Source organism: Sphingobacterium corticibacterium (genome assembly GCF_004208525.1).
Taxonomy (GTDB): domain Bacteria; phylum Bacteroidota; class Bacteroidia; order Sphingobacteriales; family Sphingobacteriaceae; genus Sphingobacterium; species Sphingobacterium corticibacterium.
Genome location: NZ_SGIT01000005.1, coordinates 57,672 through 115,342 on the forward strand (window position 1 = coordinate 57,672; position 57,671 = coordinate 115,342).

50 protein-coding genes (2 of these 50 cut by a window edge) are annotated in these 57,671 nt (G+C 41.3%); 40 read left to right on the plus strand and 10 right to left on the minus strand.

What is annotated here, in order from left to right:
• The 10 genes from EWE74_RS18725 to EWE74_RS18770 form a co-directional block, all read left to right on the plus strand.
• Positions 1 to 1,063 carry the 3' portion of an efflux RND transporter periplasmic adaptor subunit gene (locus EWE74_RS18725; protein WP_130143193.1) on the plus strand. Its footprint begins 188 nt before the window's first position, so the window shows 1,063 of its 1,251 coding nt (coding positions 189-1,251); the start codon falls outside the window, past its left edge; it ends in the stop codon at positions 1,061 to 1,063.
• Between the two features lie 58 nt (positions 1,064 to 1,121).
• Complete coding sequence (locus EWE74_RS18730) at positions 1,122 to 1,799, plus strand: ABC transporter ATP-binding protein (RefSeq protein ID WP_130143194.1); 678 nt, start codon at positions 1,122 to 1,124, stop codon at positions 1,797 to 1,799.
• A gap of 18 nt (positions 1,800 to 1,817) precedes the next feature.
• The gene (locus EWE74_RS18735; protein ID WP_130143195.1) at positions 1,818 to 4,199 is read left to right on the plus strand and encodes an FtsX-like permease family protein; all 2,382 of its coding nucleotides are present in this window, start codon (positions 1,818 to 1,820) and stop codon (positions 4,197 to 4,199) included.
• 23 nt (positions 4,200 to 4,222) lie between these two features.
• Positions 4,223 to 6,622, plus strand: a complete 2,400-nt coding sequence (locus EWE74_RS18740) for an ABC transporter permease (RefSeq protein WP_130143196.1) — start codon at positions 4,223 to 4,225, stop codon at positions 6,620 to 6,622.
• Between the two features lie 11 nt (positions 6,623 to 6,633).
• A complete protein-coding gene (locus EWE74_RS18745; protein WP_130143197.1) occupies positions 6,634 to 8,988 on the plus strand; it encodes an ABC transporter permease in 2,355 nt (784 codons plus the stop codon).
• Between the two features lie 38 nt (positions 8,989 to 9,026).
• A complete protein-coding gene (locus EWE74_RS18750) occupies positions 9,027 to 11,399 on the plus strand; it encodes an ABC transporter permease (RefSeq protein ID WP_130143198.1) in 2,373 nt (790 codons plus the stop codon).
• A gap of 11 nt (positions 11,400 to 11,410) precedes the next feature.
• Complete coding sequence (locus EWE74_RS18755; protein ID WP_130143199.1) at positions 11,411 to 13,816, plus strand: ABC transporter permease; 2,406 nt, start codon at positions 11,411 to 11,413, stop codon at positions 13,814 to 13,816.
• Between the two features lie 89 nt (positions 13,817 to 13,905).
• Positions 13,906 to 15,102 (plus strand): ATP-binding protein, encoded by a 1,197-nt coding sequence (locus tag EWE74_RS18760; RefSeq protein WP_130143200.1) that lies wholly within the window; start codon positions 13,906 to 13,908, stop codon positions 15,100 to 15,102.
• Between the two features lie 158 nt (positions 15,103 to 15,260).
• A complete protein-coding gene (locus EWE74_RS18765) occupies positions 15,261 to 17,699 on the plus strand; it encodes an ABC transporter permease (RefSeq protein ID WP_130143201.1) in 2,439 nt (812 codons plus the stop codon).
• Between the two features lie 105 nt (positions 17,700 to 17,804).
• Positions 17,805 to 20,219 carry an FtsX-like permease family protein gene (locus EWE74_RS18770; protein WP_130143202.1) on the plus strand — a complete coding sequence of 805 codons (2,415 nt, stop codon included), beginning with the start codon at positions 17,805 to 17,807 and terminating at the stop codon, positions 20,217 to 20,219.
• A 121-nt stretch (positions 20,220 to 20,340) separates the two neighbouring features.
• Here EWE74_RS18770 and EWE74_RS18775 read toward each other — a convergent pair whose 3' ends face one another.
• The 3 genes from EWE74_RS18775 to EWE74_RS18785 all read right to left on the minus strand — a co-directional run bounded on the left by EWE74_RS18775 (position 20,341) and on the right by EWE74_RS18785 (position 21,907).
• Positions 20,341 to 20,550, minus strand: a complete 210-nt coding sequence (locus EWE74_RS18775; RefSeq protein ID WP_206365302.1) for a type II toxin-antitoxin system VapB family antitoxin — start codon at positions 20,548 to 20,550, stop codon at positions 20,341 to 20,343.
• 81 nt (positions 20,551 to 20,631) lie between these two features.
• Complete coding sequence (locus EWE74_RS18780; RefSeq protein WP_130143203.1) at positions 20,632 to 21,240, minus strand: fibronectin type III domain-containing protein; 609 nt, start codon at positions 21,238 to 21,240, stop codon at positions 20,632 to 20,634.
• A gap of 397 nt (positions 21,241 to 21,637) precedes the next feature.
• On the minus strand, positions 21,638 to 21,907 hold the full coding sequence (locus EWE74_RS18785; protein ID WP_206365303.1) for a hypothetical protein: 270 nt from the start codon (positions 21,905 to 21,907) through the stop codon (positions 21,638 to 21,640).
• Between the two features lie 1,561 nt (positions 21,908 to 23,468).
• On the opposite strand from EWE74_RS18785, the gene EWE74_RS18790 reads away from it, so the two are divergent.
• The 7 genes from EWE74_RS18790 to EWE74_RS18820 all read left to right on the plus strand — a co-directional run bounded on the left by EWE74_RS18790 (position 23,469) and on the right by EWE74_RS18820 (position 32,738).
• On the plus strand, positions 23,469 to 24,281 hold the full coding sequence (locus EWE74_RS18790) for an RNA polymerase sigma factor (RefSeq protein WP_130143205.1): 813 nt from the start codon (positions 23,469 to 23,471) through the stop codon (positions 24,279 to 24,281).
• 12 nt (positions 24,282 to 24,293) lie between these two features.
• Positions 24,294 to 25,388 carry a hypothetical protein gene (locus EWE74_RS18795; protein ID WP_130143206.1) on the plus strand — a complete coding sequence of 365 codons (1,095 nt, stop codon included), beginning with the start codon at positions 24,294 to 24,296 and terminating at the stop codon, positions 25,386 to 25,388.
• Positions 25,389 to 25,475: 87 nt separating this feature from the next.
• A complete protein-coding gene (locus tag EWE74_RS18800) occupies positions 25,476 to 27,026 on the plus strand; it encodes a CotH kinase family protein (RefSeq protein WP_165384770.1) in 1,551 nt (516 codons plus the stop codon).
• A gap of 26 nt (positions 27,027 to 27,052) precedes the next feature.
• A complete protein-coding gene (locus tag EWE74_RS18805) occupies positions 27,053 to 28,234 on the plus strand; it encodes a MalY/PatB family protein (protein WP_206365304.1) in 1,182 nt (393 codons plus the stop codon).
• 154 nt (positions 28,235 to 28,388) lie between these two features.
• The gene (locus EWE74_RS18810; protein ID WP_130143208.1) at positions 28,389 to 30,821 is read left to right on the plus strand and encodes an ABC transporter permease; all 2,433 of its coding nucleotides are present in this window, start codon (positions 28,389 to 28,391) and stop codon (positions 30,819 to 30,821) included.
• A gap of 14 nt (positions 30,822 to 30,835) precedes the next feature.
• Positions 30,836 to 31,495 (plus strand): ABC transporter ATP-binding protein, encoded by a 660-nt coding sequence (locus EWE74_RS18815; RefSeq protein WP_130143209.1) that lies wholly within the window; start codon positions 30,836 to 30,838, stop codon positions 31,493 to 31,495.
• A gap of 394 nt (positions 31,496 to 31,889) precedes the next feature.
• On the plus strand, positions 31,890 to 32,738 hold the full coding sequence (locus EWE74_RS18820) for a transglutaminase-like domain-containing protein (RefSeq protein WP_130143210.1): 849 nt from the start codon (positions 31,890 to 31,892) through the stop codon (positions 32,736 to 32,738).
• Here the strand turns inward: EWE74_RS18820 and EWE74_RS18825 are convergent.
• Together EWE74_RS18825 and EWE74_RS18830 are read right to left on the minus strand one after the other, a co-directional pair.
• Positions 32,722 to 33,828 (minus strand): hypothetical protein, encoded by a 1,107-nt coding sequence (locus tag EWE74_RS18825; RefSeq protein WP_130143211.1) that lies wholly within the window; start codon positions 33,826 to 33,828, stop codon positions 32,722 to 32,724. The two genes, EWE74_RS18820 and EWE74_RS18825, sit on opposite strands and share 17 nt — an antisense overlap.
• Before the next feature lie 42 nt (positions 33,829 to 33,870).
• Positions 33,871 to 34,968: a hypothetical protein gene (locus tag EWE74_RS18830; RefSeq protein WP_130143212.1), complete on the minus strand. Its 1,098-nt coding sequence runs from the start codon at positions 34,966 to 34,968 to the stop codon at positions 33,871 to 33,873.
• A gap of 137 nt (positions 34,969 to 35,105) precedes the next feature.
• Here EWE74_RS18830 and EWE74_RS18835 point away from each other — a divergent pair, with 137 nt between their 5' ends.
• From EWE74_RS18835 to EWE74_RS18925, 19 genes are all read left to right on the plus strand, one after another.
• Positions 35,106 to 35,768 (plus strand): epoxyqueuosine reductase QueH, encoded by a 663-nt coding sequence (locus EWE74_RS18835; RefSeq protein WP_130143213.1) that lies wholly within the window; start codon positions 35,106 to 35,108, stop codon positions 35,766 to 35,768.
• Between the two features lie 53 nt (positions 35,769 to 35,821).
• Positions 35,822 to 36,370, plus strand: a complete 549-nt coding sequence (locus EWE74_RS18840) for a YceD family protein (protein WP_239018721.1) — start codon at positions 35,822 to 35,824, stop codon at positions 36,368 to 36,370.
• 14 nt (positions 36,371 to 36,384) lie between these two features.
• On the plus strand, positions 36,385 to 36,576 hold the full coding sequence (gene rpmF, locus EWE74_RS18845) for a 50S ribosomal protein L32 (RefSeq protein WP_071790457.1): 192 nt from the start codon (positions 36,385 to 36,387) through the stop codon (positions 36,574 to 36,576).
• 104 nt (positions 36,577 to 36,680) lie between these two features.
• On the plus strand, positions 36,681 to 37,619 hold the full coding sequence (gene plsX / locus EWE74_RS18850) for a phosphate acyltransferase PlsX (protein WP_130143214.1): 939 nt from the start codon (positions 36,681 to 36,683) through the stop codon (positions 37,617 to 37,619).
• Positions 37,620 to 37,626: 7 nt separating this feature from the next.
• A complete protein-coding gene (locus EWE74_RS18855) occupies positions 37,627 to 38,625 on the plus strand; it encodes a beta-ketoacyl-ACP synthase III (RefSeq protein WP_130143215.1) in 999 nt (332 codons plus the stop codon).
• Positions 38,626 to 38,724: 99 nt separating this feature from the next.
• Complete coding sequence (gene accB, locus EWE74_RS18860; protein ID WP_130143216.1) at positions 38,725 to 39,219, plus strand: acetyl-CoA carboxylase biotin carboxyl carrier protein; 495 nt, start codon at positions 38,725 to 38,727, stop codon at positions 39,217 to 39,219.
• A 14-nt stretch (positions 39,220 to 39,233) separates the two neighbouring features.
• On the plus strand, positions 39,234 to 40,595 hold the full coding sequence (accC, locus tag EWE74_RS18865) for an acetyl-CoA carboxylase biotin carboxylase subunit (RefSeq protein ID WP_130143217.1): 1,362 nt from the start codon (positions 39,234 to 39,236) through the stop codon (positions 40,593 to 40,595).
• 80 nt (positions 40,596 to 40,675) lie between these two features.
• Positions 40,676 to 41,548: a twin-arginine translocase subunit TatC gene (gene tatC, locus EWE74_RS18870; protein ID WP_130143218.1), complete on the plus strand. Its 873-nt coding sequence runs from the start codon at positions 40,676 to 40,678 to the stop codon at positions 41,546 to 41,548.
• Between the two features lie 8 nt (positions 41,549 to 41,556).
• Positions 41,557 to 41,994, plus strand: a complete 438-nt coding sequence (gene rpiB, locus EWE74_RS18875) for a ribose 5-phosphate isomerase B (protein WP_130143219.1) — start codon at positions 41,557 to 41,559, stop codon at positions 41,992 to 41,994.
• Positions 41,995 to 42,057: 63 nt separating this feature from the next.
• Positions 42,058 to 43,626, plus strand: coding sequence for a M28 family peptidase (locus tag EWE74_RS18880; RefSeq protein ID WP_130143220.1), 1,569 nt, complete (start codon positions 42,058 to 42,060; stop codon positions 43,624 to 43,626).
• Positions 43,627 to 43,642: 16 nt separating this feature from the next.
• A complete protein-coding gene (locus EWE74_RS18885; protein ID WP_130143221.1) occupies positions 43,643 to 44,632 on the plus strand; it encodes an aldo/keto reductase in 990 nt (329 codons plus the stop codon).
• A 131-nt stretch (positions 44,633 to 44,763) separates the two neighbouring features.
• Positions 44,764 to 45,603, plus strand: coding sequence for an ABC transporter ATP-binding protein (locus EWE74_RS18890; protein ID WP_130143222.1), 840 nt, complete (start codon positions 44,764 to 44,766; stop codon positions 45,601 to 45,603).
• Positions 45,600 to 46,421, plus strand: coding sequence for a hypothetical protein (locus EWE74_RS18895; protein ID WP_130143223.1), 822 nt, complete (start codon positions 45,600 to 45,602; stop codon positions 46,419 to 46,421). Before EWE74_RS18890 ends, EWE74_RS18895 begins: the two co-directional genes overlap by 4 nt.
• Positions 46,422 to 46,423: 2 nt before the next feature.
• Positions 46,424 to 46,780 (plus strand): GntR family transcriptional regulator, encoded by a 357-nt coding sequence (locus tag EWE74_RS18900; protein WP_130143224.1) that lies wholly within the window; start codon positions 46,424 to 46,426, stop codon positions 46,778 to 46,780.
• A gap of 1 nt (position 46,781) precedes the next feature.
• Positions 46,782 to 47,546: a hypothetical protein gene (locus tag EWE74_RS18905; protein WP_130143225.1), complete on the plus strand. Its 765-nt coding sequence runs from the start codon at positions 46,782 to 46,784 to the stop codon at positions 47,544 to 47,546.
• A gap of 57 nt (positions 47,547 to 47,603) precedes the next feature.
• Complete coding sequence (locus EWE74_RS18910) at positions 47,604 to 48,521, plus strand: DnaJ C-terminal domain-containing protein (RefSeq protein ID WP_130143226.1); 918 nt, start codon at positions 47,604 to 47,606, stop codon at positions 48,519 to 48,521.
• Between the two features lie 3 nt (positions 48,522 to 48,524).
• Positions 48,525 to 48,803, plus strand: a complete 279-nt coding sequence (locus tag EWE74_RS18915) for a chaperone modulator CbpM (RefSeq protein ID WP_130143227.1) — start codon at positions 48,525 to 48,527, stop codon at positions 48,801 to 48,803.
• A 57-nt stretch (positions 48,804 to 48,860) separates the two neighbouring features.
• Positions 48,861 to 49,544, plus strand: coding sequence for a phosphoribosylaminoimidazolesuccinocarboxamide synthase (locus EWE74_RS18920; protein WP_130143228.1), 684 nt, complete (start codon positions 48,861 to 48,863; stop codon positions 49,542 to 49,544).
• Positions 49,545 to 49,653: 109 nt separating this feature from the next.
• Positions 49,654 to 50,574 (plus strand): hypothetical protein, encoded by a 921-nt coding sequence (locus tag EWE74_RS18925; protein WP_130143229.1) that lies wholly within the window; start codon positions 49,654 to 49,656, stop codon positions 50,572 to 50,574.
• Here EWE74_RS18925 and EWE74_RS18930 read toward each other — a convergent pair.
• From EWE74_RS18930 to EWE74_RS18945, 4 genes are all read right to left on the minus strand, one after another.
• Positions 50,571 to 50,696 carry a CHAT domain-containing protein gene (locus EWE74_RS18930; RefSeq protein WP_130143230.1) on the minus strand — a complete coding sequence of 42 codons (126 nt, stop codon included), beginning with the start codon at positions 50,694 to 50,696 and terminating at the stop codon, positions 50,571 to 50,573. The genes EWE74_RS18925 and EWE74_RS18930 overlap by 4 nt on opposite strands.
• 4 nt (positions 50,697 to 50,700) lie before the next feature.
• Entirely contained in the window at positions 50,701 to 52,689 is a 1,989-nt protein-coding gene (locus EWE74_RS18935; RefSeq protein ID WP_130143231.1) for a caspase family protein, read from the minus strand.
• A gap of 226 nt (positions 52,690 to 52,915) precedes the next feature.
• Complete coding sequence (locus EWE74_RS18940) at positions 52,916 to 54,136, minus strand: M56 family metallopeptidase (RefSeq protein WP_130143232.1); 1,221 nt, start codon at positions 54,134 to 54,136, stop codon at positions 52,916 to 52,918.
• Positions 54,137 to 54,146: 10 nt separating this feature from the next.
• Positions 54,147 to 54,518 (minus strand): BlaI/MecI/CopY family transcriptional regulator, encoded by a 372-nt coding sequence (locus tag EWE74_RS18945; RefSeq protein ID WP_130143233.1) that lies wholly within the window; start codon positions 54,516 to 54,518, stop codon positions 54,147 to 54,149.
• A gap of 157 nt (positions 54,519 to 54,675) precedes the next feature.
• Between EWE74_RS18945 and EWE74_RS18950 the strand changes: the two genes are divergently transcribed.
• The 3 genes from EWE74_RS18950 to EWE74_RS18960 all read left to right on the plus strand — a co-directional run bounded on the left by EWE74_RS18950 (position 54,676) and on the right by EWE74_RS18960 (position 56,930).
• On the plus strand, positions 54,676 to 55,737 hold the full coding sequence (locus EWE74_RS18950) for a sensor histidine kinase (protein ID WP_130143234.1): 1,062 nt from the start codon (positions 54,676 to 54,678) through the stop codon (positions 55,735 to 55,737).
• Entirely contained in the window at positions 55,718 to 56,476 is a 759-nt protein-coding gene (locus EWE74_RS18955; protein WP_165384771.1) for a LytR/AlgR family response regulator transcription factor, read from the plus strand. Before EWE74_RS18950 ends, EWE74_RS18955 begins: the two co-directional genes overlap by 20 nt.
• Positions 56,477 to 56,654: 178 nt before the next feature.
• Entirely contained in the window at positions 56,655 to 56,930 is a 276-nt protein-coding gene (locus EWE74_RS18960) for a hypothetical protein (RefSeq protein ID WP_130143236.1), read from the plus strand.
• A gap of 18 nt (positions 56,931 to 56,948) precedes the next feature.
• Here the strand turns inward: EWE74_RS18960 and arfB are convergent, their stop codons facing one another.
• The gene (gene arfB / locus EWE74_RS18965; protein WP_130143237.1) at positions 56,949 to 57,359 is read right to left on the minus strand and encodes an alternative ribosome rescue aminoacyl-tRNA hydrolase ArfB; all 411 of its coding nucleotides are present in this window, start codon (positions 57,357 to 57,359) and stop codon (positions 56,949 to 56,951) included.
• 95 nt (positions 57,360 to 57,454) lie between these two features.
• Between arfB and bshA the strand changes: the two genes are divergently transcribed.
• Positions 57,455 to 57,671, plus strand: the 5' portion of a protein-coding gene (gene bshA, locus EWE74_RS18970) for an N-acetyl-alpha-D-glucosaminyl L-malate synthase BshA (protein WP_130143238.1). It continues 920 nt past the right edge of the window; the window shows 217 of its 1,137 coding nt (coding positions 1-217); its start codon is at positions 57,455 to 57,457; the stop codon falls past the right edge of the window.

Consider the following 57,671-nt stretch of genomic DNA (forward strand, 5'->3'; position numbering starts at 1 on the left):
TATTAATGGAACGGTGCTTCCTATTAGCAGTATCTATTTAGATGCATCTGTCGGTGGGCGTGTAGACGAAAAGTTTGTGGAAGATGGGGCTGTGCTAAAAAAAGGGGATCCCATTATGCGCCTGGCAAATACAGACCAGGAACTGAGTTTGGTACAACAGGAAACACAGGTCCTTAATTTATTAACGCAGGCACAAATTGCACGTACTAATGCCGAACAAATGTCTATTAATAGCCGTAACCAAATGGCGGATGTACAGCAGGCATTCCGCGAAGCGGAACGTGTGTACAATTTAAACCAAAAACTATATAAAGAGAAAGCTATTGGTTCGCAGGAATACGAAAAATCGGTTAACGAATATAATTATCAAAAGCAACGTGTAACATTGACCAAACAAATCCTCCGGCAAGATTCCATTTCCAACAACCAGAAAGCGCTGCAAGATCAAAAGACTTACGAACGTACACAAAGCGCATTGGATCTCATGCGTAAGAAAGTAGACGATCTTATTGTGCGCGCACCGGTAGACGGACAGCTAACATCTTTTGACGCTGAAATCGGTCAAAATAAAAATGCTGGCGAGCGGCTCGGGCAAATAGATGTCTTGACAGGTTTTAAAGTACGTGCTGACATTGATGAACATTACATCAATCGTATCTTTACCGAACAAATAGGTGAATTTACGTTGAGTGGGAAAGTCTATAAGCTGAAAATCAAAAAAGTGTACACACAAGTTACGAATGGACGCTTTCAAGTCGATATGGAGTTTGATGGAGAAACACCTTCCAGCGTACGTCGCGGACAGACTTTACAAATCCGGTTGGCTTTGAGCGATGAAACAAAGGCGTTATTATTAACAAAAGGAGGTTTCTATCAACAGACAGGCGGAAACTGGATTTTCAAACTGGATAAGAACGGGAATACTGCCTATCGGGCGGATATACAACTTGGCAGACAGAATCCAGAATACTACGAAATAATTGGCGGTTTACAACCCGGCGACAAAGTTATTGTATCGAGTTACGAAACATACGATAAGATACAGGAATTGAATGTTAAATAGGACTATAAAGATTGTAAAGATAAACCCACAGCGGGCTACAAAGTAAATCATATACATCATGATAAAAATAACAAACCTACAAAAATACTACCGCACCGAAGAAGTAGAAACAGTTGCGTTGAATAACGTAAACATTCACGTAAAAGAAGGTGAATTTGTGGCTGTCATGGGGCCTTCGGGTTGTGGCAAATCAACCCTCTTGAATATTGTTGGGTTATTAGACGATCTGGACGAAGGAAGTTATTTATTCAACGGTACCGAGGTCGCTAAATTCAAGGAGAGTAATCGTTCTAACCTGCGGAAACATAACATTGGCTTCGTATTCCAAAGCTTTAACCTGATCGATGAACTGACCGTATTTGAAAATGTAGAACTTCCTCTAGTTTACACGAAAGTACCAGCTGCGGAACGCAAACGCCGTGTAGAAGAGGTATTGGAAAAAGTACAGATTATGCATCGACGCAACCACTTTCCGCAACAGCTATCAGGAGGTCAACAGCAGCGTGTTGCGGTTGCGCGGGCGGTTGTCAACAATCCGAAACTCATCTTAGCCGATGAGCCGACCGGTAATCTTGATTCGAACAACGGTAACGAGGTCATGCAGCTATTGACCGAATTGAATGAAGCCGGTACGACCATCGTCATGGTAACACACAGTGAACACGATGCTAAATTCGCCGACCGTGTTATACGGATGCTGGACGGGCAGGTCATTATGGAAACAGCGCACGTATAACCTCTCAACTTGTCCATCATGATAAAGAACCATTTCAAAATAGCGTGGAGAAACCTTCTGAAAAACAAAGGAAATTCCACTATCAATATTTTCGGTTTAGCTTTGGGTATGGGCATATCGCTCATTATAGGCTTATGGATTAGCTCGGAAGTACAATATGATCGCTTTTATTCGAAAACGGATCGCATATCTCAAGTATACACACGCGATACATTTGAGGGCAAATCCCATACTTGGGGAGGTACACCCGCTGTGTTAGGTCCCATCCTCAAACAGGAACATCCGGAGATAGAAGAAGTCGTTAGAACTGCCACGGTCGACCATCTTCTCCATAACGATGAAAAACGCTTTAAAGCCTCCGGTATAGTCAGTGATCCTGGATTTTTCACCATATTTGATTTTTCTTTTTTAGCAGGCAATCCGGAGAATGTTCTCCTAAAACCAGATGCAATTGTAATAACGGAATCCTTAGCAAAAAAGATGTTCGGGCATACCGATGTAATAGGAAGAATAGTAAAAATAGACACCTTGGCTTCCATGGCCGTCCAAGGTGTTATTCAGGATATTCCTTATAATTCTATATTCCGGGGAAATGAATTTTTCTGTTCATGGGATCTGTTGAAGATCACGGGCTGGATAATTAACGACAATTGGACAAACTATAATCACGAGACATATGCCCTATTGAAAGAGGGAGTTTCGCTATCTTCCACCAATCAAAATATTGCTAATCTTGTCAAGAATCACACCAACAATCAAGTAAAAGCGAGTATTTATCTCTATCCGGCAAACCGTTGGCATCTATATAATAAATCGGAGAATGGGAAAATGGTAGCTGGCACTATCATCACCTTACGGATGTTCGCTTTGATCGGGTTATTCATCCTCCTCATCGCATGCATTAATTTCATTAATCTCAGCACCGCAGGGGCCGAAAGACGAGCAAAAGAGGTCGGCGTACGAAAAGTCGTCGGTGCACCGAAGAAAATGCTTATCCAGCAGTTCCTATTGGAATCCTTTCTGATAACACTCTTAGCGGGTAGTATAGCACTGTTACTTACAGCGGTAGGATTACCTTTTTTCAACACCCTTATCAACGGCGATATCCGTATCAGTGACCAACCTATTGTTTTTTGGGGACTTCTCGTAACCGTCATCGTTATCGCTACCCTCGGTGCGGGTATATATCCTGCTTTTGTACTATCTGCTTTCGAACCCATCAGAACCCTAAAGGGCAATCTGGTGTCGGCCAAGGGAAATTTCAAACCGCGGAAGGTATTGGTAACATTACAGTTTACCATTTCCATCTGTTTAGGCATCTGCACCATTATTATCAGCCAACAGATACGTCATGCACAGAACCGCGATAATGGTTATGATCAAAATAACCTGGTTTACGTAGCGCTAGAAGGTGATTTAAGAAAGAACTATACCATAATACGCAACGAGCTGTTAAAGCACGGCGTTGCCAGCAGTGTGACAAAATCATTAGGCCGTATTACCGGCTATACAAGTAACAGTTGGGGGTATTCCTGGCCCAATGCGCAACCGGAAGATTTCGATGTGACGTTCAATATTATGAGTACCGATACGGATTTTGGGCAAACGATGGGCATCAAACTGCTTAGCGGCAGAGATATTGATGTTTATACGCATCCCTCGGATTCCAATGCCGTATTACTGAACCAGAAGGCCGTGGAACGTATGCGGCTTATAAATCCGTTGGGTACACAAATTATAGAGGCCAAAGGAACGGAATACGAAACAACTTGGCATGTTGTGGGGGTAATAGAAGACTTTATACTGCAATCACCATATCAAGATATTGAGCCGATGATGGTAAAAGGCCCCGCCAGTTACTTTAGCTATATACATATCCGGTTAAATACGGCAAACAGTTTACTTTCCAATATGGATCAGCTCCAAGCGATATTAAAAAAATACAATCCGGATTATCCGGTAGACATCCATTTCGCCGATGAAGCATATGCGCTGAAATTTAAACAACAAAAACGCACCGCGACTTTAACAGCGTTATTCTCGGGGTTGGCCATTTTTATTGCTTGTTTGGGATTGTTCGGGTTGGTTTCCTTTGCGACAATACAGCGGCAAAAGGAAATTGGCATTCGAAAAGTATTGGGTGCTTCGGTCGCGGCGATTGCCACGATGCTGTCAAAAGACTTTTTAAAATTGGTTGTTCTGGCCATCATCATTGCCTCTCCTATTGCCTGGTGGATTATGAATCGATGGTTGCAGGATTTTGTTTATCGGATAGATATACGATGGTGGACATTTTTCTTCGCTGGTATGATCGCCATGTTAATTGCGCTGTTTACGGTAAGTACATTAGCCGTTAAGGCAGCACGAGCTAACCCGGTTGACAGTTTACGGGATGAGTAATTGGATAATTTAAAGTATAAACCATGCTAAAGAACTACATAAAATTCACTTTCCGTACCTTCTGGAAAAACAAAGGTTACGCAGCCGTCAATATCCTAGGTTTATCAGTAGGGCTAACCAGCTTTCTGGTAATCCTACTCTATCTTAATTATGAACTAAGTTATGATCGTTGGAATCCAGCGCTTGAAAAAGTATTTAAGGTCTCCATTCGTGATGCCGACAACGATATATCTCCGAATACACAGGCACCTTTAGCAGCCTTACTCCGGGAAAATACTTCTCAAATCGAGACCGCTACAAAAATATCGACAGATGTAACTTTTGAAATGCCGATATTCGTGGAAGAAAAAGTTATATCGCAAAGTGGGGTAATATCTGCCGACTCGTTATTTTTTCAAGTGTTCCCTTACAAAATCATAGATGGCGATGCCCTAAATCCACTGCAAAAACCCAATGCTATGGTCATCAGTGAAGAGGTCGCCACCAAGCTTTTTGGAAAGGAAAACCCCATCGGAAAAACGATTAAAGTATTCAACTCCTTTGAGCGGGAAGTAACCGCTGTCATGGAACATCCTCAGGGACCGACACATCTGGATATTCAAATGGTATATCGTTCGCCATATGAAACCGACAATTACCACTGGGGAAACTGGTCCTATTACACGTATGTCAAAACCAAAACTCTTATACCGGCCGAAGAAGTAGAATTAGCGATAGATCGGATTTATTATACCGATAGACTGATGAAAGACAAAAACATGACCTATGAAGCATTTCATAGGTCGGGAAGTCAAGAAGGCCTATTTGTCGATGCGGTACATAACATCCACAATTTTCCAAAATATGGAAACAGCAATATGGCAAATATTTCCATTTTGCTGGTATTGGCAATATTGCTCCTATTTGCAGGAGCCGTTAATTTCAGTAATCTGTCCATTGCTTCTTCCTTAAAACGGGCTAAAGAGGTCGGTGTGAAAAAAGTATTGGGTTCTAGCCAAGCAAGATTATTCTGGCAGTTCATGGGTGAAATCGCCATTCAGTGTCTTATTGCATTAGGAATTGCTATCCTGCTTTTACATATCGTCTTACCCTATTTTAATCGGGAATTCCAGATCCCGTTACACTTTTTTGGATCTCAATTTTCATGGCTTCTCGTTACACAGGTTATATTATGCTTGGTTGTCGTCACTTTACTTTCGGGTTTATATCCCGCCGTCTTTCTTTCTCGTTACAATACGACCAAGGTGTTGAAAGGAGACTATTCTAGTGGAAAACAGGGGGCTATCCTCCGTAACGGATTGATTGTAATACAATTTGTCGTCGCTGCATTTTTTATTATCGGGATTGCTGTTGTCAACCGTCAACTAACTTACATGCAGCAGTTCGACAAAGGGTTTTCGGGAGAGCAGGTACTGCGCATACAGGCATTAACGATGCAGACCAGAGAAGATAATTTCGAGCAAGTCAAGAACAGCCTCTTAAGTATATCCGGAGTACACGCCGTAGCAAAAACTACCAAGGTTCCGGGCGACCAATTCTCCGATACATCAACGATGAATTTTAAGCATAATGGCAAGATACACCGTCTTGGATCAGTCAAAATAAGTAAAGATTATTTTGAAACACTAGATATCAAACTGATCGACGGCAGACTGTTCTCGGATAATTACAATGATCAACATACGCGTTCAGCCATTATCAACGAGACGGCGGCGATGAAACTCGGCCTTCAACGAGCCGGCGGCACGTATATTACCTATCCCGGTTGTGACAGCATTCCAATGGAAGTTGTAGGCATCGTGAAAGATTTTAACGTACTCGGGCTGGAACAGCAGATACAACCGGCCGTTTTTACAATCGGTAATGATGCTTGTATATTCCAGTCGGGCGGAGCCATACTAGTTAAGCTGACCGGTGGTGACATCGGAAAACAAGTGACAGCGATCGAGAATCTCTGGAAACGTGTCGAACCGGGATTCGGTATCCGGTTTTCCTTTTTAGATGAAAATTTCCAGCAACTCTTTAGCAGCCATATTCGTTTGCAACGTATCGTCTCTTTTTTCGGATTTACGGCGATTGCTATCGCTCTTATAGGACTATTTGCCCTAACTGCTTTTTTGGTTGGACGACGTACGAAAGAAATCAGCATTCGCAAAATATTAGGTGCTAATGCAACTGATCTTGGCCTTTTACTGGGAAAAGACTTTATACGGCTAATTGCCTTTGCTGTCGTCGTCGCTATTCCATTGGGTTGGTGGGCAGCTGATACATGGTTACAGAACTTTGCCTACCGTATTTCGCTAAACGGGTGGCTGTTTGCCGTAGCAGCAAGCAGTATACTTATCGTCGCTGCATGCACAATATGTGTCAACATCGTAAAAGTATCCCGGACAAATATCGTAGAAAATTTAAGGGATGAGTAAAAACTACAATCGTGATAAAGAACTATATAAAAACAGCTTGGCGAGGCCTATTGAAGAATAAAGGCTATTCCGCCATTAACATCATCGGGTTGGCTATTGGCATGGCGTCCGTGCTGCTTATCGCCCTATGGGTACAAAATCAATTCCGGTATGATAACTTCTACAGCGACAAAAACGACATTTATAAAGTTTGGAACCGTTACAAAGATGAAGAAGTTCGTATCCAAGATATAACTTCTGGCGCTGTCGCCAATGCACTAAGAGAGACGTATCCCGAAGTAGAATACGCCGCGCGCATGTACTGGTCATCCAACAGTTTGTTAACCTACGGGGAGAAAAGCCTTAAAACCCAGGGCAATGAAGTTGACCCGGATTTTCTGCAAATTTTTGATTTCCCTATCGTCAGCGGTAACACCAAACAGGCGTTAACCGGGCACAAAAATATTGTGCTAACGGCACAACTCGCAAAAAACTTATTTGGAGACGAAGATCCGTTGGAGAAAACCGTAATCTTGGATAATGAAGAGCCTTACAAGGTTACTGCTGTGCTCCAGAATTTGCCCAGCTATACCGATTTTGACTTCAGTTATTTGATTCCTTTAGAGGATAAAACATACGGCACGGATTGGAATACCAATACCTATTATACTTTTATACGACTGCGTTCTGGAACGGATATAACATCCTTCAACCAGAAAATAGAACCTGTCGTCCGCAACAATGCTTCCGATTTAAAATTCAATTCGGTATTTCTCTACCCGATGTCCAACATGCACCTGTATTCCCGTTTTGAGAATGGCATTCCCGTGGGCGGAAAGATTGAACAAGTACGTTTAATCGCCGGCATTGGTTTACTTATTCTCTGTATTGCGTGTATCAATTTTATTAATCTCAGCACAGCAAGAAGTCAGAAAAGAGCAAAAGAAGTCGGTGTGCGGAAGGTAGTCGGTGCACGAAAAAGCAATCTGATAGGTCAATTCCTAACGGAATCTGTCCTACTCTCCTTGATTGCTGGTATTATTGCCATCGGGTTAGCTTTTATCGCTCTCCCCTTATTCAATCAAATATTAGATAAACCGCTTTCATTCGACATGGCAAATCCACTAATTTGGATGGCCATACTTGTCTTTGTTCTCTGTACCGGTTTGCTGGCGGGCATCTATCCGGCATTTGTGCTCTCCACTTTCCAGCCTGTTAAAACCCTAAAGGGTATTCTAAAAAAAAGTCGGTATAATCTCAGTTTACGGGAAGTATTGGTCATTTTTCAGTTTAGTATTGCCGTTGTGCTCATTATAGCAACTTTAATTGTCCGTTTGCAAATCAATTATGCCAGTGAACGAAATGCCGGTTACAATGCATCACAGCTCATCGAAATCCCTGTGGAAGGCGATATGAACAAAAACTACGAAGCTATTAAAGCTGAATTGTTAAATAGCGGTACAGTCAAAGGCGTTACACGTACTGGATGGTCCATCACAAAAAATGCGTCGGTATCCAATGGAAATTTTTCCTGGGAAGGTGCGACACCCGAACAGACGCAGAACACCAGCTTCGCATTGGGACGTGCAGAAAGCGATTTTGTTAAAACGGTGGGGTTGACACTCGTCGACGGCCGTGATTTGGATTACGCCAGATTACCAGCCGATAGTGCTTCTGTTTTATTAAATGAAGCGGCGATCAAAACCATGGGGTTGGAAAATCCGGTGGGAAAATATTTCAAACGAGGAGATGACACCTATACCATTGTAGGCGTCTTTAAAGACTATATCAATGACTCTCCTTATGAGGATATCGCCCCCATGGCAATTTTTCCATCAAAAAACTGGATGCTCAATATGGTTGTACGTACGAACGAGCATCACGCCATGCAACAGAATTTACAAACGATGGAGACCATTATCAAGAAATTCAACCCCGCTTATCCATTTAACTATAGTTTCGTGGATGAGGAGTATGCCAAAAAGTTTCACGATCAACAGCAGACAGCGTCCTTGTCGTTCATATTTTCCATGTTGGCCATTGCCATTTCTTGTTTAGGACTATTCGGGCTTGCTTCCTATATCGCGGAGACGCGTATCAAGGAAATCGGTATCCGAAAAGTACTTGGCGCTTCTGTTTGCGAAATCAGCAGCATGCTCTCCAAAGATTTTATAAAATTAGTGTTTTTGGCCATCGTTCTGGCATCGCCTGTTGCTTGGTGGGCAATGCATAATTGGTTGGAAGATTTTTCGTACCGAATAGCTATTTCATGGTGGGTGTTTATCTGGGCAGGAGCAGCAGCTATTGCTATCGCACTGTTCACCGTCAGTACGCAAGCCATCAAAGCCGCACGCGCTAATCCCGTGGATTCGTTGCGGGATGAGTAGCCGTCCCGTCTTCAATAAAAAAAGTAAAACTAGGGAAAATGATAAAGATATATTTCAAAACCGCTCTCCGTCAAATCGCGAAATATCAGTTTCATTCCATACTAAATGTAGCGGGTCTCGGCCTAGCTATTGCTGCCTGTCTGTTTATTTATGCGTTCAACACTTACCAACTGAGTTTTGATCGCTTTCATCCCGACGCCGAACGTACCTTTATTGTGGTGGAAGATTTGCACCTCGACCAGACAGAACATAATAAGGGTGGTCCTTATGCGATGTACAACGCTATCCGACAAGAATTACCGCAGGTCGAAAAAGCTGCGCTGTACATAGACAAACAGGATTTTACGCTAAAAATTGGCAATGAACTTCGAAAAATAGAAGGCAAAGCGTGCTTTACCTCATCTGATTATTTTGAAATTATGCATTTTCCATGGTTAGCCGGAAGTCCGCAGCAGTTGGACGAACCGGCAACAGTAGCTTTAACAAAGACCATGGCAAAAAATTTCTTTGGCAACGAGGAAGCCATCGGACAAACAATATGGGTAGAAAATAAATTGCCTGTAACGGTGGTCGGTATTATCGATGATAGCCGGAAGAACTCCGATTTTCAGTCAGAGATATATTTTTCACTCGCCTCTATAAATGAATTCCGAGAAAGCGCCTTCTTTCATAATTGGGGTTACACCAACTCAGCCAATAATATTCTGTTGACCTTGCACCATGCCGAGGACAAAGTGGGTGTAGAAGATAGTATCCGGAAGCTGATAGCAAAGCACTGGCATGAGGATGTACTGGAATACTATACCTATAAACTGCTGCCGTTGACAGCCTTCCATTTCAATATGAATTATGGAAAGGCTACACAGTTTTCTCTTTTAGGGATACTGACCGTTATCGCTATAGGCATCCTGTTTATGGCGGGCATCAACTATACGAATATGGTTTCTGCTCAACAGCTCTATAGAAGCACGGAAATGGGAATACGTAAGGTACTTGGAAGCTCAAAACGACAATTGTTCCTGCAGTTTCTGATAGAGTCGTTATTGATTTCCTTATTTGCTTTGTTGTTGGCGTGGCTATTCCTATGGATAGCGATCGACTGGAGCAACCATTATCTGTTCGTCAACGAACCATTACAGGTATTATCGCTATCCAAATTAATTTTTATTTCCTTTGTAATTTGGCTTTCCGTCTGCATGACAACCAGCCTATTCCCTGCATTTTTTCTTAACAAAACAAAGATTCAAGCTGCGTTAAAGAAACAGGTTGCGAACAACTGGGGATTAGGACGAAAAGCATTGATCTTCTTTCAAAATGTACTCGCTCTAATCTTAATCATCTCCACCATCGTTATCGTAAGCCAAGTTCGTTATCTCAAAAACACCGACATGGGCTTTAATAGGGAGACGGTGCTTGTTTTTCCTCTAAAGAACGAAATGCGGGACAACACGGAAAAAATAACCGCCTTTCTCCAACACCGCAGTGATATACTTGCTTTCACATTCTGCGATAATCCCCCATCATACGATAAAGTTTGGGGAGGGACTTTTAAGTTTGATAACAGGTCAGAATGGGAAACCTGGGCACCACGTTATGCTATCGGGGACTCCTCCTACATAAAAACATTCGGTATACAATTGTTAGCCGGTCATAATTTCAAAGATAATGAACAGCATCCCGAGTTTTTAATAAACGAAAAGATGGCCATGAACTTAGGCTATCCCGATTATCAGGAAATCATCGGAAAAGATTTGCATGCCGGCGGCTTAAATGATGAATACAGTGGAAAAATCATTGGTGTGGTTCGTGATTTCAGCACCAATTCTTTAAAAGAAGGAGTATCGCCTACCGTAATAGGATATAATAAAGGGCGCATTAAAAATCTGGCTATAAAATATCGTGGAAATCGTCCGGATCAATTGCTCCATGATTTGGAACAAGAATGGAAACAATGGTATCCAAACGAGCTTTTTGATTATAAATTTTATGATGAACAGATTGGCAATCTATATCAAAAAGAAGCCTTATTGGAAAAATTAATATGGATAGCAGCGACCATTTCTATTATAATAAGTTCTTTAGGCTTTCTGGGGCTATTATCCATTATGGTTGTGAAACGTACCAAAGAAATAGGTATCCGAAAAGTATTAGGTGCCAACATCACAGGTATTACCCTACTATTATCAAAAGATTTTGTTAGGTGGGTTTGCGTAGCATTTCTTTTTGCCATTCCCATAGGATGGTATCTTATGAATAAATGGTTGGATGATTTCGTTTATCGGATAGAGTTGCAATGGTGGATGTTTGCTCTTACAGGTTTTATCGGCTTATTAATTACTTTGGTAACGATCAGCGTTCAAACTATCCGGGCAGCGAAAACCAATCCCGTAGATAGTCTAAGGGATGAGTAAAAACTACAATCGTGATAAAGAACTATATAAAAACAGCTTGGCGAAATATCCAGAAAAGAAAATTTCATGCGATCATTAATATTGTCGGGTTAGTATCGAGCATGGCTTTTGTGTTATTGATCGCTGCTTATGTATGGCAAACGTATCAAATAAATAGCGGCCTTCGTCATCAAGATCGACAGTATATATTGCAGAGCGAATACAAAAAAACAGGGATCGGTCTGGAACTCACGACCGTTGGCGCCCTCCCGAAAGCGTTGCGGGAAGAATACCCCCATCTTGTCGCAAATTATTACCGCATCGATGGTTTAACTTGCATCATATCAAATGGAACAGCTGTACACGAGGAATCCGTTTCTCTCGGAGATTCGACGTTGCTCGATATGTTCGGCTTTGAACTTTTCGAAGGAAATCCAAGCAAAGCGCTCACCTCCCCGTTCTCGGTTGTCATCACAGAATCAGCAGCGATAAAGTATTTTGGTAAGAAAGAAGTTCTAGGACAAAATCTGACTATTCGCAATTTCGCAGGTGAAAAACATGATTTTGTGGTAACGGGTGTGTTGAAGCCTACTTCACAAAACTCCGTTACGGAGCTGAATGCCGCCCTAAGCAGCTCGATATTCCTTCCCATTGCCAGTGAAGCGTATTTCGGCAGAAACGTGGACAACTGGAACACTCTATGGATTGCCGGTTTTATCGAGCTACAGGAAAACGTGCAACCAGAGCAATTAGCTATTCCCATACAAAACTTATTAAGGCAACACGCCAACGAAGAAGTTGCCACCAATCTTATTCCGCAACTTAAACCACTTTCCTCTTATTATCTCAATGACAATAAAGGTGCTATAAGACAATTAACGCATGTATTAGTGCTTATCGCGGGCTTTCTCCTTGTCATGGCGGTGGTCAATTTTATCAATTTTACGGTAAGCCAAAGCTTCACACGCCTAAAGGAAATCGGCGTTCGAAAAATGATGGGAAGCAACAGGTTACAATTGATACTACAATTGACCACGGAATATCTCATGTTGGTATGGATCGCCGGCTTAGGCGCTTTGGCGTTATATCCTGTATTAGCCCCTTTGTTTGAGTCCATCATGTTGACCGCGCTACCCGACATCTTTGAGCTTCCGGTATCCTTCTTCGTTTATTTTATGCTTACCGTATTCTTTTTAGGTATGCTCTCCGGTTTGTATCCTGCCATGAAGCTGTCCCAAAACCGCCTATTGGAATCACTGAAGAACCAGCTGACGAACATACAGCAAAAGCATCTTATCCGTCGCATATTGTTATTCACGCAGTTCACAGTTACTATCGTTGTTCTGATTGCTGCCGTTGTCGTTTCCCGGCAAGTCGATATCTTCACGAAAGGTGATTTAGGCTATGACAAAGACTATCTCATTACCGTACAAGCGCCTCGCGATTGGTCGGAAGCGGGTTTGCATAAGATAGAGTTGGTACGCGAACAGTTACGCGCTTTGCCTTATGTCAAGAATATCAGTCTCTCGTATGGCGTACCGGGGTCATTTGCTGATGGCATACAACAGGTACAAAAAGTAGGAAGTGAAGATGAAGTGGACGCATTAATGATTACATCCGATCGTTACTTTTCGGATACCTACAATATTCCGTTGTTGGCCGGTCAGTTTTTTAGTTCACGGGAAGAGGCTACGGTAGATAACTCGAAACTGGTCATCAACAATAAAGCAGCAAAAGCCCTAGGGTATCATACGCCAGAAGAAGCCATCGGTCAGCAAGTTAGCTTATTTAACAATCGATTTACAGGAACTATTGCCGGTGTCACAGACGATTTTTACGCCAATTCCATGCATAGCGCATCACCTCCGGTGATCTGGTTCTCCATCAACAATAATAATCAGTATCGATTTTTATCCATTCGACTTAAAGCAGGTTCCACGTTTGATGCGTTGACCGCGCTTGAAAAAAATTGGAAACAGCTTATGCCCGACGCCCCTTTTGAATTTCGATTTATGGATGATACGATCAAGAACATGTATACGGTCGAACTACAGCTACAGCGCGCTTCGCAAATTGCTACGGTTATCTCCATCGTCATCGTCGCTTTGGGTCTCATCGGCTTAACGGCTTTGGCGATTAATCTACGTTTAAAAGAAGTCGGCATCCGAAAAGTGCTAGGCGCATCTTTCCGGCAAATTATCATGCTATTCAGCAAAGAGTTTTATATGACGTTCTTTTTAGCTGTGCTGCTCGGTTGTCCGTTAGTCTACACGCTCATGGATAAATGGCTGGCAAACTATACTTCCCGAACTGAATTGCACCTGGGTGTATTTGTACTTCCTTTATTAGGACTCGTACTGCTCTTATTTTTCATTACCGGAGGTATTATATTGAGTGTTGTAAAGGCCAATCCAGTGGATAGTTTAAGGAATGAGTAGAAATGTTAACTTAACTTGCCAATATTTACACACTTTTGATAAGTATAGTTAACATTTTATAACTATTTTTGCAAACAAGAGTTTGCAAAATGGAAAGAATTAAAATTAAATCGATTTTCCTTCGCGATGAGGTTGAAACTGTACACATCCGCCATCTTTACTATCAAATTGATTGGTCGGACCGACTGATTGGGATACTGGGCGCAAGGGGAACAGGGAAAACCACACTTTTACTTCAACGTATGAGGTTGCACTTCCAAAGCGATGACACTGCACTATACATTTCTCTGGACGACATCTATTTCGCAAGCAATAGCCTTATTGAGCTAGCAGAAACTTTTAGAGTACGAGGGGGTAAAATATTATTCGTAGACGAGGTACATAAATACAACGGTTGGGCCAGGGAAATCAAGAACATCTATGATACCTATAAGGATCTCTACATTGTATTCACGGGCTCTTCTGTCATTGACATCTACCAACAAGAAGCCGATCTTAGCCGACGGGCAGTATTCTATGAGCTGGCTGGGCTTTCCTTTCGGGAATATTTACGTTTTGCAGATATTTATTCAGCGGAAGCGATAGCTTTACCGGATGTGTTAAGTCATCACACGCAAATCGCTTTAAAATTAAGCAAAGACTTCAAACCGATACCGCATTTTGAGGCTTATCTCGACCATGGTTATTATCCATTTTTTAAGGAAAATATTCGCACCTATTTTTTACGTATCGAGCAGGTTATCCGACTGATTGTCGAGACCGAACTACGCTTTGTTGATGGTTTTGATATCAACAACACCAGTAAAGTGATGCAATTACTTGCCATCTTGGCCGAGAACGTTCCTTTCAAACCCAACATCAGCAAATTAAGCGATAAGATAGGCATCAGCCGTCAAACGGTGACCCAATACCTCCACTACTTGGAAAAAGCACGGCTGATTAATATGTTAAATCCCGCAGGCGCCAGTATAAGTACCTTACAAAAACCCGAAAAGGTGTATTTGGAAAATCCAAATCTCCACCGTGCTATCGCTTCATCCGAAGCCAATCAAGGTAGCCGCAGAGAGTCGTTTCTGCTCAATCAGCTCCGCAATGCCAAGCATGAAGTTTCACTACCTTCTGCTGGTGATTTTTTGGTGGATCGCAAGGTGACGGTCGAAGTCGGGGGCAAAGGCAAAAGTCGAAAGCAAATCGCAGGCGTTGAAAATGCTTTCATTGCCGCAGATAACCTTGAGATAGGTATCGATGAGAAAATTCCCCTTTGGCTCTTCGGCTTTTTGTACTAAATAGTAAGTAGCTATATAAAACGCTGCAGCAATCTCCTGTTCGATCGTGAACAGTGACTGTCCGAAAACGGACAGCAAATAAAAGCACAAACCAATCATTTACAACAAATTAAAATAATGGCAAACCGATTGCGTCCATAAATACATACCGAATATGCATGACTATAGTGATAAAGAACCATATAAAACTCGCTTGGCGGAATATTTTAGGACAAAAAGTTCATAGCATCATCAATATTGGTGGTTTAGCCGTGTCCATGGCAGTTGTCTTGTTGATCACGTTATGGATCGACTATGAAGCAAAGTACGACACGCATCACCGTGAAGCGGCACGGATCCACCTGCTTTCTCATCACGAATCCAATGGCGATCGTTTTATGGAACAGAGCCCATATATTTCATACGACGTCATACCCACAGCAGTTCCGGAGGTCGAATTAGCTGCAATAAGTCATGGTGGACGGGTATTAATCTCTATGGACAACCATTCTTTTTATGAGAAAACGATCTTGTTTATAGACTCCAATTGGACAAAGATGTTCAGTTATCAGCCGCTAAAAGGCTCATTCAATTTTTTCAAGCAGCACGATAGCCGACAGGTTGCAATCAGCCAGTCCAAAGCCCGGCAATATTTCGGAAACGATGACCCCATAGGGCAAACGCTGTTGGTGGATTCTATTCCCGTATCCGTTGGGGCCGTATTTGCCGACGTACCGAGCAACTCTTCTTTTCCACAGAATATCCTCATTCCCTATAATGCGACTATGACCAAAGACGAGCAGTATAGGCTGACGGAATGGGGTGCGTTCGGCAGTTTATTATTTCTCAAAATTAATCCAAGTGCATCTATTCCTATCGTATCTCAAAAGATCACTCAAATTTTTCATAGCAACGTCCCCAATCAAAAGGAAGCAGATATTCAAAACAGGTTAACTCCGCTATCGGATTTGTATTGGTCGACCGAATTCGAAAACAGTATGCTTCCTAAAGGCAACAAAAATACGATGCGCGTATTGGGCATACTGTCGGCCGTATTGCTACTGACCGCTTGCATCAACTTTGTCAACCTCTCGATTGCCCAGAACACAACCCGTAATAAAGAAATCGGCATCCGAAAAGTGACCGGAGCCAGCCGACAACAGCTGTTTGTTCAGATAATCATAGAGATCCTCCTGCATGTCATATTGGCAACCTTTTTGACCGTTATCCTCGCTTTTCTACTGTTGCCTTATTTCAATCTGCTCTTTGAAAGTGAACTGACCCTGTCCATCTTCCAAAGCAGAACCATATTGATATTAATCGGCTTGCTTGTATTAGTTACGGTGCTGACCGGTATCTACCCCGCTCTTTTATTGAGCCGTGTCAGTCCGATCCAGCTTTTTAAAGACAAGATTCATTTATCGCTTAACGTGCAGTCGCTACGGAAAGTACTCTTAATCGGGCAGTTGGTTGTCGCAGTCTGTGCCACTGTTGGTGCTATCGTTATCCATCTTCAATTTCGCTATATACAAGAGCAAACGGCAGCGTATAAAAAAGAACAGGTCTTTTCCTTTTATGCTGTCTATCCCCAAAAAAGTATAGCTTACGGTAGTCCGGCAGAAAAAAAGTTTTCACAAACACTGAAAAGCGTTAAAACCGAATTGCTACAACAACACACCATCAAACATATTTCCAATGTCAACGGAACTTCCTTAATCGATAATACATATTTAAGAGATATCCGTTACCGTTGGCAGGGACAGCCCGAACCGGTAAAACCATACCAGGCGATTACCTATTGGATAGATGCAGATTATCTAGGGGTTTCCGATCTTGAGCTTGTTGCAGGACGCTGGTTCATAGAACAGAATACAGGGGATAAACATAACCTAGTTATCAACGAAACAGCCGCTAAAGTATTTGGCCTTAAAGAACCGGTGGTAGGAAGCAACTATTTAGAACACATAGATCCTCAATACCTACCAAATCAAGGTACTATTATTGGCATCGTCAAAGATTTCCATCACGGCAGTCTTCACGAGCCCATCCAACCGGTTATTTTTCAGTTAGATCCTTTTTTTAGCACAAAATTTATTGTAAAAACCCGCGAAGGACAGGTACGCCAAGCCTTAGACGCCGCACACACGGTCTGGAAAAAACATTTTCCCGGCTATCCTTTTGAATACACGTTTCTGGATGAAGAATTTAATCAGCTGTACAAAGACGACATCAGGGCAGGTACATTTTCGCTGATCTTTACCGTGCTGACCGTCATTATTGCCTGCTTAGGAATCCTCGGTATTGCAATATTCACCGCTAAACAGCGTACGAAGGAAATCGGTATCCGAAAAGTACTGGGCGCTTCGGTATCCACGATTGTATTGGCACTTTCCAAAGGCTTTGCCAAAATGGTCTTGCTTGCCATTATCATCGCTTCGCCAGTCGCCTGGTGGATGATGACCACTTGGTTGGACAACTTTGCATATCGCATAACGCTCCAGTGGTGGATGTTGGTTACAGGAGGACTTGTTATCATCGGAATAACGCTAGTGACAGTAGGAATACAAAGCATACGGACGGCAAAAGCCAACCCAGTGGATAGTTTGCGGGATGAGTAATATAGCGGAAAAACAGGAGATAGTAGAACTAGAACGGGGGCGAATATCCAAATGTGATAAAATGAAAGGACTGATCACTAATTACTGATCAATGACGACTAAAACATGATAAAGAACTATATAAAGATTGCTGTTCGAACGCTTCGAAAAGAGAAACTATATACCCTTATCCATATTATGGGCATTACGTTGAGCATAACCGCTTGCTTGCTGATTGGCACCGTGGTAATCGATGAACTATCCTATGATAAGCAGTGGAGCCGTTCGGCAGACACCTATCGACTGTTAACCATTAGGGAAGACGCGGGGGCCTTCTCTCAAAAAGGAGGAACCGTATATGCCGGTCTCGCCCCCACCTTAAAGCAAAATTTTCCCGAAGTAGAAGAATACAGTAACGTATATCCCAACACGATCTCCCTCAAAATCAACGAGACAGATGAACTACCGATAAAAGCGACCATTCTTCTTGCTGATACGGCGGTATATAAACTGTTAGACATCGAACTCATCGATCAGGAAGACCTTATGCCTACCGGCGACATCCCGAAAATCATCTTATCTGAATCCTTTTGCAAGACGCATTTTGGAAACAAGAATCCACTGGGCCAGCGTATATATGACATGCCAAAATACGACAATGAAAGTAATACCTATCTCGTAGCAGGCATCATGAAGGACATCCCATCGAACACCCATCTCCGCTCGGATATGGTGATGCTTTTGAACAGAAAAGAAGAACTGCTTACTAAAAATAGGCAGGGTCCCGGCATGCAGTTCACCAAGCAATACATCATGCTTCGAAAAGGGACTGACCCACAGCAGTTTGAACATAAAATAAATGATTGGTATCATCAGTTTACCGACATCGACAAAAAAGTCCGGTTTGGCCTACAGCCCATGGCAGACATCTATCTAAAGACGGATTTTCCCGCTTATCAACCGATCAAGGGCAACGTCCAACATAGCTACCTGTTTTCCGCGGTCGCTATCCTCCTATTATTGATCGCCTGCATCAACTACGTCAATCTGAGCACTGCTCGCGCAAGCAGCCGTATAAAAGAAACCGGTATGAAGAAATTATTGGGTGCCTCTCGCAGAAATATTCTGACACAGTCTCTATTGGAATCTCTACTCATTTTTAGCACAGCAGGAGCGCTTGCCTTCATATGTTATCAGCTTGCCATTCCTAAATTAGAATATTTTATCGGTCATCCACTAGCATTTCGCTTCCTTGCGCATTGGACATATTTTGCCTACGTTATGGGTGCTTTTCTTCTTATTTGCTTGTTTAGCGGCCTGTATCCAGCATGGTTAGTTTCAGGTTTTCGGTCGATAGGCAATATACAAAGCATCCTCCGTGAAGGAAAAAACAGACAGGGGTGGTTGAGGCCTAGCCTTGTCGTATTACAACTTTCTATTTCTATCACTGTACTCATAGCTATGCTGGTCATACAGTATCAAGTACAATTCCTCAAGAGCAAAGATATTGGCTTTGACACGGAAGGATTGTTAAGCATTGATTATGTATCGTGGGATAACAAATCCACTGCCTTACGCACCGAACTTTTAAAAAATACAGCTATCCTCTCCACCAGTTTCACATATTGGTTGCCAACAGTCCCCGGAATGGAAATGAAGTTACTGAGAACACCAGGAAAGTCGTATGACGAAACCGAACTATGGTATATAGACGGAGAGCCAAATATGGCACAAACAATGGGATTAACGCTTAAGGAGGGTCGTTTTTTAGATACAGACCGACTAGGAGATGCTGTCCAAGCTGATGAAGTCAGTCCAGGAAGTAGTTCCCTACGCCCCTGCCTGATAACGGCCAGTACAGCTCGTTTATTAGAAATAGACACACTGAACCAGCCATTCCCCGAAGCGGGGATTATACCTGTAGGTATCGTCCATGATTTCCATAGCGAATCCCTACACAAACAGACTGTCCCAACAGTAATCAGAGCCTATCGTGCCCCATCCGCCGGAGCCTTACTCATCCGTACACAACCTGGAGAAGAACGAAACGCGATGTCGTACATCGCTTCGGTATGGAAAGAACTGTATCCGAATAAGCACTTTGATATACAGCTTGTCAGGGAAACATTAGCGAAACAATACGAAGCAGAGGAGAAACTGTATCATCTTTTCCGGATATTCAGTCTATTGACGATGTTACTTGCCATTATGGGCATATTAGGGCTTGTCGTCCATGCACTTCGTCTGCGCGTTCAAGAAATAGGTATCCGCAAGGTACTCGGAGCCTCTGTTATCAACATAACCACTATGCTATCCAAAGATTTTGTCAAATTGGTCCTACTGGCTATTATTATTGCCAGCCCTATTGCTTGGTGGCTCATGAATAAATGGCTGGAAAATTTTGCTTATCGCATCGAAATCCCATGGTGGATCTTTGTCCTATCCGGTGCTACGGCATTCTTCATCACGTTATCGACAGTAGGCTATCGGGCCATAAAAGCAGCAAAAACTAATCCAGTGGATAGTTTGCGGGATGAATAGTCTCGTTTTAAGCAGTTGTCGAAATAAGATCGAAATTCAAATATTCACCCATTAATTTGAAATGTTTATCGAAACTGAATAATGTTATTTTTTCTTCAATGACCTGTTGTAAATTAACACTTTATATCTTGACATCTCCTCTTCCGCGAAGTGTATCCAAGTCGATGTCCAAGTCTAATGTACCTTTCAAAGCAATCAACCGTTGTCTTTTGATTCGGGCAATATAACTTTCCAACACCTCTTTGATCAGTTGGTTCTTGGTCTTCGCATTCGTTAAGGCCATTGCCTCTTCCAACAAATTATTTGGGATATCCAATATAGTTCTCATCATTATTCATGCTTAAATACATCATTATTCACACGAATATAAGAAAAATTTATAACACTTAAAACCGACAATGCCTCGTACAGTTCATATCACCCATGCCGTAACCACATCACTATAATTCAGCGTCACGTCGCTACCGATGTAAGATACCCGAAATTCATATTGTTCCAACATATCGAGATTCCGCAATGCAAAGGTAGACTTGGTATGCAGCGTTGATTCCCAGACTTCCGTTCCTTTTTTTCGATATTCATACCGATAAAGCCTTGCCGGCCGCCAGGAATTGACCCGTAAACGGATAATCCCGGAACCTACCTGTATATGTTCTACACGAAGGTTTTCCGGTTTCGGTGTACGCCCTAAAGAAACATGACTGGATCTTGAAGGACGAAATCCTGCTGCCACGATAATGGCTTCGTCACCCGCCGCAACGTCCTCGACATAGTGCGCTAAACGGCGAATAACATCTTGTAGCTTTTCGCCGTGTTGTGCCTTTAAGATGACAGCACGCTTATCCCGAAAAGTAGCTTCTGTATAAGCCTCTCGATAAGCATTCAAATTTGTCGACAAGGTCGTTAAATCCGGAACCGGATCGGTGAATAGATCCGCATTCTCCGTCATCTTCAAAAAAATCTGTTCTGCATAGATCAACAATTGCGTTGCATCCTTGCTTGTAAATACTGGTTTTGCCATGTTGTTATATATTAACTATTCATTTGGTAGATAGCAGACTTATAGCATACTACTATCTTCTTCTATTACAAAGATGTGCTGTAAAAACAAACAAAAGGTGCATATTCTCGCCAATTTCGGGGGTACCCCAAAAAAGTTTTTGGCGAAAATATACACCTTTACAGTACATATCCCTTCAATTTCTATCATCAAAATCAGCCATTTTGGCATCGTGAACGCAATTTTCAGCAAAAACAACCTTGAAAAACAGCAAAAACAGACTTGCATGCAAAATTATTGTACGTGCATACTCCTCGCTAGAAATTACCCGCACGATAGCCGTCCTTGCCACACTTCCCGAAAAATCTGTTGACGTCTTTAAAAAAACAGCTTGAATACCTCCGATATGTGCTTGGGCTTACCTCCTGCGCACAGGCATCCTAAAAATTCCTAAGTATAACCCTGTTGTGTTTGCTAACCCCGTTATTCCACTTACGACTACATCCAAAACAAGGGCATACTTGTTATCCATATACGCGATCATCTTCTTTATATCGGCAAGTGAATAGGACAAGGCCATGATTACCTCCGCTCCAATTGTTGCACATTGATGTCCAGTCCCATGCAGGCGCCTGATATTTGCACGCAGCCATGTTCCGTTTACGTGCGAGATAATGAAGAAGACCATTCCATTATACCTGTTCGATACCGGACGTTTATTATTCCATATCAAAAACCGTTTAAAGCAAACGATACTGATCGTATTTCGAATATCTTAATAATTTTACGCTTATATCTTAGGCTATTCATTTACGCCGACAGCGGGTTATTAACAAATAATAATCTGTTCTATTTGCGCAAAATAAACAACAAAAAAAACACAATATTAATTTGCCATTAAACAGAGGATATTGTATATTTGACAATGAAACAACTAACTCATTGTATGACAACTAAGTTTAGTTATAGAAATATCATTAAGTCTCCGGTTTAACAGCAGCCGGTCTAAGCATTTAATCCTATATGCGTGCATAAGCGTATAATAGCAAGTAGAAAACCAATTAGAGACATATAGGATTCCAAACATTTTATTCGATTCCAGTACACGTATAATATCGTGTGTTTGATTTGTATTTTAGGCAATGGTTTGCCATGGAATCGATTTGTTCTTTGACATATTGGTGTTTTCGTAGTTCAACAATTGCACATCATAGCTTTCTACGACTGACGTCTTGTGTGCCATAAAATTGACAATTTTATTAAAGGTATTTTGAAAGGTATGCACAACTGGATTTTAGATATTTGCCCGCACTGTATTTCAAAGATTGATATGACGAAAGATATACACAACATTCAGTCTAGGTCGGTTTATTCTTAGTTGTTAAAATCACTTTATGAAATGTATGCACAACTCAAACCTCCGGGATAATAAAAAAGATTACAAGCTATAGGTCAGAAACTAACATTGTCAATAACATTTCGTAAAAAAACTAGGTTATCAGATAATTATATTAAGCAACAACGAGGCTCCTTGTGGCGCCATAGGGTGAGGGCCATCCGCCACTCACTAAATACCTTTTTTTAACTCGTGTATAGTGAATAATTCGGTAAACATCCTTTTAAAGTACACACAACTAGCACTATAAAAGTAGCGTTCATCTGCGGGTAGTACTAACGCTATTGTAAAAGGTATGCAAAATATGAAGAGACAACTTTTAAAAATATTGCCAAAGGTGTCTAACCACGATTTGAAAGGGATACACAACCAAAAATTTAATTTCTCCGCACGACTAACGGTGTTACTAAACACTATTAGGCACAGTTGATGATAGACGTTACAGACCACGATTTGAAAGGGATACACAACCACAGGTCAAATGATCAGTTGTTATTTAAGGCTGTGACAAATCAAATTTTAAAAGGTATACACAACTCGTTCACATAAACTTTTAAAAATTATGAAGTTCTTACACACCACATTTTGAAAGGTATACACAACAAGAACGTCATCCGCGCAGGAATAAACATTTATACTCATACTTTAAAAGATATACACAACATTCGTTGCACAATAAAATAAAAGTGTCCGCAATAGCAACTAACCGCAGTTCTCGAAAAAATTTCAAAAACACCAATATGCATCGAACACATAAAACAGCCAACGCAGTCCCGTCTGAAAACGATTACCAAATGACCACCGGGACTGCGGCAAGCTGTTATAAGATAGATTACTAATCAACAACAGAACGATGCATAAACCAAACAAATTAAACACAACTGCACGACATCTGGCCATGTTACAAAATGGTCAGGAGAAAGGATTAGCTTTCTTTTACAAAAAGTACTACGGCTATCTCGCCTTCCGCACCGAAAAAGCTACACAAGATGAATGTGCAGCAGAAAGCATCGCGCAGGAAGCATTCCTCCGCCTATGGTTGTTTCGGGAAAACTTACAATCGGAAGAAGAACTCTTCCAGTTTCTTAAGACGCAAGTCAAATCGGCCGTCCATGCCTTTTATAGCAAAACCAGAAATCGCTTTCACCGAAGCCTCCTTAGGCTCGACGGTATCGAAGATTATCAAGAGTTCTTGTTGGGCTACGAATTGGAGGACGAGGAGGAAGAGGATATCGTCTATCTCGAACAGCTGGAAGAAGAAAAAAAAGAGAAACTACAAAAGCTTGAAAAGCTTCTCCCCCACCTGCGAAAAGAACAACAGCTCTTTCTGCAACTTTGTCTGAAATACAGTTTCAATTACGAACGTATCGCCTACTATCTTGGCGGCATCTCGGATTATGAAGTAAGTCTCCAGGTCGAAAAAACCATCGAAACACTACGCCAAATTTTCCAAAGCGCTGAAAAAATGGAAAAGCTAAACAGCTCTTCCAGGTATGTTATCCAAGGGGAGATAAATGAACAGCAAGAAGAGATATTCCGCATGCGCTACGATTTACAATTTTCCTTCGATCAGATTGCGGAAGCCTTGAAATTAAACGCCGCTGTTGTAAGAAAGCTTTTTATAGAAGCACACGCAAAAATAAAGCAAGCTAAAAAAACAGCATAAAAACACAAAAATATGGCTACAGATACCCACATCTTGACACGAAAAGTACAGGTCTTTGTTGATTGCGACGACAAAGAGGAGCGTACAGCATATTTTAAGAAACTGTTTACCTGGCAAGATCTTGTATACCGTGGTTCCAACTTGGTACTCACCCACCAATACATACAAGAAAACATCAAAGATTTTATCTATTTGAAGGAAGATATCAAAGTTAAACTGGCCGATAACACTAAAGATCCCGAAGGGATATTGAACACATCCCGTATGAATACAACCTACAAAGTGTTGTCTCGCTATTTTAAAGGGGAGATACCTTCCGATATCCTATCCAACATGAATATGTCGCTCATCAAAACATTTAATACGGATCGGTCGGCATACTGGAAAGGGGAAAAATCGCTACGTAACTTCAAAAAGACCATGCCCATTCCTTTTTCTGGCAAGCAGGTTAAGCTCCGTAATGACGAAAAAGGAAAAGATTTTAAATTCTCGCTATTCAAAATTCCGTTTCGCACTTATCTTGGCAAAGACCGATCAGACAAACGCGTTCTTTTGCAACGCGCACTCGCCGGTCAGATAAAGATCTGTGCTAGTTCACTACAAATTGTGAAAGGCAAATTATTCCTACTACTTGCACTTGAACTTCCGAAGAAAGTTCATGATCTTAACGAACATGTTATCGCAGAAGCAACGCTTTCCGTGGAACATCCCATTAACGTTCAAATCAATAAACAGCAATTCCAAATCGGAAATAAAGAAGAGTTCCTCTACCGGCGAATGGCTATCCAGTCCGCACGCCACCGCATACAAAAGGCTGCGGCATTCAACAAAGGTGGAAAAGGACGAAAGAAAAAACTAAAAAGCCTGGAACAATTCAATAAAAAAGAAATAAACTACGTGGATAGCCGTTTACATCTTTATAGCCGACGCCTAATCGACATCTGTGTGAAAACACAGGCCGGCACCTTACTTTTGGTCAACCAAACCAACAAAGAAGAAATTGCCAAGGAAGATGAATTCTTACTTCGCAATTGGAGCTACTATGGGTTAGTTGAAAAAATAAAATATAAAGCTGAAATGGCAGGGATTAATCTTATCGTAGAGTAGTATGGAGATTATTTCTTATCTTGTGAATGGAGGACGGATAAATCACAGCCATATATCCGCTCCATTTGGTCTAATATGAACCTGCTTATGATAAGAACAAATACATCAAAAACGTTGTGCCAGCTATTGTTGGTAACACTATTGCTATTTACGACCGCATGTAAAAAAGAGCATTCCCCAGAAGAAAATCTATCCACGGAAAATGCATTAACAACTTTCAGTTTCAAAAAAGAGAAAAATTCATCGCTACTTCTCGATATCCAAGGTAAAATCGTGGACGATAGCGTATTTCTACATACCTTAGCGGGAACAAACATCACCAGCCTGATCCCTGAATTCACCCACAACGGAGAACGGCTGACCGTAAACGGAACTGTACAACAAAGTGGTATTAGCAAACAGGATTTTTCAAAGCATGTCAGCTATCAAATAGAAGCCGAAAACGGTGATGTACACACTTACCACGTCAAAGTTGCCGATACGGGTTTCCCTACAATATATATCTCGACGGATGACGTGCCTATCGTTAGCAAAGAGGATTATGTGGACGGTCATATAACGATTACGACCGGACTTCTGGGCGACGTCCTCTACGAAGGTGGTACGGAGATTCGGGGCAGAGGAAATTCGACTTGGGGAATGCCTAAAAAACCGTACCGAATCAAACTAACAGATAAAGCAGGATTGTTGGGCATGCCGGCAGACAAAAGCTGGGCTTTGATCGCCAATTACGGAGACCAATCTTTGCTACGCAACGATATCGCTTTTGAATTGAGCCGCCGACTGGAATTGGCTTATACCCCTAGGCAACAGTATGTTGAATTATTTCTGAACGGTGAATATCAGGGCAACTACACGCTGACCGAACATATCAAAGAAAGTAAAGACCGTATCCAAATTGACGAAGATAATGGTGGTTTCATCCTCGAACAAGATGGATATGCCTATCAAGAGCCGGTATTCTTTACCACACCTCAGGATGTACCGATAGCCGTTAAATTTCCCGATGAAGATGATATCACCAATGATGAACTTAATTACATCAAAAATCATTATACTGCATTTGAAAACCGCCTCTTTAGCGAGAACTTTAGTGATCCTAATGAGGGTTATCAACCATATTTTGATTTACCAAGTTTTGTAAATTATTATCTCGTTAACGAAATTTGCGGCAACACTGATATGGTATGGAGCATGCGTATGTTCAAAAAAAGCGATGAAGACCAAAAAATTTACACCGGTCCGGTTTGGGATTTTGATTTAGCTTTCAATAACGATAGACGTATTGGTCAAGCGGATGCTATCCGAAAATTAATGTTGACCAATGCTCATACTCCTCGCCAATGGATGGACCGTATCGCACAAGACCCCGCGTTTAAAAAAATGGTACGTGAACGATGGAACGCTTCGAAAGAAGCACAAATAAAAACAATCACGGCATACCTTGATAAGCAGGCTGAACGCCTGGTTCATAGCCAATTGTTTAATTTCCATCGGTGGAATGTTTTAGGTCAAAATATTAACCAAAGCTGGTATGTAGGCACCACACATGCAGATTATGTCGGTTTTGTCCGCAATTACCTCACGGAACGCATTACTTGGTTAGATGACGTGTTTAATGGAAGTCAATTTGATTAAAGGTATTTTCTTTAAGTTTGTTGACTATGATAACAGAAAACAAGATGGAATACAACTTTGACGAACTAATCGATCGAACAAATAGCGGAAGCGTGAAATGGTCCAAGCCTGACGTCCTCCCCATGTGGGTGGCAGACATGGATTTCAAAACAGTTCCTGAAGTGACGGAAGCCTTGACCAAGCGGGCATCGCACGGTGTGTTCGGCTACGCGGCAACACCCCCTTCTTTTTATGACGCAATTGCGAACTGGTGGAAGAAAAGACACGCACTCCAGGTGGAAAACGATTGGATTGTAGCCGCGCAGGGTGTCATGCCGGCACTCGCAGCAGCGGTAGAGGCGCTAACATCTGAAGGTGACAAAATTATTGTACAGCCTCCTGTATACAATCACTTCTTTGTCACCGTTGAACAGAGTCATTGTGAACTCGTGGAGAATAACCTCTTGTATGACAACGGAAATTATCAAATTGATTTTGAAGACCTGGAACAAAAAGCTGCTGACCCTGCTGTAAAACTATTATTGCTCAGTAATCCGCATAATCCTGCGGGTCGGGTATGGACCAAAGAGGAGCTACAACGGCTTGGCGAAATATGTATCCACCATAACGTTGTCGTTCTGTCGGATGAAATCCATTCGGATTTAGTGCATGACGATTTTACACATGTCCCTTTTGCGTCTTTAGGAGAAGCTTATGCGAAAACATCCATTACTTTTTCCTCCCCCTCCAAAACATTCAATTTAGCAGGTTTACAAGTTGCCTATTTCTTCACCGAAAACGCATCTTTCCGTAGCAGGATAAAGGCAATATTAACAAAATGGGAAATGACCATGCTCAATATATTTGCCATCGACAGCCTGATCGTAGCCTATGAAAAAGGAGAATATTGGCTAGCAAATCTGAAGAAATACATATACGAAAATTACCAGTATCTAACAGAATTTTGTCGTTCGCATCTTCCCGATCTTCCCATTATTCCCCTACAAGCTACTTATTTAGTCTGGCTCGATTGTAGCGCGCTAGGGATGCCTTCTTCGGTCATCACAGACAGATTGCTGAAACACGAAAAATTATGGCTGCAGCCCGGTATCAAATTTGGACAGGCGGGCGATCGTTTCCTCCGTATCAATATCGCTTGCCCACGGTTACTACTGAAAGAAGGCCTGCAGCGGCTAGAACAAGAATATAAACGGATACGAACGGCATAATTCGTGATGTTACTTCTGTTCGGCAGTGAACAACTACTGTCCGATATCGGACAGATTCAACATCCCAAAAACAACATAACAAACTAGTTATCAATATTTTAATTTTATGGCGTAGCTATTGTCTTGATAGAAAAACAGATATGACGAATCCAAGATGATCAAGAATTATTTTAGAATTGCTTTCCGTAACCTGACAAAGAACCGCATGTTCACCATGCTCAATATTGTTGGACTTTCATTCGGACTGGTTGGCTTTATATTTATCACGACCTATGTATTTGATGAGCTCAGTTATGATCGCTTCCATACCCAGGCGGATCGTATTGTTCGTTTAAATACGCATATCCATATCGGTGAAAGCAAAATGGATATGGCCCTTACAAGCGATGTAATAGGCCCTATACTACAAAAAGAATATACGGAAGTGGAAGACTTCACCCGGTTATATACATCCGCTGGCGCAAAACTAATCAGAAAAGCAGATAAATGGATAAATGAGGCGAACGTTGCCCACGCTGATTCCTCATTTTTCCGCATATTTTCCTACCAAGCTCTCCATGGCCATCTTGACAAAGCCTTGATGGAGCCAAATAGTGTTGTATTGAGCCGCTCTGCCGCTGAACGTTATTTTAACACAACAGATGTCGTCGGAAAAACATTGGAGACCAACGACGCCGGAAATACCGTTTATCAGATCACGGCTGTAATCGAAGATATGCCTAGAAACGGTCATTTCAATTATGACTTTCTGTTTACCATGGAAAACGCCCCTTACCGGAATTGGGGTGAGCTCCTCTCCCATAACTTTACGACTTACATCTTATTGAGACACGCAAGCGACCGCCCCTTGTTGGAAATCCATCTCGAAGAGTATGTTCACAAACACGGCCTTCCAGCAGCCAAAAAATACATGGATGTCACGGATATAGAAACATTCAGACAAGGCGGAAATGCATTCCATTACGATGTCATTCCGATCTCCGATATCCATCTGCGTTCCAATCTCAGGGGCGAACTTCGTCCTAACAGCAGTTTTCAATATGTTTACATTTTCAGCGCTATTTCGTTGTTTATTTTGCTGATCGCCTGTGTCAATTTCATAAACCTGTCTACGGCACGGTCGGCCAACCGAGCAAAAGAAGTTGGTGTACAAAAAATATTAGGTGCTTCAAGAAGAAGTGTAGCTGGTCAATTTTTGGCAGAGTCGTTGTTACTAGCTCTTGGCGGAATTATTCTCGCCATTGGACTTGTTGCATGGAGTGTACCGTTATTTAACGAACTATCCGGCAAGGAGTTTAAAATAAACGATATCATCAATTTCAAATCACTTCCGCTATTTGCACTTCTTTTATTATTCGTCGGGTTAATAGCCGGTTACTACCCTGCTGTTTATTTATCTGCATTTAATCCGTTACAGGTATTAAAATCGCATACCGTGATTTCGTCCGGAAAGAGCGTCTTTCGAAGTGGTTTAGTGGTTTTTCAATTCACCATATCGATTGTGCTGATTGTCGGCACATTCATCATGACCGCACAACTGCGGTATATCCAGCATAAAAAACTAGGGTACGAGCGGGAAAACATTCTTTTAATTAATGATTATCATGCGCTGGGAAATCAGACGAAAGCTTTCCGCGATGAAATTTTAAATATACCGGGTATCAAAACGGGTACAATCAGCGGCTTTCTACCTGTTTCTCACTCGAACAGAAGTGATAACACATATTCCCGAGAAACTGTCTTGTCCCCTAGTAATTCGGTGCAACTACAGACGTGGCATGTCGACGAACAATATATCCCTACGTTAAATTTAGAACTGTTATCGGGACGTAACTTCGCTGCTACCCGACGGGCCGATTCTACGGCGGTTATTTTAAACGAAACCGCTGTTAAGCATTTTGGTTTTGGAAAAAATCCTATTGGTCAACAAATACATTTCCAATCTGGTGATGGTGTGGAATCATATCACGTCATTGGTGTCATCAAAGACTTTAATTTTGAATCCCTTCGAGATCCGGTTACGCCATTGGGCTTTTTCTTGGGTTATAGTCCTTCATTAGCTGCATTTAAAATAGAAACGACTGATCTTCCATTATTGCTTAGCCGTATCGAAGACAAGTGGAATAAACTGGCTCCTGGATTTTCATTCGATTATCGGTTTTTGGATGAAGCCTTTGATAGTATGTACAGATCGGAGCGTCGCATGAGCAGGCTAAGCCTAACATTCGCGGCCATGGCCACCGGTATTGCCTGTCTAGGGCTGTTTGGACTTGCAGCATTTATGGCAGAGCAACGCAGTAAGGAAATCGGTATCCGAAAAGTACTCGGTTCATCCGTTACGGGAATAGTCGCCATGCTTTGCAAGGATTTCGTAAAATTAGTTTTTATGGCGATTATTATCGCTGTTCCTATTGCATGGTGGGCAATGAACAAATGGCTGGAAGATTTCACCTATCGGATAGATGCATCATGGTGGATATTTATATTGACGGGCATGATAGCCGTTATCATTGCGCTATTTACGGTCAGCACCCAAGCGATACGTGCGGCCCGCGCTAATCCCGTCGATAGTTTAAGAAACGAATAAAGGATAAAACAAAAATGATCAAATTAGAACATATTTTTAAATGGTACAACGTAGGCGGTACACGCTCTTTTGTACTGAAAGATATCAATCTGGAAATCGAACAGGGCGATTTTATTTCCATCATGGGTCCATCGGGTTCGGGAAAATCGACACTTTTGAATAGTATAGGTTTACTCGATGAACCAAACGAAGGACATTATTATTTTATGGACGAAGACGTATTGGCTTTAAAACCGAAGAAGCGAACAGCGTTATTCCAATCGCACATGGGCTACGTTTTCCAGTCTTATCACTTGATAGATGAACTAACGGTATACGAAAATATCGAAACACCGTTAATTTACAAAAATGTATCTGGCAAGGAGAGAAAAGCCATCGTGGGTGATATGCTGGATCGTTTCGGAATTGTCGGAAAGAAAGATTTATTTCCGGCACAATTATCCGGCGGACAGCAACAGATCGTGGGTATCGCCCGCGCGTTAGCTGCTGCGCCCAAATTGTTGCTGGCAGACGAACCGACAGGTAATCTCAATTCTAAACAGGGCGAGGAGATCATGGCGCTTTTCAAACAACTCAACGACGAGGGGATGACTATTATACAGGTCACGCATTCTGAAAAAAATGCGGAATACGGAAAACGTATTATTAATTTGCTTGATGGGCAAGTGAAGTGATATTTTCTCTTCATTTTTTTCTTGATAAAAAAACGAAGCAAAAAAATCAAGGCTGAATATGGTTTTGCTATTTTCCATTGTCTATTCCTAAACAGCATGGAACTCGCTCCGCTCGGACAGCATGCTGTTCTTAACGGAATAGCCAGCTGGAAAATGGCCGCAAAACAATATAAGGCCCTTTTAACTCCGTATAACCGCTAAGCAATATTGATCGCTTTCATTTGCGCATTTGTACTAACCCTCCCTTGACTTACAGGGTCGCATCCAAATGTTTTACTACTGTACTAATTCATCCGTAGTACTATCCCTAATGTAAAACATTTGAAGCGACGAGTTTTTTTCTATCTTTTTTTGCGGAAAAAAAAGATTAAAGAAAACCCGTATATTAGTATGGATGAATGAGCAGGAGTTAAAAGCATTGATTTCGCTACTGGATGATCCAGATGCGGAAATCTACCAAGCGTTGGAAGACAAGCTAATCACTTGCGGTCCGGAAGTGATTCCATTATTGGAAGAATCTTGGGAACAGTCCTTCGATGTGCTTTTGCAAGAACGTGTGGAACATATCACTCACAAGATACAATTCAACCAAGTAAAAAATGACCTTCAATTGTGGAAACTGAGTAACCAAGAGGATCTGTTGGAAGGTTTGCTTATCGTAAACCGCTACCAATATCCCAATTTAGGCGAAGATGAAGTTTATGGGAGACTGGCGGAATTACGTCGCAATGCTTGGTACCATTTGATGTATGATATGAGCCCGATTGAAAAGGTAAAGCTATTGAACAATATCCTCTTTCGAGAGTTTGGCTTATCCGGTAATACGTCCGATTTTCATGCACCACAAAACTCCTTTATCAACAAGGTACTGGAATCCAAAAAAGGAAATCCTATTTCACTGGCTTGCATTTATAGTATCGTTGCGCAACGATTGGACATACCTATTTATGGTGTTAATCTTCCGAAGCATTTTGTCTTGGCCTACATGAACGAAGAAAAACCCGACGAAGTGCTTTTTTACATTAATGTGTTTAATCGCGGACAGATTATGCGGGAAGTGGATATCGTTGCTTTCCTGCAACAATTAAATCTACCGCCGGTAGATGATTACATTAAACCATGTAGCAATTTGGAGATTATCAAACGTATCCTACGCAATCTGATTGCTGCTTATGAATACGTGGACAATCACGAAAAGCGTGAGGAAGTTCAATTATTGATGGACCTCATTGACCCAGCGTAGAATCATCGCGGGCATCCAGCGCCAAACCAACAGGCGTTATGCCATATCCTAATTCGGAAGTATCGATCACATCTTCTGGCTCCACGTTGCCATCGTCTGTATACCTAAACCGCGAGACCTTTTTTGCTGCGCGGTCAGCCACATATAAATACACACCACCCGCCCGTGTATCAATCGCGACATCAACAGGAGAGATTAGCCCCGTATTAGATCCCGTGATCACCCTTGTTGGTCGGATGGCATCCGAACTGCCGTTTATCAAATTGGAAAAGCCCTCAAAAATGAGGATACGTCCGCTTCCTACCGTTGTTCCGTCGCCCATTTCGGCAATAGCCAAGACGTTCTTAATCGTATCGTAAGATAATCCACGGAGATTAGTCGTGGCATCTTCAATCCGCCATATACGGGCGGGGTTCAGCGTCGCAACGGAATCACTCGCCCTGACCGACATCGTTGTCAAATTCTGGAACATATAAAGCCCCGCCGGTGCACTAATTTTAGCGGTAAAAAGTCTATCGTTTTGATAAGCTGCTCCCCACATATCGAGGTCCGGATTGACCAACTTTTTATAAGGTTGTTTCTGGTTCCCTGTACTATTGGGATTATCGACCACGTATACCCCTGCGTCTGCACCTGCGCCATTGACAACCAAAAGCGATCGCGTAGCAGCGTGGTATACAAAGCCTCTCACCTTGTTGTAGTATCTGCTCCGAATACCGTTTCCGGCATTGTTCAGCAATCCTGTCTGTTGCACACTAATTGCAGCAATGACGGTATCAAGCCCATCACTGTTTTTACTTGCCTGGAAAACAGTTTTCACATAAGGGTTGAAATAAATCGGCCCGCCACCCTGTACTTGGGATAGGTGGCTCTCCCGAAAAGCAAAAACAGAAGAATCCGCCGGCTGAATGACGCGAACCGTGGTATCGGCCCGCTCATCCGTTGTACCATATTCCTCAAAGGATACATACAGGCGGGAAATTTGTGCGATTTCCAATCCCGGTCCGATATCCTCCTCCTCACAGGCAACAAATCCGATGACAAGTGCGAAGATTATACATGCTCCATATAGAAGTGGGCTTTTAGACATATCAAACGTATAGTTACAAAAATATAAAATATCTATCAATCATCACTGTTCATGCTCGCGCGTATCCAATGTGATACTGACCGGCGTTCGGCCGTCTTTGAAATCGGAGGTATTGATCACTTTATCTGGTTCGATATCTCCGTCGTCGGTGTATTTAAAACGTGATATTTTTCGCGCTCCCCGATCGGCAACATATAAATAGACACCTGTTTCCCTCGTATCGATAACGACATCGACGGGGGATATTAGACCTGTATTCGCTCCCGTAATCACCCGGGTCGGTGTAATCGTTCCCTCTTCCGCTGCCAGATCAGAAAAGTTCTCAAATATAAGGATACGACCATTTCCCGCATTTCCATCGCCTATCTGCGCAACGGCCATGACATTCTTAACGGTATCGTAGAACAAACCGCGTACATTATTTGTTGCTCCCTCAATTTGCAATATGCGCGTAGGGCTTAACGGAACGACACTGATGGAGTCACTCTCTCGGACTTCCGTATTTGCAATATCTTCAAAAACATAAATTCCGCCGGGCGAACTCGTTTTCGAGCTAAAAAGCTTCTCGTTTTGATAAGCTGCTCCCCACATGGCTAAGCTACTATTTCTTAATTTCTTAACGGGTTGCTTTTCGCGGTTTGCATATCTCGGGCGCTCCATAACATATACACCAGCATCTGGTCCTGCACCATTAACAACATAGAGTACATTCGTACGCGCGTGATAGACCATCCCTCTTACACTATTATAATAGCGGCTCTTTGGCAGACCGGCATTGTTCAATGAACCCGATGAGCCCACATTAAGTACAGCAATGGCGGTATCATTGGATCCGGCACGGTTAACGCTGGCTTGAAAGATGGCATTCATTTGACTCTCATAATAGATTGGCCCCCCTCCCCATACTTGCGATACGTGCCTACCATTAAAAGCAAAAACCGAGGAATCTGCAGGGTAAATAACACGAATGTTGGTGTCAGGCGGGTTCTTGCCAACCGTATGTTCTTCAAAAGAAACATACAATCGAGTAAACTTTCTCATCTCCAAATTCGGCTCTGCATCGTCTCGTTCGCAGGCATAAAATCCGAGAATAAGCGCCAGCATGGCGAACACATAATATATAGGGGAGATTTTAGACATAAAAATTATTGTATCATGTGTTACAAAAGTAAAAAATAAACGTGTATATCGGCAAACCTGCGACAACCGTTAACGAACTTTTGTAAAATCTGGCAGTTTTCCGTAAAATTGCATCATATTTTAAATGCACTGCTATCATGGACAACAAGGAGTTAAAACGAGAGAAGCTAAATTTGCCGAATGATGGCAAGAAATTACTGTTGCACTCTTGCTGTGCCCCATGCTCCGGTGAGGTTATGGAAGCCCTAATTGCTTCCGACATCGATTTTACGATTTATTTCTACAATCCGAATATCCACCCACGCAACGAATATGATTTACGCAAGGAAGAAAATATCCGTTTTGCAGAAAAGCATGGTATTCCTTTTGTAGATGCTGATTACGATGTAGATCATTGGTTTGAGCTGGCGAAAGGTATGGAAAATGAACCGGAACGTGGTATCCGTTGTACCATGTGTTTCGATATGCGGTTTGAAAAAACAGCCGAGTACGCGGCAGAACATGGGTTTGATGTCATATCAAGTTCATTGGGCATTTCCCGTTGGAAAAACATGGAGCAGATCAATGATTGCGGATTACGTGCCGCGTCTCGCCATACAGACATGGAATATTGGACACTCAATTGGCGAAAAAAGGGGGGCTCGGCACGCATGCTGGAAATCAGCAAACGCGAAAAATTCTATATGCAGGAGTATTGTGGTTGTGCCTATTCATTGCGCGACACCAATCGCTGGCGTATGGCCAATGGTAGAGAGAAAATAGAACTAGGAAAATATTATTACGGCGAAGACGAACAATAATTTTGCAAAAAGTTTCCTTTTTACTGAAATAATAATTAATTTTGCACGCTCGAATGCAGATTGTGAAACATCTAAAATATTATAGAATTCCTTTTTCAGGGTTAACAACTGGAAAGCACAATTTCGAGTTTGATATTGATGATAAGTTCTTTGATTGTTATGAACACTCGCTGGTAAAGAAGGGGCAACTCAAAGCAGACGTGGAGTTACAGAAGCAGGAAAATATGCTGATTGTAAACTTTCATGTGCATGGCACTATTCAATTGACATGTGATGTTTGTTTAGCAGCCTTTGACGCCGCACAAGACTTCCAAGAGCGACTACTTGTCAAGTTTACAAATGACGACTGGAATCAGGAAACCGAAGATGTGCTGGTATTATCCAAAACGGATTACGAATTGGATATTGCTGGATTGCTTTATGAATACATCAATGTTCGCGTTCCTTATTACAGTAAATGTTCAGAACAGGGCACAAATGCAAGCTGCGATCCGGAAATGCTAGCTAAATTGAGCGATTCGCCGGATTTGGAAACAGACAAGGAAACAGAAGAAAAAACAGACCCACGTTGGGATATATTAAAGAAAATTAAAAATAACTAAAACAGAAATACGAGATGGCACATCCAAAACGTAAAACTTCTAAATCAAGAAGGGACAAAAGAAGAACACATTATAAGGCTGAAAGACCTACGTTAACTGTATGCAAAGAAACAGGTGCAGTACATACACCTCACCGTGCATATACAGTAGATGGTAATTTATATTACAACGGAAAATTGATTATTGAAAACACCGCTGCTGTCTAACGAGATCATTCAACGAAATTAAACATCCCAAATAGGTGTAAAATTCAATTTTTATACTTTAATTTGGGATGTTTTTGCGTATTATTGATGATAAATAATAACGAATGAAGATTGGTTTAGACGTTTTAGGCGGGGATTACGCCCCCGACTCCACCATAAATGGAGCTATTGAAGCCCAAAAAGTACTACAGGAGGGACAGCGTCTTGTTCTTATAGGCGATCAACAAGACACCATCGAACGGTTAAAGCACGCTGGAGCGGATCCCGACAAATTTGATTACATACATGCTCCCGAAAACATAAGCATGCATGAACATCCTACCAAGGCCATTACCCAAAAACCTAACTCTAGCATCGCTAAAGGATTTGAATTGCTGAAGAATGGCGAAATCGACTCTTTTGCTTCTGCTGGCAACACGGGAGCTATGCTTGTTGGAGCCGTATTTAGTGTCAAGGCAATTCCGGGCGTTCTTCGCCCAGCTATTGCAACGAATGTTCCTAAGATTAAAAGTGGTTATGGCATTTTATTGGATGTAGGCGCGAATGCGGACTGCAAGCCCGAAATGCTATCACAATTTGCGACCTTGGGAAGTTTATATATGCAATATATTTATGGCGTAGAAACGCCCAAAGTCGGCTTGCTAAACATTGGCGAAGAAGAAGAAAAGGGAAACAATTTAACCATATCAACCTACCCCCTGCTCCAACAGAATAAAAAGATAAATTTTATTGGCAATACCGAAGGCCGCGATCTTTTTACAGACGCTGCAGACGTGTATGTTTGTGATGGGTTTACGGGTAATGTGGTATTGAAACTCGCAGAATCTTTTTATGTAGTTACATTAAAAAAGGGAATGAAGGATGATTTTTTTGATAGATTCAATTATGAGCGTTATGGTGGCAGTCCTATTTTAGGCGTGAATGCACCGGTTATTATCGGGCACGGCATTTCGACTCCTGAAGCTATTAAAAATATGGTTTTATTATCAAAAGACATGATTGAGTCGCAAATCATCGATAAAATCAGGTCTGCTTTCAATTAATTTATATATGTCAAAAATACATGCTGCAATTACTGCAGTAAACGGATACGTTCCTGACTACGTCCTAACAAATCAGGAACTGGAAACGATGGTTGACACCAACGATGAGTGGATTGTAACACGGACAGGAATTAAAGAGCGGAGAATCCTTAAAGGGGAAGGTAAGGCTACATCGGACTTGGCTGTTCCTGCTGTTAAAGGTTTATTGGAAAAGCGTGGTATTTCCGCTGACGAAATTGAATTGATCATCTTCTGTACCAGTACGCCGGATATGCTGTTTCCGGCAACAGCAAATATTTTAGCGGATAAAATCGGTGCTAAGAAAGCTTGGGGGTACGATCTCCAAGCAGCATGTTCTGGTTTTTTATTTGGTTTGACTACTGCAGCTCAATTTATAGAATCAGGTAAACACAAAAAGGTCCTGGTAGTAGGTGCCGATAAAATGTCTTCTGTCGTTAATTACGAAGATCGTAATACCTGTATTTTATTTGGTGACGGCTGTGGATGTGTATTGTTGGAACCCAATGATGAACATAACGGAATTATTGATGCGGTTTTGAAAACAGATGGTTCAGGAGGCCCATATTTAAATATAAAAGGTGGAGGTTCTTTAAATCCGGCAACTCACCAAACGGTAGACGCTGGTCTTCACTATGCTTATCAAGAAGGACGTACCGTATTTAAATTTGCCGTCACCAACATGGCTGATGTGGCTGTAGAAGTGATGGAGAAAAACCATTTGACTTCAGAAGACGTGGATTGGCTTGTACCACATCAAGCAAATAAACGCATCATCGATGCTACCGCGGAGCGTGCGGGACTTTCAGAAGATAAGGTCATGGTCAATATTCACAAATACGGAAATACAACCAGTGGTACGATTCCTCTTTGCCTATGGGAGTGGGAGAATCAGTTGAAAAAAGGAGATAACTTGATATTAGCAGCTTTTGGTGGTGGTTTTACCTGGGGAGCGGTTTATCTCAAATGGGCTTATACAAAAGCATAAAAATATTAGTTAACTTTAACCCAGTTATGCGTTAGCCTTAAATCTGGGTTAAAATTTATCGTGAGAAATTTATACACAAGAAACAAACCTACTAGAAATATGAGTATGGATATTAAACAGATTCAAGACCTGATCAAATTTGTTGCTAAATCAGGAGTGAACGAAGTCGCTATCGAAGAAAAAGACTTTAAAATTACTATAAAAACAAATCAGGAGCCGACCTATGTTACGGCGACCGTCCCAAATCCAGTAGCACTTCCGCCACAACCTGTTGCACCAGCTGCACCGGTAGCAACGGCCAATCCAACACCAGTAGCACCAGCATCGAATGCACCCGCGACCGAGTCTTCAAACCTCATCACCGTAAAATCACCGATGATCGGTACCTTTTACCGTGCCGCCGGACCAGATAAACCCCTATTTGTGAATGTAGGTGACGAAATCGCGCCGGGTAAAATATTATGTATTGTGGAGGCTATGAAGCTTTTTAATGAAATTGAATCAGAGGTTTCGGGTAAGATTGTAAAAATATTGGTGAATGACGCACAACCTGTGGAATTCGATCAACCCCTATTCTTAGTTGATCCATCATAAGGAGATTACAAAAAATGTTCAAAAAAATATTAATAGCAAATAGAGGGGAGATTGCGCTTCGTATCATTCGTACTTGTCGCGAAATGGGTATTAAAAGTGTTGCTGTTTATTCTACGGCAGACCGCGATAGCTTACATGTACGTTTCGCCGACGAGGCTGTTTGTATCGGACCTCCTGCAAGTAAAGATTCTTATCTAAGTATTCCCAATATCATTTCGGCAGCCGAATTAACAAATGCGGATGCCATCCACCCTGGATATGGTTTTTTATCTGAAAATGCTAAATTTTCCGCTATCTGTGCCGAATATGGTATTAAATTCATTGGCGCTACATCTGAACAGATAGAGAAAATGGGCGACAAAGCTTCGGCAAAAGAAACTATGAAACAGGCAGGTGTGCCCACCGTGCCCGGTTCCGATGGTTTAGTTCCCGATGTAAAAACAGGTATTAAACTGGCCAATGAAATTGGTTATCCTGTTATCTTAAAAGCTACTGCTGGTGGAGGTGGACGTGGAATGCGTATTGTATGGAATGACGGAGAGTTTGAACCCGCATGGGATTCTGCCCGTCAAGAAGCCGGAGCAGCATTCGGCAACGATGGAATCTACCTAGAAAAATTTGTAGAAGATCCCCGTCACATCGAAATACAGGTAATTGGAGATCAATATGGCAAGGTTTGTCATTTATCAGAACGTGATTGTTCGATACAGCGACGCCACCAAAAGCTGGTAGAAGAAGCGCCTTCTCCATTTATTACACCGGAACTCCGTGAAAAAATGGGAGCAGCTGCCATCAAAGGTGCACAGGCTGTAAATTATGAAGGAGCGGGTACGATCGAATTTTTGGTCGATAAACACCGTAATTTCTATTTCATGGAAATGAACACCCGTATTCAAGTGGAACACCCTGTTACTGAAGAGGTCATTAATTTTGATCTTATCAAAGAACAGATTAAGGTAGCTGCGGGTATTCCGATTTCTGGAAAAAGTTACGAACCAACCGGACACGCCATTGAATGTCGTATTAACGCGGAAGATCCCTTCAACAATTTCCGTCCGTCACCAGGTAGAATTACAAATTTTCATTCGCCAGGTGGACATGGGGTTCGCGTAGATACACATGTATATGCGGGATATACCATCCCTCCAAATTACGACTCGATGATCGCCAAATTAATTTGTGTTGCACAAACACGTGAAGAAGCTATCAATACCATGGAGCGCGCATTGCGTGAGTTTGTGATCGAGGGCGTAAAAACAACGATTCCGCTTCACATACGTTTAATGCGTGACCCAAACTTTAGAGCGGGCAATTTTACAACAAAATTCATGGAAACATTTGACCTCACGGAATATCCGGACGAAGAGGTTGAATAAAATTTCCTTTACATACAGTTAAAATACCATTCTTCTAAATAAGAATGGTATTTTTGTTTTGTTTCAGAAACAACATTAGGATGTCAACGTCAAACGATTTAATTAAAGCTATAAAACAAAAAGGAAAGAACCTCGAAGGAGAAATGTCATTCTTTGAACACTTGGAAGTGCTTAGATGGCATATTATACGTTCAGTTATCGCTATTGCGGTATTTGCTATCCTTTCCTTCACCTTTTACGATTTCGTCTTCAATCAGATTATTATGGGGCCGAAAAACCTCGACTTCTGGACCTATCGGATGATGTGTAAAGTGGGCGATTTGCTCAGTTTGGATGGTTTTTGTGTAGAAAAAATCCCTTTTAATATCATCAATACGGAGATGGCAGGGCAGTTTATGTTGCAGATCAATTCGTGTTTATTGATGGCTGTTGCCTTGGGCTTTCCTTATTTACTCTTCGAAATCTGGCTCTTTATAAAGCCTGCTCTAACAGAGATAGAAAAGAGTTCTGCACGTGGGTTTGTTTTTTATGCGACCGTACTATTTGTTATCGGCGCATTATTTGGTTATTATATTGTCGTTCCACTCTCCGTCAATTTCTTGGCTAATGTATCTTTAAGCGAAGAAATCACCAATCAAATTACGATTGACTCTTACTTGTCGCTTATAGCTACATTAACATTAGGTTGCGGCGTTGTGTTTTTGCTACCTATCGTGATATTTATATTATCTAAACTCGGTTTGATGACCCCAGCCTTTATGCGGGCAAGCAGACGATATGCTGTCGTCATTATTTTAATCATTGCTGCTATCATAACGCCAACAGCCGATGTAATCACCTTATTAACTGTCAGTGCCCCCATGTTCCTGCTTTATGAGTTGAGTATCATGGTGTCTGCTAATGTCCATAAGCGAAAACTGGAAAAAGAAAAGGAATTTTATAATCAGAAATAAAAAAGATCATGTCTAAAAAAATTGCAATAGGAAGTGACCATGCCGGATTTGAATATAAAACGGCTGTACTTGCGTTTCTTCAAGATGAAGGTTACACGGTAGAAGATTTTGGTCCGGCAACAGCCGACTCCGTAGATTATCCTGATTTTGCACATCCGGTAGCTACGAGTATCGAAAATGGTCAAAACGAATTGGGGATATTAGTCTGTGGGAGTGCCAATGGCGTAGCTATTACGGCCAATAAACATCAAGGTATTCGGGCTGCCATTGCGTGGCAAAATGAAATATCAGCCTTAGCAAGGCAACATAATAATGCGAATATCGTATGCATCCCTGCTCGCTTTATCGACATCGAACTGGCAAAAAAAATTGTAAAAACATTTTTGACCACCGATTTTGAAGGAGGCAGACACGGCACACGTGTAAATAAGATTGCCTGTACATAGTGAAATAATAAATGATAGCGGTCAGGCATCAATGGGACGCTAGACAGAGAGTTAATATGAGTTATGATTAAAAATTGGATTACAGCTTTTTTGCTCGTTCCGATACTCCATAGTTGTGTGGTAGCACAACGACAAGATTCGGTACAAGTAAAATATGCGGATCTCCTGACAGTGGAAACCGCGCGCGAGCATTTGACATTATTGGCATCACCATCGTTTGAAGGGCGTGGCACGGGTCAACAAGGCGGTGAAAAAACGGCACACTACCTTGCCGAACAGTTTGCTTCTTACGGCTTAAAAGCACCGGTAGATGGGAGCTATTTCCAGCCTGTAGACCTGGCAAAGATTTCCTATCAAGTACAACAGTTCATGATCAATGGAACTGCTTACGAAAATGGCCTAGATTTCTTCGTACAGGGTGACAATAAAAAAAACACCTATCACGCGGATGATATCGTATTTGTCGGGTATGGCATTCAAGACAAGAGACATAATGATCTGGCTAATCTGGACATCCGGGATAAGGTGGTTTTAGTGATCAATGAAGGCGAACCAAAAGATGCAAACGGTCATTCCATCGTTACAGGCAGCACAAAAATGTCAGAATGGGCCAGCAGTCGATTTAAACGGGTGCAGGAGCTTCTCAAAAAAAATCCAAAAATGATTTTGGCGACTGGCGATTATGTTGATCAAAACATGGAAAGGTTTGGGAAACGTTTAGTTAGTGGGCGATTCTCTTTGGATGATGGAAATGATGACGTCTCGGGTACATTCAAACCACCAGTGGTCAATATTTCTCCAAAATTAGCCAATGAAATACTTGCCAAGCGTAAAACCAGCCTTGAACAGCAGAAAAGTAACCCTACTACGTTCTCCATTCCAACAAAGCTAGAGGCCGAAATGGGTGTTACCAAAGAGAAGTTGACAGATCCCAATGTACTTGGCTTATTAGAAGGTTCAGACTTAAAAAATGAGATTGTTGTCATCGTTGGGCACTACGACCATGATGGTATCCTACCGGATGGCACATTTTTTCCTGGGGCAGACGATAACGGTTCGGGTACGGTCGGCGTATTGGAGCTTGCCCGTACTTTTGCAGAAGCGAAGAAAGACGGCAAAGGCCCTCGCAGAAGTTTATTGTTTATTGGTTTAGCGGCCGAAGAAAAGGGACTGCTAGGCTCGAAGTTCTATGTCGAAAACCCTATCTTTCCGCTTGAAAATACCGTTGCCTGTATCAATATGGATATGATTGGACGTGTAGATGACAAGCATCTGAACGGAAACCACAATTATATCCACGCCATTGGACTGGATAAATTGAGCTCTACATTAAAGCAGATAACAGAAACTGCAAACAATACCTATACGCAAATGGAATTGGACTATATGTATGATGACCCGAAAGATCCCCTGCGTCTATATTATCGTTCGGATCATTACAATTTTGCTGAAAAAGGTATTCCGTCCGCATTCTTTTTTTCGGGGTTGCACCCACATTACCATACGCCAGATGATACAGTTGACAAAATAGACTTTCCGATGATGGTAAAACGGGAGAAATTGGTATTCCACGTGACTTGGGAAATTGCCAATCGTGATAAGCGGTTATCCGTTGATTCTAATAAAGAGTAGAAAAAAACAAACAGATATGGAATATAGAAACTTAGGTAACAGTGATCTGCAAGTATCTGCCATTACATTCGGCGCTTGGGCGGCTGGAGGATGGATGTGGGGCTCGACTGATCGAAAAGAAGCTATTGAGGCTATCCGAGCTTCCTATGATGTAGGCGTAACATCCATCGATACTGCTCCTATATACGGACAAGGAACAAGCGAGGAGATCGTCGGTGAAGCCATACGGGACATTTCACGTGATAAAGTACAGCTCTTGACAAAATTTGGTATGCGGTGGGATCTGGATTCCGCAAAAGGCGACTTCGCTATGCATACAAAAGATAACAATGGTAAAGCATTAGATGTCTACAGATATGCTGGAAAAGAAAGTGTCATATATGAATGTGAACAAAGTTTGAAACGTTTAGGAACGGACTATATCGATTTGTATCAAATTCATTGGCCGGATTCCACTACACCGATTTCGGAAACTTTTGAAGCGGTCTCTCGATTAATAGAACAGGGAAAGGTACGTTACGCAGGCGTATGCAATTATTCCAGCACACAAATGGCAGAAGCGGAACAAACAGTAAATCTTGTTTCCAATCAGGTTCCTTTTAGTATGGTTAACCGAAGCATTGAAGTGGAAACAGTTCCGTACTGTATAGGACATGACAAATCCATTTTAGCCTATAGCCCGCTTCAACGTGGTCTGTTAACTGGTAAAATTCATCCAGGCTATACTTTTCAGGAAGGCGATCACCGCGCTTCTTCGCCTCATTTCCAGCCTGCCTTTATCGAGAAAACAAATGTACTGTTAAATAAGATAAAACCTATCGCAGACAGCAAAAATGCATCTTTAGGGCAATTGGTGCTAAGATGGACGATTGAACGCCCTGGCATCACCGTCGCATTAGCGGGAGCTCGCAATGCACAACAAGCTATACAAAATGCCCAAAGTATAGACATTCAATTGACAATGGAAGAAATTGAAAGGATAAATCAATTGGTAGACGATTTTTAAATAGGCAATACACTTAAAGAAACGTCTCATGGCTTGGCTATGAGACGTTTTTTTTTATAATTGCTTGCAATTTCAATTTCTTCTTTTATATTTGCAGTGTATTAATATACTAATACACTAAACTTTCTATTATGATAGCAATCAATAATCTCTCTTTCCATTACAAAAAAGATATGACCATCCTTGGTGATATCAGTGCAAGGCTTTCACCCGGTCATATTTATGGTCTATTGGGTTTGAATGGTGTCGGAAAAACAACATTCCTCAAACTTATCTGCGGATTGTTGTTTCCAAAAACCGGAACAGTAATAACAAACGGTTTCACGCCTTCCGAACGGAAGGTTACATTTTTATCGGATGTCTATTTTGTAACGGATGAAGTGGATTTACCGTCATGGACGATCTCTAATTTCATCGATATTTATAGTCCATTGTATCCCAAGTTCGACCAGTCTTATTTCGAAGAAATACTGCTTGCATTTCACGTGGATAGAAGAGAAAAAATAAAATCATTATCCTATGGACAACGCAAAAAAGTAAACATTGCTTTTGCTTTGGCAACTAATACAAATTTGCTTTTGATGGACGAACCAACAAATGGTCTCGATATTCCCTCCAAAACACAATTTAGAAAATTGATGGCCCGGCATGTGTCTCCGGATAGGACAATTATCATATCTACCCATCAGATTCGGGATATCCATCAACTCATCGATCACCTGCTCATTTTGCAAAACTATACACTGGCTCTGGACGCTCCAATTGATGAGTTGGACAAGCAAATCAAATTCCGACAAGGAACGTATCCAGAAGCGTTGTACACAGAAAGCGGACCAAATGGCGATGTCAATATCTTGGCGAATACCAATGGCGAAGAAACACCTTTTGATATCGAATTATTTTTCAACGCAATTTCTAACCATCCTGATTTTTTAAAACAATTATCAAATGCTAAATATTTACAGCCATGAGCAAACAACTGCATATTAAGCGCTTAAAAATAGCGATGAAAGAACTATTCCAATCATATAAGCTGCTGCTATATACCATGCCGCTCTTTATATTATTTTTCTTTGCATTGCTGTATTTTGTTCCGGGCGGTATATTTTATAACCGGCTTTTCAACCCAGCTGCTTTCCCCAACCAAGAGATATGGATACAGACTATATTGAGCACACGTTTTGACGAAAGGATATTTATTTTGCTGTTGCCAATAGCTTATACCATGATTTCAACTTGGCGTCACTTTGAGGTACTGAACAAATCCGAACGCATCAATCTGACACCTATCACTTACTTAGAACGAACGGTAGCTATTACGCTTTTTTGTGTTGCTGGATTACTATTGGGTACACTTTGTTTCATCCTATACGACCATATTTCGGTTTGGTGGTTCAAGCATCTGTATTACGAACAAGTATTGCGTTATCTGGAGCAACAGGGTGATTTATATCCGAGTATAGGAAAAAGCACCGTTTTCTTTACTATTCCAATCTGGAATATCGGCATGATATCCATTGTCGTTCTATCGTTAATGCCGCTTTATTTTCTATCAAGAGTATTTTTCAAGAAATACAGCGTCTTTTTATTTTGGGTGTTAATGGTGGGTATATGGACGATGCTTTTTTCTACTTTCTATAGCCTGCGGCCACAAGCGGTCAATGCTAACGCTTTCCCCATAACATTGCAACAAGGGATCCCTGTAATCATTTCCACCATCCTGTATATAGTGTACTGGTGCTTAGCCATGGCTACATTTTATCACAAACTAAAAGAAAAGGAGATCTAGCCATGCAGTTTAACAGCGAAAAAGCCATATATCTACAAATTACGGAGTTTGTCATGGAGAAAATTCTGAAAAAGGAATGGCTCGCCGACCAGAAGATACCGTCTGTACGCGATTTAGGTGGTGAACTGGAAGTAAACCCCAATACCGTGATGCGCGCCTACGATATCTTGCAACAGCAGGAAATCATCTATAATAAGCGCGGCCTAGGTTTTTTTGTCGCGACAGATGCTAAGTCGTCCATTGTGGCGTTACGGAAAAAGCAGTTTATCGACGTCGAATTGCCGCATTTTTTTAATACCATCGATCTGCTGGGTATATCGTTGGAAGAAATCAATTTTTATTATCAAAAACAGCACTAACATGAAAACATCGAACATATTATTCATTTTGGCCATCGCTACTGCTATCTTGGGTATCAGATCTACGGAATCATTATATACAGTTACCATGACTGCAGACAACCAACCCGTCAATATGATATCCAGTCTATGGCTTAAAATGTACGATCTCAAAGTGACCCAAGAACTTCCCACACCTGTAAAACATATAAAAATACGCGGCAACGGAAACCGTGTTTTTCTAGACTTCCAGGAGCAAGAGGAATCTTCACTTTTTAGCCGAGATCCGCAAGCTTTCACGTATTCTATTGATTTCGATACTTTGGTGATAGATGTTTTACATGATTATACTAATATCGTATTGAAACAACCTACTCCAGTCGAACAAATAACGATCTACCAAGCGACGGTAGATGCTAACGGTTTCAATCAGGAAAAACTTGCTATTAATGCACATGATGAGAGTCATTTTTTCGCGAATCGATATAACCGTAAACAAATAGACAATATTACCCACCTTGATATTTGTGCAACGGATCGCTCACTAGTGAACTTGGAAGCGCTGAAAGCAAAAACGGCGTCGGTCACCATGCGGCACGCAGTCCTTCACTACAGTCCAAATGCCAAAATAGACTCCCTATTCGTCACATTGTATGGTAGAAGTTCGGTATCATCCAACAACAAAGACGTGGTTAACGAAATAAACAACCTTATCGTTTCGGGTAACGAGCAATATTTCCAGAAAAAATTCGCTGGAAAAAATGTGACTGTCACGATCCGGCCATAGCCGTAAAAAAACAAAAAATCCCCTATCTTGTTATGGTAATGACAACATAATAAGTGTATGGCTTTTGTAGATTATTATAAGGTATTGGGGGTGGAGAAAAATGCCTCCCAAGATGATATTAAGAAAGCGTATAGAAAGCTCGCTCGAAAATATCATCCGGATCTAAACCCGAATGATGAGGATGCCAAAAAAAGATTTCAAGAAATCAACGAAGCAAACGAAGTATTAATCGATCCGGAAAAACGGAAAAAATATGATCAGTACGGTGAGCACTGGAAGCAAGGCGAAGCCTATGAGCAAGCACAGCAGCAACAGCGCAGCCGTGGCGCCAGTGGAGGAACTACAGGTAACCCTTTTGAAGGCTTTGATTTTGATTATTCGGGAAATTATGATACCGGCGAATTTTCAGATTTCTTCGAGCAAATGTTTGGTAGCCGACGCGGCGGTGGCAGACAAACGAAATTTAGGGGAAACGATTATCATTCGGTACTGGAATTGACCCTACAGCAAGCTTATACCACGCATCAACAGACATTTACCGTCAATGGTAAAAATATTCGGATTACGATCCCCGCAGGCGTAGAAAACGGTCAGAAAATCAAACTCAGTGGACAAGGTGGCGAAGGAGTTAACGGTGGGCCGAAGGGCGACCTCTATATTGAATTCAATATCTTACCAGATCCTCATTTTGAACGTAAAGGGAATGATCTTTATATGGTACAGGATATTGATCTTTATACCGCGCTCTTAGGCGGAGAGACCGTAGTTGATACTTTTTCGGGAAAAATCAAAGTTAAGATCAAACCGGAGACACAAAATGAGACTAAAATTCGTCTCAAAGAAAAAGGCTTTCCCATATACAAGAAAGATAGACAGTTTGGGGATTTGTATGTAACGCTGCATGTAAAACTTCCCACTAAACTTAACGATAAAGAAAAAGAACTGTTTCAGCAATTGGCCAATCTAAAGAAATAAGCTATGGAAAGGACTTTAATAAGGATAATAGATGTCTGCAAATCGCACAAAATAGAGCTACAATTTATTCGAAATCTTTCTAGTAGTGGTCTGATCGAGGTGGTCGTACAAGATGAGGAGGAATTCGTAAAAGAAGAAGAACTGAAAGCGCTGGAACAATTTGTGACTTGGCATTATGACCTGGAAATCAATCTACAAGGTATAGAAGTTGCACAACATCTTTTACATAAAATAGACGAACTGCAAGAAGAAATTAAGCTGCTACGCATTGAAATACGATAATACTTCCCCATCAATTAGTGGATTTTTTGTATTATTGCGCTTCATAAAACAAACACCATGCAACTTATATATCAAGGTAAAACAAAAGATGTTTATCAACTAGATAACAATCGTATCCTACTAAAATTTAAAGATGATGTAACGGGTGAAAACGGCGTTTTCGATCCTGGAGCAAATACTGTAGGGCTAACTATTGACGGCGCAGGAAAATCAGGTTTGAAAATGACAACCTATTTTTTCGAACTGTTGAACAGCCTGCAAATTCCCACACATTACGTGTCCGCGGATATCGATGATGTATCTATGGTCGTAAAAAATGCGCAGGTACTAGGCAAAGGTCTTGAAGTCATCTGTCGTTACAAAGCTGTCGGAAGTTTCTATAGACGTTACGCGACTTATTGTCAAGAAGGACAAGACTTAGACCGATTCGTAGAAGTAACGATTAAAGATGACGAACGCGGCGATCCAGTTATTTCACAAGAGGCGTTAGCCATGTTAAATATCTTAAGTAAAGAGCAATACGATGAACTTGCAGATTTAACCAGAAAAATATGTGATATCGTAAAAGCGGAACTGGCAAAGAAGGGATTGGAACTTTATGATATTAAATTAGAATTTGGTTACGATGTTTCTAATAATCGACTCCTTTTGATTGATGAAATTTCTGGCGGTAATATGCGCGTTTATAAAAATGGTGTCTACATCGCTCCGTTAGACTTAGAAAAAGAGTTTTTAAGTTAAACATGACTATCTGCAAGCGACATGACAAGAAAAAATCTTTTGCACAATTTGGATGAAATTGATTAGTTTTGATAACGATAACTAATCGAAAAAATTAACTTATTAAGCGATGAATAGAATTCTTGCATCATGCCTTGCACTGTGTCTACTTACTTCCTGTGCGACCCACCGTCGTTCTAACATCCAAGCGAACGAAGAGTTTGTCGTAGAATTAAAATATCCGGAACAACGAGGTCCAAATCGAGGCGCGGTTGAATTAGGTGTTCAGGCACTATTCATGGGGGCTAAATATTTGGCTGACAATACGGCAAAGTCATTAGCTACTTCCTACAAAAAAAGCATCTCCATTAATAATTACTATAATACGTTTTTTGGCCCGACGGAAAAAAGCTATGCTGAAATCCATATTAAGAAATACGCACGCCCTAAGGAAGATACTAAAGAAGACGAACTTAAGACCTACTTACATCAGGATATCGAAACACAACCTCTCGTTGCTACCCGAGGGGGAACAGCAAAGGCTTTTGCATTAAAAGATGTTATCCGTGAGGAGAAAGACGATCTTTTAAATTTTCACGCTGTCATTTCACTGATCAGCGATCCGAAGAATCCTAGTGTCACCCGCTTGAGCTTTGACCAGTTGCGTATTTTCTTTTCTAAGACACGTATCTTTAACGATGAGAATTTGAATGCCAAAGTATCCATCGCAATAGAAGGTGAATGGCGGAGCACAGATGGCTCTCCACAAAAAGCGGTATTAATCCAACAGGACTACAATTTCAGAAATTTGAAATACGGAGCTAAGAATCAAATCAGAGAACCCATTCTCTCTCCTTGGTATTATGACATACCCGTTCCTGCCGGAATTTCCGCCAATTCCGAATTTGGCGTCGTAAGTATCAAGGTACAGGTGGATGAATACGAAGGGCGCAAAAGCAAATACATCAATAAAGTACCGGGATTATTGAATGACAATAAGAAAACGATTATTCAAGACGGCGCTTCAACGATCGAAAAGATATTTGACTAGTCGTCTCGCAAGATTTTCTGTAACTTTTTATAGAAATCGACCATCAGTTTTTCGGACGCCACATCATTGACAGACCATAGCGTAGCAACAACTGACGGCGCTCCGGCCCCAGCGTTTTTCATGCTCTTACTTTTTCACAATATCGTAAACAAACTCTGTGCTGTAACCATCCAGATCTCCTGTTACAGATTCTGCCTCCGAACCTCTCGTTTGAGCGTAACTGCTTTGCAGAAATTTTTCCAATGGATTGTTGCTTGCACTGTCGACACCACGCGTCTTTACCGTTGGTTGAAAATTTAGTGGTTTTTCTGAAGCAAATCCTTTGAGGATAAGGCGCTCATACGGCAGCCCAAAGGAGTAAACACAATCTCTAAAAACAACGGTCTGTCCTGGTGCTAACTTCCGTTCGTCGTCATGCAAATTACAACGCTGATTCGGAAAAAAGGGTGTGATTTCACCGGCTGTGTTGATCTCCACGATACTAATATAGAGATCCTTCTTACTTTTATTGGTTATCTGTAAAACAACATGATCTACCTTTGGAGCCACTTGGAAGATACCTGACCCTCCCCTGTGTAGCTCTTCCTCTTTCTGTCCTAGAATTCTACGCGACTTCGGATCGAATTCTACAGGCACCAACTTGAACGCAAACTCGTAATTATTATTTTTGACGTTAAGTTTTTTTAGATAACTTCCCTGTGCATAATTAAATATTTTACTAGTAAGCCCAGACAATAGCGTTTGATCTGTCGACGGCCGAATATCTGCAAAGGGCTCTGCCCCGTCTCCGTGACCAATCGCATAACCATCACTCGTTTTGTACACGATGATATCAGCATATAAGGAATCTTTAACGACATTTCCTAGCATATTATCTTCAAGATAAGATTCCAAACCTTCCAAAACAGATTGTTCAGTAACCGATTTATCGAAGAAAACAGTTACAGCAATATCTCCATAGGATGGTTTGTCGAGAAAAACCCAATAATTCTTAGTATTGTTGTCTTTTAGGACTTGATCCAAAACGACCACCGCTTCATTAAATTTCGCAGAGGTAACCGTTCCTCTTGTCAATACCTTCGTTGTATCCAGTTCCCGGGTTCCGGCAGGTACCACAAATACCGTAGCTTGGTCAAAAATATGATTTACCAGCCCCCCATTAATATTAATAATGCCGTTATTGCGAAACATATCCGTAACTTCAAAATAAGGCTGTTGCTTAGCGTATTCGCCTTTGAAAAGCTTCATATCCATATCACCCTCAATTGTTGGCGTTTGCTGAGGACGAATGGCGTTTAAATTGGCTGTTACAGCAGAAAACAACTGCCTATAGGTAAAATCGGTACCTAATTCGTTCATGGCTGTGGAAAAAGCATAGCTTAGGGAGCCTACTCCATTGTATTCATAATTAAGCTCATTTGCAGAAGCTCCCGATATCATTACAAAAGGAGCCGCGTGTTCATGAACAGCTGCCCGCTCTACTATTCCCAATCCACTTCCGCTCTGGATCTGGTTGATTTCCTTAGGAGCTTCCCAGTCAGGAGGCGTCAATGCTCCTCGTCCCCCACGAGCTATCCCGCTCAAACTACTTCTCGTCATGGAACCAGAATGGCAGCTGTCCAGAATAAACAGCAGCTGTCCGTCACTACCCAACTTATTTCGAAAACTGGCAATAATATCCCCTAATTCATCATCACGAATATGCTTCTCTCCTTTGTAGCTAGATGAATATTCCACGTGCGCATCGTAAGGGACAAGCGACTCATCCAACCCATCAATCTCATCACCGTTATCATCAAATACCTGCTGACCGTGACCTGAGTAGTGAATAACGACGATATCGCCTTGTTTTATTTTTCTTTGCAGCGTATTCAAAGCATCTATGATCCCGGCTTTGGTAGCTTGCGCATCTTTCAATGTGGCAATATTTACCTCTGGAAATCCTTGGGATAATAATGTTTGTTTAATAAGCGGGACGTCGTTGACCGAACTGATAGCTGACCAGCCAGTCTCTGTTGTTGGATAGTTGCCAATGGCGATAATAAGGGCGTGTTTTTCTATGGCATAACTCTGCAATGATAGAAGAATCGTCAAAATAAATAGCAGCTTTTTCATAATAATTGTAGTTAATTAGTGTAAAACAGGTTAAAAGCAAAATGTTACCAGTCGTTAATTACTCACCTAAGATACAATAAAACATGATCCCATGAAAGGACAGCAACGAAAAAAGCGGTATCCAAAGCTATTCGATTAAAGCTTTAAACACCGCTTATCATGAATCTGTGATTGCTTATAAAAAATCCCTTATTTTATAGCTGGTTTAAATGTCCCCTCTCAGCTTCTATGGCTCAAGGTTAATTGACAAAGGTAAGGTATAAGCGACACGCACTTTTCTGCCGTTTTGTATTCCCGGACGCCAAGCCTCTGCCTTCTTCAGCATTTCTATTGCCTCCTCGCCTGTCCCATGGCCGAGATCCTTTACAATTTTAAAATCCCTTAACTGACCATCCTGTTCTACAACAAAAGAAATAACGAGCTGCCCCTTTACACCTGCATCAATAGCAGCTTGTGGATAATTATAATTCTCTCCTATCCACGTTCGAAAAGCCTGCATACCTTCCTTTGGTTCCGGACTGATTTCGACAGCAGTAAATACTCTATCGATATCTGCTTTCTCCTGGAGAGATCTGGTTGTATCCTGCAGCACACTATTTTCCATATCTCTAACTACGATAGGCACGACCTCTTTGATAGATACGTTGAATGCAAGTGCCATCCCGGATATCAACAGTAACGCGGGCAGAATCATCATATAATTAATTCGGTTTATTTTCTTCGATTTATTTTTGAATAACATCATAATACGTTTTTTTAAAAATGAATGATTGGAAAACTCATGCAACAATACACTATGGGAAACACGCAACGCATTTGAAACTAACAGCTCCGCATATTGCACCTTGTCTCTGGCACATGCCTTATCGGCAATACATTCGTGCTGAAATTTAAGCTCTTTCAAATAATAATAAAAAATCGGATTGAACCAATTGAATACACGCACAACTTCCAAGAACAGGATGTCATAACTATGGCCCTGCTTCATGTGAATCTGCTCATGCGAAGTAATTACATCGCGATGCCGAGTTTTATCAGCAATGAGCACCTGGTTGAAAAAAGAGAAGCTCCGTTGTTTGGCAGTATCATCTCCAAAAGCACTAAACACGCGATACAGTCGGATACCTAACCAAAGAAACATCAGTCCTACACCTGTGATGTAAACAAATCGAACCCAATCCATAGCTGACCAAGAATCGTTATATCCCACCATGTCGGTCACGTCCAAATATTCCATTTCTGCAAAATCAATAATTGCCAATGGCCTATATATCTCTCGATGATGGCTCAAGTCTACAAATTGCAACAGTGGCATCACGAATGAAACAGCTATCGCAACCAGTAAGTAGACCCTGTTCCACTGAAAAAACGTAAGGTGTTTCAACACTAGTATATATACTACAAAGAATAGTATCAACGATAAATTTGCTAAAATCAGATAAGTCATAGCTTACATTTTATTTTTTATTGCGTTGGATGATTTGCATAATCTCATCCAATTCCTTTACATCTATTTTCTTTTCTTCTAAGAAAAAAGACAGCATACTCGATGTGGAATTATCGAAATAATTCTGCAAGAGTTTTCCGGTAATTAACTTCTTATATTCTTCTTTACTAATCTTCGGCAAGTACCGATGGCTTTTGCCAAAAGACTCATGTTCTACGAAACCCTTGGTCTCCAGAATACGAATAATGGTAGATATTGTATTATAAGCCGGCTTCGGTTCTGGCAATTGGGCTATGATGTCCTTTACGAACCCCCCTCCCATATTCCACAGTTCCTGCATAACCTGTTCCTCCGCCTTTGTAAGTTCTTTTATTTCGTCCATAACTCTATTTATTAAAAAGACAATATTGCCTGCAATCGATTGTAAGAACAAATGTATAACTAATTTTTTAGTTATACAACTAAAAAATTAGTTATGTGGTATTTTACTTTATAGTCTCTATAAAAATTATTCCGCTATCTTTGTAAAAAAAATACAAATGGGATTTATACGTAACCGGCATCGCTATCCGCTAACTTGTTGGATACAACGCAGTGTGATATTCTCACTATGTATCGTGTCCATATCGATTATTGATGCTTTACTATATAGAGATCAAGGAAATTTTTGGCTCAATACATGTTCTGGATTTTTAGCATTCTTTGGAATTATAGTAGCCAATCTTGCCCTCCATATCCATTTTGATGTCAAAGACCCGATCAAGTCTCCTATAAAAGTTAAGATGTTGAGCTTTATCTTGACATTTAGCATAAGTTTAAGTCTCCTCCTTTTCTTTTCATATCTGGGGATACTAACTCCCCAAGAGCATAAGATTATCACAGGATCCGTCTTCAACCTATTACTTCTAGCTGGCTTTCGGGCTGCTATTTTGAATTTTATTGTGCTCTTATGGTTGTATTTTTTAATGACTGACTATTTTAAAAACCAACTAGAATTGGAGCGGTCAAAACTAGACAAATTAAAAGAACGGGCAGTCAATCAAATGTTGCGTCAACAAGTACAACCACATTTCTTATTTAATGCTCTGTCAAGTTTGAAATCGCTGATAAAAAAAGATAGCATCAAAGCGGAATCATATCTGCTCCAACTCTCCGATTATTTGCGCGGAAGTTTCCTGACATCTGATGACGGATTAGCAACCGTCAAACAAGAACTCAAACTTTGTGAAGATTATCTTTCCATGCAGAAGCTTCGGTTTAATGAAGCAATACAGTTTGATATTCATGTTTCCGAAAACGTTCAGCAAGATTTACTTCCCATCTTTTCCCTACAACCACTGGTTGATAACGCACTGAAACATAACTTTTATACAATCGATCATCCTCTATTCATTACGATTCGTGAACAAGCAGGATGGATGGTTGTAAGCAACAACATGTGTTTACGAAAACCTTCCATGACAGACAACAACAATTATGGACTTAACAACCTCAAAGAACGATTCAGCTACTACCTTCAGGATAGCGTAATGATTCATGAGAACGAGACTACTTTTGAGGTACGGCTTAAACTTATCCAACATGAGAACCATCATCATTGAAGACGAAGATTTGACGGCTGAAGATCTATGCTCAACGCTGAAACGATTAGAACCAAATATGCAGCTTTGCGCCCGTTTAACAAGTGTCCGTGAAGCTATTACTTATTTTAGGACGGCAAAACCTGTTGATCTTATTTTCAGTGATATCCAACTGGGTGATGGCGAATCATTTGATATTTTCAAGACAATCCCTCCTAAGGCCCCCGTGGTGTTTTGTACCGCCTATAATCAGTATATGATGGAAGCTTTTCAACATTTTGGTCTGGATTATATTTTAAAACCTTTCTCAGACGAAAGCATTCAAAAGACGTTAGCGAAATACCGTCTTCTACAACAGGCTTTCAACTCCACTGCGTTAGAGATGGTTCATTCTGTTAGCAACGACAATAAAATAACGGAAAGAACAAAGAAGTCTTTGGTCGTTATCCACGGGGACAAAATTATCCCTGTTCAAATATCGGATATAGCGCTTTGTTATATCGAGCTGGACAATGTTTTTGTTAAAACGCACAGTGGAAAAGAATATCTTGTTAATAAAACGCTTGAAGAGATGGAGCATTTGCTTGGTGACGATTTCTTTCGGGTAAACCGACAGCATATTCTAAATCGTACGGCAATTGCATTCGCAAATCTGGGGTTATCACGTAAGCTTGTTATCAATTTACGTATCAACCATCCCACCAAAATTTCGGTCAGTAAGGAAAAGTACCAAGTTTTTATCCAATGGCTGGAGGGATAACCGAAGTACCTCTTCAAAAAAGAAACGATTCACCGAGAAAATCGACGGTTCAACCGATATTTTGTCCGCTTCAGCCGATTTCCTATAAAAACTCTTTTATTTTTCATGCATATTTGTTTTAGAGTTAGCACTCTAGGTGATCTGATAAACAATGTATTTAGATAAATAGTATATCCTAATGAAAAAGTATGTTCTGATTTTTAAAACCTCGATTCGAACTATTTTACAACGTTCTCATCTCATTTCAAAACTTTATCAGGTATCAAAGGATATCAAATTTGCAACAGTTGATCTGGACGATGAGGATTTTATATTACGTATAGAATCAACCCAACGTAATGAAGATTTCATTTCCAGATTCCTACTTTTAGAAGGACACAAAGTCGCCTTTATGGCTGCTTTTGAAAAAGATGAACAAGGAAGACCTTTGGCGGTAAGTCATTTTCAAGAATAGAAATTATCTTCCCCATTATTACCACTCGGCATTATAATTCTTTTTACGATTCTGTTTCTTTTGAGATTGCTTTTTTTTTCGATCCAATCGATCCAGAATTTGAGACTTAGGAATTTTGGTTGCTAGCCGTTTCTTTTCCTTTTTCAATGCTTGATGGAGGAGGTCAAAGAAACGGATGGTGACGATTTCCTTATTCTTTATTTGACTTCTTTCGGTCGAAGCCTCCATTTGCAACACCCCCTCTTTATTCAGTCTGTTGGTTAATTTTTGAAGAACACGTGTTTTCTCGTCTTCCGTCAAGACTTCTGATGCATTGACATTCCAGACAAGCGTTACCTTTGACTCCACTTTGTTTACGTGCTGCCCTCCCGCCCCTCCAGAACGAGAAGTTCTATACATAAGCTCCTTTTGTAACAATTCTTTGTTCATCGCCTAAATTTAATCATTTTCTAGATAATTATTGCAAAGCAATTATAAAACCATCCTTATCTTTGCGCTGTATTTTTACATGAAAAAATAAGCAGATGAAAATAGGTATTGTATGTTATCCTACTTTTGGCGGAAGCGGCGTAGTTGCAACAGAACTCGGCAAAGCCCTCGCTTCCAACGGACATGAAATCCACTTCATCACGTATTCTCAACCCGCTCGGTTGGATTTCTTTTCCGAAAACCTTTACTACCACGAAGTTGCCGTTGCCCAGTATCCCTTGTTCGATTTTTCTCCTTATGAATCTGCTTTAG

Bases quoted from the DNA above. Each gene is read 5' to 3' on its own strand.
- EWE74_RS18730 (WP_130143194.1), top strand. From the start codon at position 1,122: ATGATAAAAATAACAAACCTACAAAAATACTACCGCACCGAAGAAGTA.
- EWE74_RS18735 (WP_130143195.1), top strand. From the start codon at position 1,818: ATGATAAAGAACCATTTCAAAATAGCGTGGAGAAACCTTCTGAAAAAC.
- EWE74_RS18740 (WP_130143196.1), top strand. From the start codon at position 4,223: ATGCTAAAGAACTACATAAAATTCACTTTCCGTACCTTCTGGAAAAAC.
- EWE74_RS18750 (WP_130143198.1), top strand. From the start codon at position 9,027: ATGATAAAGATATATTTCAAAACCGCTCTCCGTCAAATCGCGAAATAT.
- EWE74_RS18760 (WP_130143200.1), top strand. From the start codon at position 13,906: ATGGAAAGAATTAAAATTAAATCGATTTTCCTTCGCGATGAGGTTGAA.
- EWE74_RS18765 (WP_130143201.1), top strand. From the start codon at position 15,261: ATGACTATAGTGATAAAGAACCATATAAAACTCGCTTGGCGGAATATT.
- EWE74_RS18770 (WP_130143202.1), top strand. From the start codon at position 17,805: ATGATAAAGAACTATATAAAGATTGCTGTTCGAACGCTTCGAAAAGAG.
- EWE74_RS18775 (WP_206365302.1), bottom strand. From the start codon at position 20,550: ATGATGAGAACTATATTGGATATCCCAAATAATTTGTTGGAAGAGGCA.
- EWE74_RS18780 (WP_130143203.1), bottom strand. From the start codon at position 21,240: ATGGCAAAACCAGTATTTACAAGCAAGGATGCAACGCAATTGTTGATC.
- EWE74_RS18785 (WP_206365303.1), bottom strand. From the start codon at position 21,907: ATGGTCTTCTTCATTATCTCGCACGTAAACGGAACATGGCTGCGTGCA.
- EWE74_RS18790 (WP_130143205.1), top strand. From the start codon at position 23,469: ATGCATAAACCAAACAAATTAAACACAACTGCACGACATCTGGCCATG.
- EWE74_RS18795 (WP_130143206.1), top strand. From the start codon at position 24,294: ATGGCTACAGATACCCACATCTTGACACGAAAAGTACAGGTCTTTGTT.
- EWE74_RS18800 (WP_165384770.1), top strand. From the start codon at position 25,476: ATGATAAGAACAAATACATCAAAAACGTTGTGCCAGCTATTGTTGGTA.
- EWE74_RS18805 (WP_206365304.1), top strand. From the start codon at position 27,053: ATGATAACAGAAAACAAGATGGAATACAACTTTGACGAACTAATCGAT.
- EWE74_RS18810 (WP_130143208.1), top strand. From the start codon at position 28,389: ATGATCAAGAATTATTTTAGAATTGCTTTCCGTAACCTGACAAAGAAC.
- EWE74_RS18815 (WP_130143209.1), top strand. From the start codon at position 30,836: ATGATCAAATTAGAACATATTTTTAAATGGTACAACGTAGGCGGTACA.
- EWE74_RS18820 (WP_130143210.1), top strand. From the start codon at position 31,890: ATGAATGAGCAGGAGTTAAAAGCATTGATTTCGCTACTGGATGATCCA.
- EWE74_RS18825 (WP_130143211.1), bottom strand. From the start codon at position 33,828: ATGTCTAAAAGCCCACTTCTATATGGAGCATGTATAATCTTCGCACTT.
- EWE74_RS18830 (WP_130143212.1), bottom strand. From the start codon at position 34,968: ATGTCTAAAATCTCCCCTATATATTATGTGTTCGCCATGCTGGCGCTT.
- EWE74_RS18835 (WP_130143213.1), top strand. From the start codon at position 35,106: ATGGACAACAAGGAGTTAAAACGAGAGAAGCTAAATTTGCCGAATGAT.
- EWE74_RS18840 (WP_239018721.1), top strand. From the start codon at position 35,822: ATGCAGATTGTGAAACATCTAAAATATTATAGAATTCCTTTTTCAGGG.
- rpmF (WP_071790457.1), top strand. From the start codon at position 36,385: ATGGCACATCCAAAACGTAAAACTTCTAAATCAAGAAGGGACAAAAGA.
- plsX (WP_130143214.1), top strand. From the start codon at position 36,681: ATGAAGATTGGTTTAGACGTTTTAGGCGGGGATTACGCCCCCGACTCC.
- EWE74_RS18855 (WP_130143215.1), top strand. From the start codon at position 37,627: ATGTCAAAAATACATGCTGCAATTACTGCAGTAAACGGATACGTTCCT.
- accB (WP_130143216.1), top strand. From the start codon at position 38,725: ATGAGTATGGATATTAAACAGATTCAAGACCTGATCAAATTTGTTGCT.
- accC (WP_130143217.1), top strand. From the start codon at position 39,234: ATGTTCAAAAAAATATTAATAGCAAATAGAGGGGAGATTGCGCTTCGT.
- tatC (WP_130143218.1), top strand. From the start codon at position 40,676: ATGTCAACGTCAAACGATTTAATTAAAGCTATAAAACAAAAAGGAAAG.
- rpiB (WP_130143219.1), top strand. From the start codon at position 41,557: ATGTCTAAAAAAATTGCAATAGGAAGTGACCATGCCGGATTTGAATAT.
- EWE74_RS18880 (WP_130143220.1), top strand. From the start codon at position 42,058: ATGATTAAAAATTGGATTACAGCTTTTTTGCTCGTTCCGATACTCCAT.
- EWE74_RS18885 (WP_130143221.1), top strand. From the start codon at position 43,643: ATGGAATATAGAAACTTAGGTAACAGTGATCTGCAAGTATCTGCCATT.
- EWE74_RS18890 (WP_130143222.1), top strand. From the start codon at position 44,764: ATGATAGCAATCAATAATCTCTCTTTCCATTACAAAAAAGATATGACC.
- EWE74_RS18895 (WP_130143223.1), top strand. From the start codon at position 45,600: ATGAGCAAACAACTGCATATTAAGCGCTTAAAAATAGCGATGAAAGAA.
- EWE74_RS18900 (WP_130143224.1), top strand. From the start codon at position 46,424: ATGCAGTTTAACAGCGAAAAAGCCATATATCTACAAATTACGGAGTTT.
- EWE74_RS18905 (WP_130143225.1), top strand. From the start codon at position 46,782: ATGAAAACATCGAACATATTATTCATTTTGGCCATCGCTACTGCTATC.
- EWE74_RS18910 (WP_130143226.1), top strand. From the start codon at position 47,604: ATGGCTTTTGTAGATTATTATAAGGTATTGGGGGTGGAGAAAAATGCC.
- EWE74_RS18915 (WP_130143227.1), top strand. From the start codon at position 48,525: ATGGAAAGGACTTTAATAAGGATAATAGATGTCTGCAAATCGCACAAA.
- EWE74_RS18920 (WP_130143228.1), top strand. From the start codon at position 48,861: ATGCAACTTATATATCAAGGTAAAACAAAAGATGTTTATCAACTAGAT.
- EWE74_RS18925 (WP_130143229.1), top strand. From the start codon at position 49,654: ATGAATAGAATTCTTGCATCATGCCTTGCACTGTGTCTACTTACTTCC.
- EWE74_RS18930 (WP_130143230.1), bottom strand. From the start codon at position 50,696: ATGAAAAACGCTGGGGCCGGAGCGCCGTCAGTTGTTGCTACGCTATGG.
- EWE74_RS18935 (WP_130143231.1), bottom strand. From the start codon at position 52,689: ATGAAAAAGCTGCTATTTATTTTGACGATTCTTCTATCATTGCAGAGT.
- EWE74_RS18940 (WP_130143232.1), bottom strand. From the start codon at position 54,136: ATGACTTATCTGATTTTAGCAAATTTATCGTTGATACTATTCTTTGTA.
- EWE74_RS18945 (WP_130143233.1), bottom strand. From the start codon at position 54,518: ATGGACGAAATAAAAGAACTTACAAAGGCGGAGGAACAGGTTATGCAG.
- EWE74_RS18950 (WP_130143234.1), top strand. From the start codon at position 54,676: ATGGGATTTATACGTAACCGGCATCGCTATCCGCTAACTTGTTGGATA.
- EWE74_RS18955 (WP_165384771.1), top strand. From the start codon at position 55,718: ATGAGAACCATCATCATTGAAGACGAAGATTTGACGGCTGAAGATCTA.
- EWE74_RS18960 (WP_130143236.1), top strand. From the start codon at position 56,655: ATGAAAAAGTATGTTCTGATTTTTAAAACCTCGATTCGAACTATTTTA.
- arfB (WP_130143237.1), bottom strand. From the start codon at position 57,359: ATGAACAAAGAATTGTTACAAAAGGAGCTTATGTATAGAACTTCTCGT.